This window comes from Ruegeria sp. AF7 (assembly GCF_056541885.1).
In genome coordinates this window covers 1-57367 of the sequence record NZ_JBQFYX010000017.1, presented here as the reverse complement: position 1 = coordinate 57367, position 57367 = coordinate 1, and the positions used below count along the sequence as shown (strand labels likewise).

54 protein-coding genes and 2 pseudogenes (1 of these 56 cut by a window edge) are annotated in these 57367 nt (G+C 55.1%); 19 read left to right on the top strand and 37 right to left on the bottom strand.

Features of this window, described 5'->3' with window-relative positions; translation table 11 throughout:
• Positions 1-466 carry the final stretch of an adenylate/guanylate cyclase domain-containing protein gene (locus tag ACR0AP_RS17975; protein ID WP_480508381.1) on the top strand. 1304 nt of this gene lie to the left of the window's left edge, so 466 of the gene's 1770 nt are visible here — the last part of the coding sequence; the start codon falls outside the window, past its left edge; the stop codon is at positions 464-466.
• A 173-nt stretch (positions 467-639) separates the two neighbouring features.
• Complete coding sequence (locus tag ACR0AP_RS17970; RefSeq protein ID WP_480508379.1) at positions 640-1341, top strand: IS6 family transposase; 702 nt, start codon at positions 640-642, stop codon at positions 1339-1341.
• Positions 1342-1443: 102 nt separating this feature from the next.
• On the opposite strand, the gene ACR0AP_RS17965 is transcribed toward ACR0AP_RS17970, so the two are convergent.
• The 11 genes and pseudogenes from ACR0AP_RS17965 to cuyA all read right to left on the bottom strand — a co-directional run bounded on the left by ACR0AP_RS17965 (position 1444) and on the right by cuyA (position 15097).
• A complete protein-coding gene (locus ACR0AP_RS17965) occupies positions 1444-2058 on the bottom strand; it encodes a DUF6778 family protein (RefSeq protein ID WP_480508377.1) in 615 nt (204 codons plus the stop codon).
• 1596 nt (positions 2059-3654) lie between these two features.
• A complete protein-coding gene (locus ACR0AP_RS17960) occupies positions 3655-4617 on the bottom strand; it encodes a LytTR family DNA-binding domain-containing protein (protein WP_480508375.1) in 963 nt (320 codons plus the stop codon).
• 284 nt (positions 4618-4901) lie between these two features.
• The gene (locus tag ACR0AP_RS17955; RefSeq protein ID WP_480508373.1) at positions 4902-7037 is read right to left on the bottom strand and encodes a Hint domain-containing protein; all 2136 of its coding nucleotides are present in this window, start codon (positions 7035-7037) and stop codon (positions 4902-4904) included.
• 983 nt (positions 7038-8020) lie between these two features.
• On the bottom strand, positions 8021-9028 hold the full coding sequence (locus tag ACR0AP_RS17950; RefSeq protein WP_480508371.1) for a hypothetical protein: 1008 nt from the start codon (positions 9026-9028) through the stop codon (positions 8021-8023).
• A gap of 130 nt (positions 9029-9158) precedes the next feature.
• Positions 9159-9299, bottom strand: a pseudogene (locus tag ACR0AP_RS17945) (IS6 family transposase); the annotation flags it as partial.
• Between the two features lie 764 nt (positions 9300-10063).
• Positions 10064-10873, bottom strand: a complete 810-nt coding sequence (locus tag ACR0AP_RS17940; protein ID WP_480508369.1) for a helix-turn-helix domain-containing protein — start codon at positions 10871-10873, stop codon at positions 10064-10066.
• Between the two features lie 106 nt (positions 10874-10979).
• The gene (locus tag ACR0AP_RS17935) at positions 10980-11708 is read right to left on the bottom strand and encodes an amino acid ABC transporter ATP-binding protein (RefSeq protein ID WP_480508367.1); all 729 of its coding nucleotides are present in this window, start codon (positions 11706-11708) and stop codon (positions 10980-10982) included.
• Positions 11705-12361, bottom strand: coding sequence for an amino acid ABC transporter permease (locus tag ACR0AP_RS17930; RefSeq protein WP_480508365.1), 657 nt, complete (start codon positions 12359-12361; stop codon positions 11705-11707). The genes ACR0AP_RS17935 and ACR0AP_RS17930 overlap by 4 nt, the downstream gene beginning before the upstream one ends.
• Before the next feature lie 3 nt (positions 12362-12364).
• Positions 12365-13081: an amino acid ABC transporter permease gene (locus ACR0AP_RS17925; RefSeq protein WP_480484727.1), complete on the bottom strand. Its 717-nt coding sequence runs from the start codon at positions 13079-13081 to the stop codon at positions 12365-12367.
• Positions 13082-13156: 75 nt separating this feature from the next.
• On the bottom strand, positions 13157-14020 hold the full coding sequence (locus ACR0AP_RS17920; protein ID WP_480484728.1) for an amino acid ABC transporter substrate-binding protein: 864 nt from the start codon (positions 14018-14020) through the stop codon (positions 13157-13159).
• Between the two features lie 30 nt (positions 14021-14050).
• On the bottom strand, positions 14051-15097 hold the full coding sequence (cuyA, locus tag ACR0AP_RS17915) for a D-cysteate sulfo-lyase (protein ID WP_480508395.1): 1047 nt from the start codon (positions 15095-15097) through the stop codon (positions 14051-14053).
• Between the two features lie 129 nt (positions 15098-15226).
• On the opposite strand from cuyA, the gene ACR0AP_RS17910 reads away from it, so the two are divergent.
• Positions 15227-16114: a LysR family transcriptional regulator gene (locus ACR0AP_RS17910; protein ID WP_480508363.1), complete on the top strand. Its 888-nt coding sequence runs from the start codon at positions 15227-15229 to the stop codon at positions 16112-16114.
• 57 nt (positions 16115-16171) lie between these two features.
• Here the strand turns inward: ACR0AP_RS17910 and ACR0AP_RS17905 are convergent, their stop codons facing one another.
• Positions 16172-17065, bottom strand: a complete 894-nt coding sequence (locus tag ACR0AP_RS17905; RefSeq protein WP_480508361.1) for a LysR family transcriptional regulator — start codon at positions 17063-17065, stop codon at positions 16172-16174.
• A 181-nt stretch (positions 17066-17246) separates the two neighbouring features.
• Between ACR0AP_RS17905 and ACR0AP_RS17900 the strand changes: the two genes are divergently transcribed.
• The 3 genes from ACR0AP_RS17900 to ACR0AP_RS17890 all read left to right on the top strand — a co-directional run bounded on the left by ACR0AP_RS17900 (position 17247) and on the right by ACR0AP_RS17890 (position 21527).
• Entirely contained in the window at positions 17247-18644 is a 1398-nt protein-coding gene (locus ACR0AP_RS17900) for an aspartate ammonia-lyase (RefSeq protein ID WP_480508359.1), read from the top strand.
• Positions 18641-20074: a cysteate racemase gene (gene cuyB / locus ACR0AP_RS17895; protein WP_480508357.1), complete on the top strand. Its 1434-nt coding sequence runs from the start codon at positions 18641-18643 to the stop codon at positions 20072-20074. Before ACR0AP_RS17900 ends, cuyB begins: the two co-directional genes overlap by 4 nt.
• Before the next feature lie 202 nt (positions 20075-20276).
• Positions 20277-21527 carry a dicarboxylate/amino acid:cation symporter gene (locus tag ACR0AP_RS17890; RefSeq protein ID WP_480508355.1) on the top strand — a complete coding sequence of 417 codons (1251 nt, stop codon included), beginning with the start codon at positions 20277-20279 and terminating at the stop codon, positions 21525-21527.
• 1388 nt (positions 21528-22915) lie between these two features.
• Here the strand turns inward: ACR0AP_RS17890 and ACR0AP_RS17885 are convergent.
• From ACR0AP_RS17885 to ACR0AP_RS17805, 17 genes are all read right to left on the bottom strand, one after another.
• A complete protein-coding gene (locus ACR0AP_RS17885; RefSeq protein WP_480508353.1) occupies positions 22916-23851 on the bottom strand; it encodes a Hint domain-containing protein in 936 nt (311 codons plus the stop codon).
• A gap of 101 nt (positions 23852-23952) precedes the next feature.
• Positions 23953-24249: a hypothetical protein gene (locus tag ACR0AP_RS17880; protein WP_480508351.1), complete on the bottom strand. Its 297-nt coding sequence runs from the start codon at positions 24247-24249 to the stop codon at positions 23953-23955.
• A gap of 405 nt (positions 24250-24654) precedes the next feature.
• On the bottom strand, positions 24655-25350 hold the full coding sequence (locus ACR0AP_RS17875; RefSeq protein ID WP_480508349.1) for an RraA family protein: 696 nt from the start codon (positions 25348-25350) through the stop codon (positions 24655-24657).
• Positions 25347-26042 carry an alpha/beta fold hydrolase gene (locus ACR0AP_RS17870; RefSeq protein WP_480508347.1) on the bottom strand — a complete coding sequence of 232 codons (696 nt, stop codon included), beginning with the start codon at positions 26040-26042 and terminating at the stop codon, positions 25347-25349. Before ACR0AP_RS17870 ends, ACR0AP_RS17875 begins: the two co-directional genes overlap by 4 nt.
• Positions 26039-27163, bottom strand: coding sequence for a cobalamin-independent methionine synthase II family protein (locus tag ACR0AP_RS17865; RefSeq protein WP_480508345.1), 1125 nt, complete (start codon positions 27161-27163; stop codon positions 26039-26041). The genes ACR0AP_RS17870 and ACR0AP_RS17865 overlap by 4 nt, the downstream gene beginning before the upstream one ends.
• 102 nt (positions 27164-27265) lie before the next feature.
• Positions 27266-28228 carry a cupin domain-containing protein gene (locus tag ACR0AP_RS17860; RefSeq protein WP_480508343.1) on the bottom strand — a complete coding sequence of 321 codons (963 nt, stop codon included), beginning with the start codon at positions 28226-28228 and terminating at the stop codon, positions 27266-27268.
• A gap of 151 nt (positions 28229-28379) precedes the next feature.
• The gene (locus tag ACR0AP_RS17855; protein WP_480508341.1) at positions 28380-29354 is read right to left on the bottom strand and encodes a nuclear transport factor 2 family protein; all 975 of its coding nucleotides are present in this window, start codon (positions 29352-29354) and stop codon (positions 28380-28382) included.
• The gene (locus ACR0AP_RS17850; RefSeq protein WP_209599322.1) at positions 29351-30370 is read right to left on the bottom strand and encodes a LacI family DNA-binding transcriptional regulator; all 1020 of its coding nucleotides are present in this window, start codon (positions 30368-30370) and stop codon (positions 29351-29353) included. The genes ACR0AP_RS17855 and ACR0AP_RS17850 overlap by 4 nt, the downstream gene beginning before the upstream one ends.
• Positions 30370-31137, bottom strand: coding sequence for an SDR family NAD(P)-dependent oxidoreductase (locus tag ACR0AP_RS17845; RefSeq protein ID WP_480484716.1), 768 nt, complete (start codon positions 31135-31137; stop codon positions 30370-30372). The genes ACR0AP_RS17850 and ACR0AP_RS17845 overlap by 1 nt, the downstream gene beginning before the upstream one ends.
• A 1-nt stretch (position 31138) precedes the next feature.
• Positions 31139-32188 (bottom strand): ester cyclase, encoded by a 1050-nt coding sequence (locus ACR0AP_RS17840; protein WP_480484717.1) that lies wholly within the window; start codon positions 32186-32188, stop codon positions 31139-31141.
• A gap of 83 nt (positions 32189-32271) precedes the next feature.
• Positions 32272-33612: a histidinol dehydrogenase gene (hisD, locus tag ACR0AP_RS17835; protein WP_480508339.1), complete on the bottom strand. Its 1341-nt coding sequence runs from the start codon at positions 33610-33612 to the stop codon at positions 32272-32274.
• Positions 33613-33623: 11 nt separating this feature from the next.
• Positions 33624-34154, bottom strand: coding sequence for an ester cyclase (locus ACR0AP_RS17830; RefSeq protein ID WP_209507348.1), 531 nt, complete (start codon positions 34152-34154; stop codon positions 33624-33626).
• 132 nt (positions 34155-34286) lie between these two features.
• Positions 34287-35315 (bottom strand): ester cyclase, encoded by a 1029-nt coding sequence (locus ACR0AP_RS17825; RefSeq protein WP_480508337.1) that lies wholly within the window; start codon positions 35313-35315, stop codon positions 34287-34289.
• A 179-nt stretch (positions 35316-35494) separates the two neighbouring features.
• Positions 35495-36376: a carbohydrate ABC transporter permease gene (locus ACR0AP_RS17820; protein ID WP_209507350.1), complete on the bottom strand. Its 882-nt coding sequence runs from the start codon at positions 36374-36376 to the stop codon at positions 35495-35497.
• A gap of 1 nt (position 36377) precedes the next feature.
• Entirely contained in the window at positions 36378-37406 is a 1029-nt protein-coding gene (locus tag ACR0AP_RS17815) for a carbohydrate ABC transporter permease (RefSeq protein ID WP_480484720.1), read from the bottom strand.
• 65 nt (positions 37407-37471) lie between these two features.
• Positions 37472-38698, bottom strand: a complete 1227-nt coding sequence (locus ACR0AP_RS17810; protein ID WP_209507352.1) for an ABC transporter substrate-binding protein — start codon at positions 38696-38698, stop codon at positions 37472-37474.
• A gap of 82 nt (positions 38699-38780) precedes the next feature.
• Positions 38781-39830 (bottom strand): ABC transporter ATP-binding protein, encoded by a 1050-nt coding sequence (locus ACR0AP_RS17805; RefSeq protein WP_209599329.1) that lies wholly within the window; start codon positions 39828-39830, stop codon positions 38781-38783.
• Positions 39831-39990: 160 nt separating this feature from the next.
• On the opposite strand from ACR0AP_RS17805, the gene ACR0AP_RS17800 reads away from it, so the two are divergent.
• The 5 genes from ACR0AP_RS17800 (at position 39991) to ACR0AP_RS17780 (ending at position 43645) form a co-directional block, all read left to right on the top strand.
• Positions 39991-40992: an ester cyclase gene (locus ACR0AP_RS17800; protein WP_480508335.1), complete on the top strand. Its 1002-nt coding sequence runs from the start codon at positions 39991-39993 to the stop codon at positions 40990-40992.
• Complete coding sequence (locus ACR0AP_RS17795; protein ID WP_480508333.1) at positions 40989-41873, top strand: amidohydrolase family protein; 885 nt, start codon at positions 40989-40991, stop codon at positions 41871-41873. Before ACR0AP_RS17800 ends, ACR0AP_RS17795 begins: the two co-directional genes overlap by 4 nt.
• A gap of 90 nt (positions 41874-41963) precedes the next feature.
• Positions 41964-42647 carry an IS6 family transposase gene (locus ACR0AP_RS17790; protein WP_480508331.1) on the top strand — a complete coding sequence of 228 codons (684 nt, stop codon included), beginning with the start codon at positions 41964-41966 and terminating at the stop codon, positions 42645-42647.
• A gap of 55 nt (positions 42648-42702) precedes the next feature.
• On the top strand, positions 42703-42984 hold the full coding sequence (locus tag ACR0AP_RS17785) for a hypothetical protein (RefSeq protein WP_480508329.1): 282 nt from the start codon (positions 42703-42705) through the stop codon (positions 42982-42984).
• Between the two features lie 31 nt (positions 42985-43015).
• Positions 43016-43645, top strand: coding sequence for a helix-turn-helix domain-containing protein (locus ACR0AP_RS17780; RefSeq protein ID WP_480508393.1), 630 nt, complete (start codon positions 43016-43018; stop codon positions 43643-43645).
• Here ACR0AP_RS17780 and ACR0AP_RS17775 read toward each other — a convergent pair.
• The 5 genes from ACR0AP_RS17775 to ACR0AP_RS17755 are packed head-to-tail and all read right to left on the bottom strand — an operon-like array spanning position 43623 to position 47986.
• Positions 43623-44120, bottom strand: a complete 498-nt coding sequence (locus tag ACR0AP_RS17775; protein WP_480483606.1) for a GNAT family N-acetyltransferase — start codon at positions 44118-44120, stop codon at positions 43623-43625. The genes ACR0AP_RS17780 and ACR0AP_RS17775 overlap by 23 nt on opposite strands.
• Before the next feature lie 28 nt (positions 44121-44148).
• Positions 44149-45216, bottom strand: coding sequence for a heme-dependent oxidative N-demethylase family protein (locus ACR0AP_RS17770; RefSeq protein ID WP_480508327.1), 1068 nt, complete (start codon positions 45214-45216; stop codon positions 44149-44151).
• 13 nt (positions 45217-45229) lie between these two features.
• Positions 45230-46192: a PDR/VanB family oxidoreductase gene (locus tag ACR0AP_RS17765; RefSeq protein ID WP_480508325.1), complete on the bottom strand. Its 963-nt coding sequence runs from the start codon at positions 46190-46192 to the stop codon at positions 45230-45232.
• Positions 46189-46785 carry a dimethylamine monooxygenase subunit DmmA family protein gene (locus ACR0AP_RS17760; RefSeq protein ID WP_480508323.1) on the bottom strand — a complete coding sequence of 199 codons (597 nt, stop codon included), beginning with the start codon at positions 46783-46785 and terminating at the stop codon, positions 46189-46191. The genes ACR0AP_RS17765 and ACR0AP_RS17760 overlap by 4 nt, the downstream gene beginning before the upstream one ends.
• Before the next feature lie 55 nt (positions 46786-46840).
• Positions 46841-47986, bottom strand: coding sequence for an aminomethyl transferase family protein (locus ACR0AP_RS17755; RefSeq protein ID WP_480508321.1), 1146 nt, complete (start codon positions 47984-47986; stop codon positions 46841-46843).
• 340 nt (positions 47987-48326) lie between these two features.
• Here ACR0AP_RS17755 and ACR0AP_RS17750 point away from each other — a divergent pair, with 340 nt between their 5' ends.
• From ACR0AP_RS17750 to ACR0AP_RS17720, 7 genes are all read left to right on the top strand, one after another.
• Positions 48327-49700, top strand: coding sequence for an ammonium transporter (locus ACR0AP_RS17750; RefSeq protein WP_480508319.1), 1374 nt, complete (start codon positions 48327-48329; stop codon positions 49698-49700).
• A gap of 11 nt (positions 49701-49711) precedes the next feature.
• Positions 49712-49927: a hypothetical protein gene (locus tag ACR0AP_RS17745; protein WP_480483612.1), complete on the top strand. Its 216-nt coding sequence runs from the start codon at positions 49712-49714 to the stop codon at positions 49925-49927.
• A gap of 147 nt (positions 49928-50074) precedes the next feature.
• Positions 50075-51004, top strand: a complete 930-nt coding sequence (locus tag ACR0AP_RS17740; protein WP_480508317.1) for a class II glutamine amidotransferase — start codon at positions 50075-50077, stop codon at positions 51002-51004.
• Between the two features lies 1 nt (position 51005).
• A complete protein-coding gene (locus tag ACR0AP_RS17735; RefSeq protein ID WP_480483614.1) occupies positions 51006-51689 on the top strand; it encodes a protein GlxC in 684 nt (227 codons plus the stop codon).
• A 20-nt stretch (positions 51690-51709) separates the two neighbouring features.
• Positions 51710-53038, top strand: a complete 1329-nt coding sequence (locus tag ACR0AP_RS17730; RefSeq protein ID WP_480508391.1) for an FMN-binding glutamate synthase family protein — start codon at positions 51710-51712, stop codon at positions 53036-53038.
• Between the two features lie 81 nt (positions 53039-53119).
• Positions 53120-54448, top strand: a complete 1329-nt coding sequence (glnT, locus tag ACR0AP_RS17725) for a type III glutamate--ammonia ligase (RefSeq protein WP_480508315.1) — start codon at positions 53120-53122, stop codon at positions 54446-54448.
• A gap of 64 nt (positions 54449-54512) precedes the next feature.
• On the top strand, positions 54513-55223 hold the full coding sequence (locus ACR0AP_RS17720; protein WP_480508313.1) for a type 1 glutamine amidotransferase: 711 nt from the start codon (positions 54513-54515) through the stop codon (positions 55221-55223).
• Here the strand turns inward: ACR0AP_RS17720 and ACR0AP_RS17715 are convergent, their stop codons facing one another.
• A complete protein-coding gene (locus ACR0AP_RS17715) occupies positions 55224-55658 on the bottom strand; it encodes a group II truncated hemoglobin (RefSeq protein ID WP_480508311.1) in 435 nt (144 codons plus the stop codon).
• A gap of 141 nt (positions 55659-55799) precedes the next feature.
• Between ACR0AP_RS17715 and ACR0AP_RS17710 the strand changes: the two genes are divergently transcribed.
• Positions 55800-56645, top strand: a complete 846-nt coding sequence (locus tag ACR0AP_RS17710) for an EamA family transporter (protein ID WP_480508309.1) — start codon at positions 55800-55802, stop codon at positions 56643-56645.
• On the opposite strand, the gene ACR0AP_RS17705 is transcribed toward ACR0AP_RS17710, so the two are convergent.
• Together ACR0AP_RS17705 and ACR0AP_RS17700 are read right to left on the bottom strand one after the other, a co-directional pair.
• On the bottom strand, positions 56642-57112 hold the full coding sequence (locus ACR0AP_RS17705) for a hypothetical protein (protein ID WP_480508307.1): 471 nt from the start codon (positions 57110-57112) through the stop codon (positions 56642-56644). The two genes, ACR0AP_RS17710 and ACR0AP_RS17705, sit on opposite strands and share 4 nt — an antisense overlap.
• A pseudogene (locus ACR0AP_RS17700) lies at positions 57109-57367 on the bottom strand (bifunctional methylenetetrahydrofolate dehydrogenase/methenyltetrahydrofolate cyclohydrolase); the annotation flags it as partial. The gene ACR0AP_RS17705 and the pseudogene ACR0AP_RS17700, both read right to left, overlap by 4 nt.

Genomic DNA, 57367 nt, shown 5'->3' with positions numbered 1-57367 from the left:
CAACAAGACACTTTCAATGATAGAAAGCGAGGCGGAGTCGATGGCTTGGTGCGGTTATGCTTTCCTCCTGCTCGGCTACCCAGAGAAAGCGCGTGAGGTCGTAGGGCAGGCGATGCGGATGGACCCTCTTCATCCACCTGCGATTGACTGGATCATGGGGCAGATCGAATTCTTCAACAGCAATTTTGAGGCGACGCTCGGGTTTTTGATGGGAGCAGCGCGGCTCAACTCGCTAGCCACGGCGTTCGTTGCGGCTTCCTATGCTCAGCTTGGGCGGGACAAGGAAGCTTCAGCAACATTGAGCGAGTTCATCACTGAACGTCACGATGAGTTTTCAAGCCGCGGTATCGAGGCCGGCGAAGACACTGTCGAAAGCTTAGTACGCGGATTTCAGTCCATGTGGAGGCGGCCAGATGATTTCGAGCAGCTTACCGATGGTCTGCGGCTTGCCGGTTTGACAGATTAACGTGGGGTCTAGCCCAAACCGGCCATTGAGCTTTACCAACCTATACTGCAATGCGGCCCGTCGAACCTGCCGTTCGCCGCAAGCACAAAATCAGAGACGGGCTGAACTGACGGTGTTGTCAAGTTAACTGTCGTTCGGTTGCCGATGATATGATTTGGGGGTAGGTGACGTCGGTGAAGTCATCATCAATCTGCTACAAGCGTCACCGATTTCCTCCTCAGATCATTGCGCACGCGGTGTGGCTGTACCTTCGCTTTAATCTTAGCTTGCGGGAAGTTGAAGAGATGCTGCTGCAGCGCGGGATCGATGCTTCTTACGAAACTGTCCGGCGTTGTGTCATCAAATTCGGGCCGGCGGTAGCTCGAAATCTGCGGCAGAGACGGAACCGTCCAGGTGATGTCTGGCATCTGGATGAAGTTGCCGTGAGAATCGCGGGGCGCAAGTATTGGCTTTGGCGTGCGGTTGATCAGCATGGCGTCGTGCTGGAGGAAATCCTCCAACCCAGGCGGGACAAATGGGCGGCAAAACGGCTGTTGCGCCGCCTGATAAAGTGTCTTGGTTTCATTCCCAAGCGGGTCATTACGGACAAACTACGCTCGTATGGTGCCGCCAAGCGAGAGGTCGCGCAAGGTTTGGATCATTGGTCGCACAAAGGCCTCAACAATCGAGCTGAAAACAGTCATCTCCCTTTCCGAAAGAGGGAAAGGACGATGCAAGGCCATCGTTCTCCAGGAGGGTTGCAAAGGTTCGTAGCGACCCACTCAGCAATCCGCAATTGCTTCAGCGTCTCCGCTCGCCGTCGCTCCGCCTTAACAATCCGATATCACCGCCTCGAAGCAATTTACGCCTGGAATGCCGCCACTCAAACAGCCTGAATTTCATAAAACAGTATTCCATGGCTGTTCGGGGGTTAACGTGACAACACCCAATCACCTGGCCACGCTGATGAAACGATCCATGCGACACGGCCGGTCTGATTATCTGCCCGACCGCGAGAAGGCACCTCGTACGTCCGGCCCTGTTCCAAGCCAACCGGCGACGACGGCGGCGACGTGGCGTATGATGCGAACCCGCTGCGTTTCTCCGCGCCTGACGGCTTCAAGTGCCTGCAATCCCGTATACGCAATCAGATCGGCATCAACTTCGTCTTCCGACGCCAGCACGATGCCAGAATGTGCATCTATGACACGGATCGCGAAACCGATATTGTGAACACCGACCTGATAGTTCGAGTAGCGGGTTTTTTCAGTCAGGGCGTGGAAGCGATTGACTGTCACTTCTACACGAACAGCTTTTTGACCATGCAGACCGACAGTCCCACGCGTAACTGCATCCTGCATGATACGGCCGACTTGTTCATATCTGTCTCCGGGCGGGTCTTCTCGCCACACAATATCAGCGTCAGGTGCAAAGGTATTCGCCTCCGATACAGAAAGGCTTCTTGGCACTGTCGATACGACACCCACAACCTTCCATTGAGCGGCCAACTGCCGATCCGGAGGTTTATGATAATCAGTGCGCCATGTCTGACCACAGCCGGACATAAGAAGGATTATCGTCAAGGCAACGACTTGTACAAGCCCGGTATTCATGATGTCTCCACCGTTGCGAAAATAGGAAGTCTCTTTGTGCGTTCGGTGTGGCTGGCAAGACGAGAAACGGCTTCATGAATTCGAGCAAAAAGGTGTATTCTTCCTCTTTCCGCTTCGAAAATTGCGGTCCGGGGCATCGTGCTAGCACACTGTCGAGGTTGTGCGAAAATTCAACTGGCAGATTAAAGATTGCTCATCGCGTTTCTTTGAACGGTCCCGTTCGTCAAAAACCGGCACTGCAACAGATGCAGTTGCTATCTCTTGCGTCGTTAACAGCCCGCGCACTGTACTATACGCATTTTTTGGAACGCAGATCGTCAACCCACCGAATTTTCTTAATGAGATGCTGTCCACTGTTACTCACCAATACCGTTACCCTGGTCCGATCTAACGCCCCTGCGGCGAAGGTGGTTGCGCACATCCACCACCTTCGCCAGCTAGACACTCCGCATAATGACTTCCTTCTGCGTGCGCATGTTGAGTGAGTGGTACATGCAGTGTTGTATTTGGAAGCCGCAAGACAGCGTGCCTTGAGACCATTCTGCCTTGGGCTGAAATATCTAGTAAATCCCGTTGTCGTGAACTGCCGCGAAAAGTCGCGAACTGCCTGTTGGCTGCGACAAGGGCTCCGCGATGCTTCCTGGCACTGGCTTGGTTGAGGCTACCGCCGAACTCGTCGAAAGAGCGGAGCGCGACGGTGTTGACGGTAGTATGACCAATTCGGCAACCCATCTTTATAAAGATGATGCCAGCACTGAGGGGTTCGCTGTGATGCGCTGTGCCGGTAGTTGTAAATCGCGGCCTGTCGATCAAGGTAATGAAAAGCGGCGAATGTGAACAAAGGCACAAAGAACGCTTTTATCGCTAGCCCAGTCAAAATCTCCCACACCAATGCCAAGATGATAAGAGCTACGATGACTGTTATCCGACGGTTGAACGGTCGCGCTATCGCGGTTTCCCGGACGTAGTCGCGGTATTGCTGCGCTTTGCAACTGGCACAGAAAACCATTGAACTACACTCCAGATCCTTCCGGGAATGTCGGGAATCAGACTCAGAACACCACCACCGCCAGGATGGCACCCCATATAAAGGCACCGAAGAAAAATGCTGGCACCAACCACCATCCGCTCGGCCATGACCTTTCTTCCGGGGTTTCGCATTTATCCGTAGCGGCGCGGCATCGCGACCCGTTGGTCGCGACTTTGATTTCACACGAAGGTGCAGTGGTGATCCTGCTGGCAACTGTCATTCCTCACATCCCCGAAACGAGCGCACCGTCGCTGAGCAACTTCGGGCGCTCCCTACTTTACTCTTGGTGACGCGTTCTGACCGCAGGAGTGCGTGTTTCGCGTCAGCAACGATGTTCGAAAGTTAATGCAGCAGTGTAAAACCGATTGTCGCAGCATGCCTGCGAAATTCGTTAAACTCCTGATAGCTAACGCGAAATGGTCGATAACATCGCGAACCACGCGGACTAGAAAATGATTGTAAACAGCAAATCAGGAGAGGAGAGAGTAGTGTGTCGCGCGCAGGTTTGCGTCACGGAGAATCCTTTACCCACATCTCGACCCATGCAAAGACACTGGCCAGGAAGCTTAGGAATTTCTGTATGATAGGATTGCCTGGAATTCTTTTGCCCTGCTCTTGGCAACGGGAATCCGATCCCCGTTAAGAAGCTCTGCGACGCAGCCACCGCCTGAGCGCTTTTCCAGAGTCTGAACCGCGTCAAAAGAGACCCAGTGCGATCTGTGACATTGGTCTCCCTTTTCGGATGCCAAGAGCTTAAGTGCGTCAGTGAAGGCCATTCTGACAAGGGCTGTGCCGGCGGTTGTTGCTATCCGGATGTAGTGGTCTTCTGCCGATACGGATAACACCGTCCCCCTCTTGTCCAAGGGAACGTGAATAAGTAACTTCCGGTATCCGTTTTCCGGCACAAAAAGCGGATGCTCAATCGTTACATATTTGAAGTATGTGGAAATGGCACCTATCGCGATTACCAAAGGAAAGCAGATCGACATCTGCAATACTTCCAGTTTCACTGGCTCTGGGAAAAATGAAACCACTACAATTGGTGTAATAATGCAGATAATCGAATACACGCACACATTTGCTATGAGGCTAATAAAATGCCCGAAACGAAACCTTACATAGTAGAAGATGTATTTAATAGTTAGCGTGGCAAAAAAGTAATGAGCAATCGTACCGAAAAACCACAAAAGACTAACCAGTATTTTCAACTGAGACGCATCGCTACCGAATGGCCTGGTGATAGGCAGAAATATCAATAACACCAGATAGCTGGCGACGATCTCTGGTGATTGCATCGCGACGCGCCCGAACAACCTACTGACTTCCCACTCACGCTTCTTTCTTATTTCTTGCGTCGTATCAGTCGTAAATAACTCTACCGCAGCGTGTTTTAGAGCTTTTTGGTCGGTTTGCAGTTTTCGGATTACCCGCGTAGTAAGACGAGATATTTCTTTATACAGAGCAAAGATCCCGGTTCTTTTTTCCGGTAACCCTGCATCGCCATTTAGCTCGGCATTCTTTTGCGTCATATTGCACACTTACAACGATCAGAACGGCACATAGCTTCCGCCTCTTTTTCTGACCGCCCCGATTTAATCAAGGCGACTTGTTCCGACAACCAACCATTAATCACGAGGCGTGTTTCAGGTGGTGAGATCTGTGTAATTGACACTTAAAGGCAATAAACGCCGCTTCAGAGTAACCCCTCAAATTTGACGTATCGAGTGTCAATTCGGATATTCGGTGTCGAACCAATGCCCGTCAGAACCGAATATTGTTCTTCACTCTAATTTGGGCGCAGCTTCAGCGAAAATCAGTGCATTGCGACAGATAGAACGGCTTTGCGTTTCGCAAAAGCTCTGGCTCGTTCGCCGTAGGCAAGCTCTGGGGCCCGGCACTGGGTCAGGACTTGTCTCATTTCAGGGAATATCTGCGCCAACTCGCAGAAAGCGGAATGCCCAAGCGCCCGCAACCCCATCGGGCCGGGATAGAAGCTTTCGCTTGGCGCACCTTCGGCAAAGATGATCTCGTGCTGATCAAACATGATGTGATAGTAGCAGACGGACTTCTTTCCATTCGCGATACGGATCGGCCCCTGCGCTTCTGCTAGATGGCAGGCCCGGACCAATTGCTGACCGCCTCCGCCAGTCGGGGTATCCAGCACCATGCCGTGCTGGCGCGAAACCAAAAGATCGCGCTTGTTGCCAAGTTGGCCTGCCGGGATCAGAACCGGACGAAGATTGGGCATCGTCTGAAGTTCACAAGCGTTCAGTTCCCGGCAACCAATCCAGCGGATCGGTTTGAGCCCGTTGTCCATCGTGACGACAAAATCCCCTACCTTGAGATGTTCGACCGGAACCTCGCCGTTGGGTGTAAGGATCATCGCCCCCTTGGTGAAACAAACCACGTTCGTGTTGTCGAAAGTCAGATTTGAACCCGCAACGGGGACACCTCCATTTTGTAATGTCAGGGTGGTATTGGCGTCCCAGCCTGCAAAGGTGTCGTTCAGAATGCCGTCATCGGCTTGGTCAGCTTGCAGCCATTGCAGCGGGTTCTTGATAACAAGCGGGTCGATGTGCCCGGCAAGAACTGCTGCGTCATAATTGGCCTGGCTGTAGTAACCGCTCAGATCAACAAAGTCGTTATTCGACTGATCGCCATCCCTGATTGATCCGGTGTTCCCGGTGTTGAAATCGGTGATCGTGTCGTTGCCTTCGACCACAAGGAAGGTATCGTCACCTTCGCCACCGCAAAGCGTATCATCGCCTAAAGTTGGATCCCCCAACAAGGAATAGTCATAACCCTGAACGCTCGAAAAGGCTGTAGCCGCATCTCTCGGAGAGTTGTCTGTTGGGATGAATGTTATATCGTCGCCGGGCGATACATCCGTTGGAAATACGAGATAAGAACTATTAGAGGTATCTTGGTCAAAAGAGACGACCTGAGCCCATCCGGTTTCGCCTGTTGTATTGTTGACATACTCGACCTGTGCTACCGCATGGAATTCGGATCCTGCGGTATAGGTCGTTCCAAAGACCGTGACATCACTTGTCGTGACCTGAGGGCCACCGCTGTCCACAGGAATGCCGGGGACAAGGGCGCTGCCACTGAAATCTTCCAGCGCATTGTCGTCATCGGACACCGTTACGACAACGCTTGCCCCCCCGAAGGTTGTCGTGCCGCCCGTACTGAAAGCATCAGCAGCATTTGTACTGCCCGCCGGTACACCTGGGATTTCGTCGAGGGCATATAGGTTGAGATTGAACGTACCTGGAGCGGAGCCACTGGAACCACCCGAAATTGTATCGTTCCCGTCGCCGCCGCAGACCGTATCATCGCCTGCGCCACCGTCGAGCGTGTCATTCCCTAAGCCGCCGTCAATGGTATCATTGCCCGCCCCGCCATCAATCGTGTCGTCACCACCACGGCCATCAAGAATGTCATCCCCATTGTGACCGCTCAACACATTGGCGCCGTCCGTCCCGGCGATTGTATCATCGCCAAACGTCCCGGTCGCATCTTCAAAATTCGTGACTGTCTGGGTGCCAAATGTCGCGCCGATTATGTCGGCGGTTCCAGCGGCAAGATCAATGTCAACTGGGGTCGCCTTCCCTATGCTGCTGTAATCAATCAGGTCGGTTCCATCGCCACCGTCAATGGTATCGTTGCCAAACCAGGCCCTTACGGTATCATTCCCTGACCCAGCGTCGACAGTATCTGGTGCAGCATTAGACGCATCTAGCAAGTCGATATAGTCATCTCCGGCACCTCCATTGATGGTGTCAGATCCGCTCCCACCAATGATGGTATCATTACCATCGCCACCATCGACAATGTCATTGCCAGCGCCCGCATCAATTGTGTCGTTGCCGCCATTGCCGTTGATTGTATCGTTGCCAGTGGTACCGTTAAGGACGTTGTCGTTGTCGTCTCCGTTGATTGTCGCCATTAGCCTAATTCCTCACGCTCTAAACTATTTAGTTGCCCCCAAGTTTGGATCTCGCGGGGAAGGATCTCCGCGTCACAAGCAAAAGAAGCCTCGGCAATCGGCTGCACAGTTATCGCCATCATGTGACTGACCACGAATGAACCCGGTCAATCTGTTGTGCAGCATTACCTCCGGATTGAAGCGACACATGGGAGGACCCAGAGGTCGGTGTTTTCTCGGGACAATGGGATGGCTTCAGGAACGTATCCGTGGCGCCGACGATCAGGGTGCAGGACGTCTTGTATCCCGCTTCGCCTACGAAAATCGCTTTGGAAATCGGGGCAACCGTCCGGTCAAGGCAACCATCCGGCGTCGTCGCGGGTGAGACACCACGCCTACGCGCGTCAGGCGCGAGGCCGGATACAACGCCACCTGATCTTGCGAAGCCTCCCAAGAGCACGCTGGAGACGCCGGAATTGTACTGTATGCAAGGATCAGTAACCGTGCAGAGCCGTCCTGATCTGTAGTTGGAGCACGAAGCGCCCGGCCCTGACGAACCAAGAAGCTGTGGCATCTGCCCAAGCGCGTTCCCCGGAGACAAAGCGTCTCTGGCGAATCCCGCTGGGGCATGGGTGTATCCGTCCTTACGTATCAACAACAGCAACCACCGAACCGAGCAGCCACCCACCCCGGCCGCAAAAAAATCAGACCGCAAAGGCCTGCAAAACATAGTTAATCAGTGTTTTCTGGCAGTTCCAAATGACCCGGCGACATTGGGCCAATAATGTCGTTCCCCGTCTCAGATTACCTTTTCTGTCTCAACCGGAGATACGCAATTCCACGCGGCATCCCTGATTGTGTAACATTGTGGATCAAACCGGATCTTCGTCCGGCGTGAGCCGGAGCCACCTCATCTTAACTACGAAAAACGGTGTGCGACTTTGGGCTGTAAGCGTCTTCGCCACCTTTTCAAGATGGGCTGAAAGGAAGCTGCTCGAGGCCGACTACACAGCGCCTTGTCTTTGGCGCTTTTTAAGGAAGGTTCTTAGAGGGCGACCGAGATGGGTGTTACAAAAATCATTCAATGCCCGCCGAGAGCCAAAGCCCAAGGCTTCGTGATCCAGATCTTTGTGGTTTAGATAAGAGAGGTGGACCATCAGGTATTCACGGCGCTCCTGATGCAAAACCTCTTTGTAACTCAGCCCCTCCGATCCTAGATGGCGGTGCATGGAACTGCGCGACATGCCAAGCTTTGTTGCCGCATCTTCCGCCGAAAGCGGCAGCGGCATGCTATTTCTCAAAAGGGTCCGAAGTTTCGGCGAAATCCCGTTTGTAGAGCGCGGCAGGTGCGCGATACGTCGGATTTCCGTCAAAAGAATCTTATTCAGGGAATCATTCCGGTAACCCACGGATTTCGACAACAGATCGAACGGATACACCACATGACATTGTTCAAACGGTTGATCGAAGAGTATCTTAGATGTTGCAAGCTGTTGCAGCGTCTCGGAATAAGAGGACTTGGGAATACATGTTCGGAAAACGATACGTTTCGTTTCTTCAGGGGCATGCCTTTTAAAGAATGCGGTCTGACCCAATACGAAGAGCGTAAGAATAATGTCCCAGTTGCGTCGAGATATTTCAATCGACGGGGCTACCCTCGCGACCATCCCTTCACTTGCCGCTTCCAGGCTCGAGCAAAAAACCGGAAGATAGGCGGTTTCTTCCGACATTATCTCTTTCAGGGCCGTCGCCACGTTTGCGCTGGTCTCAATGAATGTCGAAATCAGTTTATGGGAACCGTATTGCCACAGACTGGTCGCAAGTAGCGGCCAATGCTCTCCAATGATTCGGTCGGCGGCTTCGAAGGCGTTCCAGATCTCCTCCAGGCTCGCATCCAATTGATTATTGTCCGTCCAGGGCAGCTCATGCCCAAGGATCTTACCGAACTGCCCCCGGAATTGTTCCCGGAAAAACGCAGGAAATACAACTCTCGTTTCGTCGTGGTTCGTCATAACCGACTGATCTCACTGGGGTTTGTTGCGAAGTTTACCGAAGTTCAGGGAAATACATCCGACCTGCTTCGTTATGCGCCCAACTCGGAGAATTGGCGAAACGGACAGTGTCTTGGTGTGAATTGACCTTTAGCGTCGTGTGATCTGCTGCGACGCCTCGCTCATGCATGATCTCTTCCAGATCGCGATATGACACACCGTATCGGACATAGGAGAACACTGCGAAGAGGATCACATCTTTCGGATACTGCGCGCCTTTGAAGGAAGTCATGAACTGACTTTCGGCTGAATTACACGGGCGGCTGTTCACTCTCTGCATTCCCGAGCGTCAATGGTCAAAGCTTGCAACAGGTCCGGCATTTGTCGCCTTAGGGTCACGACCCAGCCAGTCAAAACAAAAGCAGACTGCCCAGAATGACGTTTCTCCCTGTCCAACTTATCCTTTATTTACAGGGGCAAAGGGGCGGTCGATAGGTTACAATTTGTTGCAAGACTTGTTAAATTGTTCCACTCTGTCGCACATGTGCGACAGGGAAAAACTACAGGTTGATACAAATAGTCGGTTCGTCAAAACATCCCGCGCAAAACACTCTTCCGTGCTACGTGAGAACTTAAGAAAACCGTTTGCAGTTTATCGCAGAGCAAAGTGGATCAGTTAGAAGTTTTGCCAACTTGTGCAAGATGAACCGGGTTCAGATGAAACGATACCTTAACGGCAGTTCAGTACCCAGAACCGAGCTGCTGGCACAGATAGAGAAGGTTTTGACATTCCCCTCGACTGGTTCTTTTTAGCCGGAGACACCGAGAAGCAAATAACCGAGCTCGAATTCGGCGCGGCTTTGAGGCATCTGGTTGCTCAAAGGAATGTTGAAGTTCCTGAGCGACCGTCCTGTCCAGGCCAGTAAATCGGTTTTCACTCACCTATAGGGGGGGCCCTTTGGTGCGAGACCCATGGAGCATAGGCAAAGATACGCCTGTGCATCCTTTGTCAAACATTGCAAGAGCTTCCCTGGAATCCACCCGAGCTACCGGGAGTCATTCCTCCGAAGCGGCCAATAACCGCTTGATGTAGTCAGGTAAATCGGACAACTCAAACCGTCCACATCTTCGCCCCGCCTTTAGCAGACTTGAGGTGTCGGTTGGTACCTTCTCTAGTACGCCCTTCACAAAGATTGACCTTCCGGACATCTCTGGATGAGGACAGTAAAAGTCACCTGCAAAAACAGGTGTTGAAACAACTCTGCGATTAACGAAGGTTTGTTTCGTAAGATGACCGTGAACGACGATATTTTCGGCACCGTCGAAGGAAATCATGCCGAGGTTGCCGCCACTCATGAACAGTGTATTCCTACAATCATTACGACCTCCCCACGCTTCGGCCACTTCTCCATACTTTCTCGCCACTCGAATCATGCTTATGCGCATCTCGTGGACGCCTTCATCACAGTAGACTTTGCCCAGCAACACTTCTGCCTTGGTGTTGTCCGTAAACATCTGCTTCCAGAAAAGATAGAAACCTTCCGGCATATATGGTTCTAGAACCTGAAATTTCCCACCGACAACTGCGTTCCGGAAAGACATCCCAAATTTGAGCTCTGCAAGGTCTCTGCCCGGCTCTCCAGTTTCAAAAAACCAATCCAAGGGGATTGCTAGGCGCTTTCCAACCTGAGCCAAAAGTTCGGCCCTGGGCACCGACGTTCCGGCCAAATATCGGCTCATTTGCGTACGGTTCACACCTGCAACATCAGCCAAGAATTTCACTGACCCAACCTGTTTAGCGAGGTGGTTTAGTCGTGCTGCCAGCGCGTCCCGCATATCTGATTGGCTGGCTGTATCCCTTGTCATCTTCAACCTCTTTTCCAGCGAGAGCAGGGGAAAAGTTTACTCATCAACACGCTGTGTGTCTCCTAAAAGCTGAACCAGTTTCAAAGGTATATACGCTATCGCACGCCTAGTGGTTCAGAATCTTGCTCAGAAAATCCTGCGCTCGATCACTTTCCGGGTTGCTAAAAAACTGCTCGGTGGGACGGTCTTCGATTACCAGACCAGCATCCATGAACACCACCCGATCCGCCACCTTGCGTGCAAAGCCCATCTCGTGCGTAACAACCATCATTGTCATACCGTCCTTTGCCAGTTCGACCATCACATCCAGAACCTCATTGATCATTTCCGGATCAAGGGCCGAAGTCGGTTCATCAAACAGCATCGCAATCGGATCCATAGCCAGCGCCCGGCTGATGGCGACCCTCTGCTGCTGTCCACCTGAAAGCTGCCCGGGAAATTTTTCGATATGTGGCAGGAGCCCAACCCGATTGATCAGAGCTTCAGCTTTGGCGTTGGCCTCGTCACGTGACCGGCCCAGGACTTTCTGCTGACCCAGACAAAGGTTCTCGCGCACGCTCATATGTGGGTAAAGTTCAAAGTGCTGGAACACCATACCAATGCGCGAGCGCAGCTTGGTAAGATTGGTGCCTTTTGCGGTAACATCCACGTCTTCAACCTGAATGCGGCCCTGCTGCACCGGCTCCAGCCCGTTAACGCATTTGATAAGGGTGGACTTTCCTGATCCGGACGGACCGCAGACCACTACAACCTCGCCTTTTTTGACGTTGGTGGTGCAATCGGTCAGCACCTGAAAGTTGCCGTACCATTTAGAGATGTTTTCAATGCTGATCATGCTGTTTTGGCCTTCTGAAGGTGCCGGACAACAAGTGAACCGGCGAAGCAAATGCTGAAGTAGACAAGGGCGGCGAAGATATACATCTCAGCAAGCCGGCCCTCGGTTCGGGCGACAATAGATGAGGCGGTCATGAAGTCGCGCAAGCTGACAACAAAGACAAGGCTGGTATCCTGGAACAGAATGATGCCCTGCGTCACAAGGATCGGGATCATGTTCCGGAACGCCTGTGGCAGAACCACATAGCGCTGGATTTGCCAGTAGCTGAGGCCAGTGGCCTGTCCGGCATGCACCTGTCCTTTGCGGACTGACTGGATGCCTGCCCGGATAATTTCTGAATAGTAGGCCGCCTCGAACATGACAAAGGCGATCAGCGCCGAATAGAAGCCGCCAATCGGCCGACCCAAAGCAAGAGGCACCAGGAAGTAGAACCAGAAGATCACCAAGATCAGCGGCACCGAGCGGATCAGGTTCACATAACCTGCGGCGAGCAGAGCCAATGGCGCGATACTAGATAGCCGCATCAAGGCAAGGCCGGTCCCCAAAATGATACCGCCGATCACAGCAAGAAAGGTCAGCCATAGCGAGAGCTGCAACCCCTGCCACAGAAATGGAAGATTGTTCCAGATGACGGAAAGATCAAAATCACCCATAATTCAGCCTTTTCCGACAAAACCCGGGATGCGGGTGTATTTTTCAAGTGTCTGCGCGATGACTGTCGCACCAAGAGCGATGACGACGTAGATGACCGTCGCTGCGGTAAAGGCCTCAAATCCTTGAAAAGTGTATTCCGCGATCTGCTGGCTTTGCGCCGTCAGTTCAAGAAGGCCGATGGTCAGCGCCAGTGAGGAATTCTTGAAGATGGTCAGGAATTCAGAGGTCATCGGCGGCACGATCAGCCGGAAGGAAATCGGCAACAACACGTAGCGATATGTCTGCGCAGTCGAGAAGCCATTGGCATAGGCTGCGCTGGTCAACCCGTGACCGACGGCATTGATCCCGGCACGAACCTGTTCAGCAACGCGGCTTGCGGTGTAAAGTCCTAGACCGATAACAGCCGTAACATACTCGGGATTTGGCATGTCCCGCTTCATCCAACGACCCAGATCATCCGGAACGATCTCAGGCATGACGAAGTACCACAGGAACAGTTGTACAAGAAGCGGCACATTACGAAAAAGTTCAACGTAGGTGGTGCAAAGTAAGGCAACAGGCCGCGATGGCAGTGTGCGCCCGACGCCAATTAGAACACCGACGGCCAGCGCAAGAACCCAGGCCACAAGCGCGACCGCAAAGGTCCACCCCAGCCCCGATATCAGCCAGCCAAGGTATTCCTCTTCAAAGAGGACACCCCAGTTCCAGTTGTAGTTCATGCTTTCTACCCTGATAAAATGGTGCCGGGCCTCCCGCGCACGGTGCAGGCCCGACAGTGTTGCTACAGGAGGAGGTTATTCCGGCAGTGCATTAAGCTGGAACGCAGCCTTCAGCAGGTCTGTCTGACCAACACCCAGCGGATCGAACCACTTGGCATAGATGTCGTTGATCTCACCCGAGCGGAACACATCTGCCATAGCCTTCTTGCCGATCAGTTCAAAGGCGCTGTCGTCGCGGCGCACCATCAACGCATAGGGATCGAAAGACAGGAAATCGCCGACCACCGCGAAATCTTCGGGGGTCTTGGATTTTGCAATGAGCCCGAACAGAAGGATGTGATCCGTGGCATAGACATCCACACGATCAGTTTCCAAAGACAACATGCCCTCGGCATGGTCCCGCACCGGAAGAACCTTCACGTCCAGCCCCAGCTCTTCAATTGCGGCCTTGACGGCACGCTCGTTGGTGGTGCCCTGCGCCAACGCAACGGCCTTGCCGCCCAGATCTGCAACCGAATTGATGCCGGAGTCTTTACGGACCATCAGTTTGGTACCGGTGATGAAGGTCGTGGGCAGATATTCGACCTGCTCCTGACGGGTCAGGTTGTTCGTGGTCGAGCCGCATTCAAGGTCAATCGTGCCATTGGCCATCAGTGCGATCCGGGTCTTGGGGTTCACCGGCACATATTTGATCGTCAGTTCCTTACCCAGCTCGGCGGAAACCGCTTCGACCACCTTCATGCAAAGGTCGATCGAATACCCAACCGGATTTTGGTTCTCGTCCAGATAGGCAAACGGAACAGAGCTTTCCCGGTGTCCAATGACAATTTCGCCCGAGGCGTCAATCTTGGCCAAAGTTCCCGTGCGATCCTCAGCCACAGCCGGAGCAGAAAAGGCCAAGGCAAAAGCCAATACGGCCGCTGGTTTCATATATTTCATGGTTTTCTCCCTTAGTTTCTGTTGCTTTTGTTAGTCCTGATAGCCCGGCAGATCGAAAATGCCGGAATATCCAAATAACGCTGCACTTCCACCGGTGTGCAGAAACACAACATTATCCATTCCTTCGAAGTAGCCTTTGCGAACTTGATCAATCAGGCCATCGAGCCCTTTGCCCGAATAGACCGGGTCAAACAAAAGCCCTTCGAGTTGAGCCAGTTTCAGAAGCGCCGCACGCATGCCGTCGGTCGGCAGGCCGTAGCCTGGGCCAACATAATCACAGTTCGCGCGCACCGAGGTACGTTCAATTACGGCCCCCATTCCAAGGTAATCCATGGTCTTGCAGGCCAGGTCATAGACCATGCCTTCCTGTTTCCCCTGAGGTGCCCGAACACCGATCCCAAGCAAGTGAATGTTGCTGCCAAGGGCAGCAAGTCCAGCCACCAGCCCTGCTTGGGTTCCCGCACTGCCGGTGGCATGGACCAGGGCGTCAATCTTGAGGCCGATGTTTCCGGCTTGCTCTTCCAACTCGGCGGCACAATTCACATAACCCAACGCCCCAACGCGATTGGAGCCGCCGCCCGGGATGATGTAGGTCTTGCGGCCCTGATCTTGCAGCGTGCTGGCCAAGGCCTCCATTTCAGCGTTCATGTCGGCACCACCTGCTCGTTTGGAAACGGTTGCGCCATGTAGCTGATCCAGCAGAACATTACCGTTGAAGTTATAAGTCTCGTCATTCGACCCGGTGCGATCCTCAAGCAGGATATGGCAGTTCAGCCCCAACCGGGCTGCTGCGGCTGCTGTCTGTCGTGCATGATTGGACTGGGTGGCGCCTTGCGTGATCACTGTGTCAGCACCCAGCTTCATGGCGTCGGCCATCAGAAATTCCAGTTTGCGAGTCTTGTTGCCGCCCGACGAAAGGCCCGTGCAGTCATCGCGCTTGACCCAGATGCGCGGCCCGCCCAGCTCGTCGCTCAACCTTTCCAGCGGCTCCAAAGGGGTTGGAAAATGACCAAAACGCACACGTGGAAAGTTCTCAAGCGCGCGCCTTACAAGCGCGAGGTTGCCGCCCACTGCCATAGCACCTTCTGCCGCTGCGGTTTGCATTGTGTACATTCCCTTTACGTATTCTAAGTAAGGCTAAACGCAAAAAATCGTGTTGGATAATGCCAATATTGCAGTGTACCCGTACATAAGGTATGGGTAAGCATGGATACACGCCTTCTAGAAGACGCTCTGATCCTGTTGGAAGAGCGCAGCCTGACCGCCGCTGCCGCGCGCAGGAATGTAACACAACCCGCCTTTTCACGGCGCATTAGATCACTGGAACATTGGATCGGAAAAAGCTTGCTGGTCCGTGAGGCCAACCGGGTAGAGCTGTCTCCGACGCTACTACAAAGCGAACCTCAAATCCGGTCGCTGCTCGCGCATTTGCGGCAATTGCATGGGCATCTTAATAACCCGGAAGGCATCGGAGAACCGCTGGTGATGGCGACGCAGCACTCGCTTTCGGTGTCCGTCGTTCCGGAGATTCTTCGCAAACTCCGCGCACGCAGCGGATTGCCGCAAATCCGATTGCGCACGCAGAACCAGGTGACAGCGATGTCCACATTCCTGCGCCATGAATGCGACATTCTGGTGAGCTATGAATTCCGTGAGCTGCCCCAGGTGCCTTTCGACGACACCGTTGATCGTTACATTTGGCGGCGGGACACTTTGCTTCCGGTCGTCGGAGGCGCATTAAAATATGAGCTGCTGGAAGGTCAGATCCTACCACCGGACGCCCCCTGCATTGATTTCCCCGCAGACAGCTTTTTTGGGCAGATTGTTTTACTGCATCAAGCTAAAGCGGACCGTGCCTGGACGGGAAGATCGGCTGTGGAAAGCGCGTTTTCGGTGGGGATCTCCCAGATGGTTTTGGAAGGAAGCGGCGCTGCCTGGGTTCCTCACTCGCTCATCCAGAATCACATAATTACTGGCGATGCCGTCATCCTCTCTCCGGAATACGGCCGCCTGCCGCTGGATATTATTCTTTACACCCACGTTTCCAACCCGCGCGGTACTAATTTCCGCAAATTGGTTGCCGAAACAGAGTAGCCGCAAAGAAACTTGCAGTAAGCATCACCCTTCTCCATTACAGACTTGCGATGTGCCTTACAGGTTTTGAGCCAACATCCAAAAGCGTTCCAACTCTGCTCGGGACCTCTCGATCGAACGGTAGAGTTTGATGTCGATTGAAAGCTCGAATTCTGGTTGGCTGATCTTCTGCAAACTCCCGTCTTTCAACTCTCGATCCGCCGCGCTTTCGGGAAGGAATGCAACGCCAATTCCCGCAAGACAAGCGGACTTAAGCGCCTCGGCAACGGAGTTTTCATAGATGGGGCTCACAATGTGACTCAAACCTCCGCGATCCAGACAAACCTGGGACACGCGGCCCAGAAAACTGTCAGGAGTGTATGACAGGAATGGAACCGGGCTTTCCCCTTCGAAGCTGTATTTGGCTCGCCCATCAGCATTGACAACGCTGACGGCTATGATCCGGTCTTTTTCGATGGTCGAAGACGGGTATCGGTTTTCATCTGAAATAGTGGGCACGGTCGGATGGGAATAGCACAACATAAAGTCTGCGCTTCCGGATAAAATTGCCTCGGCGCAGCCGGAGAAGTTTTCCGCGACCAGCCTGGTTTTGGTGGGACCAAGATGGCTGGACATTCGTGTCAGCCAGTTCGGGAAGAAGGAAATTGCCAACGAATGAAGCGCGACGAAATCAAGCACCGATGCTTCCTGACGAGATAAGCCACGGATATCGCTTTTGGATTGCTTTAGTGCGGCAACCGTGTCGATTGCGGTTTGCTTGAATGCATGACCTGCTGACGTAAGCTCAACCGGGTGTACGCTCCTGTCAAACAATGGGGTCCCGGTCCAGTTTTCCAGGTTTTTGATCCGCCGCGTGAAAGCCGACTGGCTTATGTTGCGCGCATCCGCCGCGCGGGCAAATACCCCAGCAGCTGAAAGTGCCAAGAAGTCTTCCAGCCAATCGATCTCCATCTAAATTCTCCAATTGCAGAAACTTCACACGGTAGAAGCATGTTGCAAAATTTGCAACACCTTTGCGAAAGTTGTCATGGGTGGGCGGACTTGATGGCAGTACGGTCAGACCAACACACTCACAGAGTCTCGGCCCCTCGCATTTGATGCAGGCCGCAAGACCACAAAAAGGTCTCAGATCATGAAACAACACAGAACAGAATCCGACAGCCTTGGCCTGGTAAAGATCCCACTGGCAGCGACCTGGGGCAGCCAGACCCAGCGGGCACTGGAAAATTTCCCGATTACGGGGGTGGCGATCAGCCACTATCCGGAATTGATTGTCGGACTGGCGTCGGTCAAAAAGGCCTGTGCTATGGCCAACAAGGACCTGGGTGTCCTGCCCCACCGGAAAGCGTCGGCCATTACGGATGTCTGTGACAAAATCATTGCCGGGGGCCATCACGATCAGTTTGTTGTTGATGTCATGCAGGGTGGTGCTGGCACATCGACCAATATGAATGCCAATGAAGTTATTGCAAATCTTGGGCTGGAAAATCTTGGGGCAGATCATGGCGATTACAGCCAGCTTCATCCGAATGATGATGTGAACCGGTCACAATCCACAAATGACGTTTACCCCACAGCAATCCGTCTGGCTGTCCTGTCCAGGATCGCGCCTATGATTGAAGCAATGCATCTTCTAACCAAATCCTTCGACCAAAAGGCATGTGAGTTTCAGCATATTATGAAGGTCGGGCGTACCCAACTTCAGGACGCTGTACCCATGCCACTAGGTGCGGAGTTCCGGGGATATGCCACAACAATCAACGAGGATGCCGACCGGTTGAGGGACCTGTCGCGCCTTCTGACAGAAGTGAACCTTGGAGGCACGGCCATTGGCACCGGCATCAATGCCCCCGAAAGGTTTGGCGAAGTCGCTTTGGCGCATTTGCGCGACATTACCGGCGAGCCACTTAAACTGGCCCCGGACCTGATTGAGGCTTCATCTGATCTGGGTGCCTTTGTGATGTTCTCAAGCACGCTCAAGCGGGTTGGCATCAAACTGTCTAAGATCTGTAATGATTTACGCCTAATGTCCTCTGGGCCGCGGGCTGGGCTTGGAGAAATCATTCTGCCCGCGGTTCAGGCAGGATCGTCCATTATGCCCGGCAAGATAAACCCGGTTATTCCCGAAGTTGTAAATCAGGTTTGCTATCAGGCAATCGGAAATGACCTAACCGTCACAATGGCCGCCGAGGCCGGCCAGTTCCAGCTCAACGCGATGGAGCCGGTCATCATCCATAAAGTGTTGGAAACCATGGGGTCTCTGACCAATGCAATGAATGTGCTGCGCACCCGCTGCGTGGACGGTATCGTTGCGGATGAGAAAAGATGCGAGATGTTGCTGAGCAACAGCCTTGTACATGTCACCGCACTGGCCCCGGTGATCGGATATGAGGCTGCCACCAAACTTGCAAAATATGCACAGGCGCATGGCTTGAACCTGCAAGAGGCCGCAAAACCCGCTTTGCCAGGAGAACTTGCCGAGACTGCATTGCAGCACATGCACGGCAGGGCTCCGGAGATTGCCCAATGAACAAAAACCAATCTTTACGCATAGGAATCGTTGGCGGCCTGGGCGCCCTTGCCGGAGCCGACCTGCTGAACAGAATTGTTCAAAGGACACCGGTCAGGTCGGAAGAAGACCACAGGGAATTGATATTTCACCAGAAACCGCTGCGCGAACCAGCCTCCCCCAAAGAGCTGAGCTACAGCCCAACACACCGAAAACTCTATGTTTTTGACACACTGTCCCGCATGGAACGGGATGGATGTGACGTGGCGCTGCTTCCATGTTTTGTCACCCATAGCTTTCTGCATGAACTGCAGGACGAGCTTGAACTGAAGCTGATCAGCATGACAGAGGCGATCGCCGCCGCCGTTAACAGACTGCGTCCCGAGCCGACAAAGATTGGTGTCATCACGACGCCTTTTGTCAGGAAAACTGGTTTGTTCGAGAACCTGTTTGGCAGGGAAATACAGATCCTCCATCCCCGGGAAGATCTGGAAAGTGCCGTCATGGAGGCCGTATATGGACGCATCGGGTTCAAAGCGGGACACTGCAATGAAGACGTTCTGAGACCCATAAATGCCGCCCTGATCAACCTATTCGAACAAGGCGCGACCGTGTTTGTGCCCGGTCTTTCTGAACTGCCCTTGTTGCTCAACCAGCTTGACCTGCCAGACAACATGACGGCCATAGACACGGCGGCGGTTTACGCGGATTACGCCCTGCAAGAGACCCAGTCAGACCGCCGTCACCGGTTCAAAGTTGGAGTGGTCGGCGGTGTCGGACCTGCCGCAACCGTAGATTTCCTTGCCAAACTGGTCAAAGGGACCGAGGCGACCCGCGATCAGGATCACATAAAAGTCTTGGTTGAACAGAACCCGCAAATTCCTGACCGCACCGAAAATCTGGTCCGCGCAGGCACCGATCCAACTGTCGCCCTCTATTCTACCTGCAAAAAACTGGAACGCGGTGGTGCTGACATGCTGGTCATCCCTTGCAACACCGCCCACGCGTATGTCGATCGGATTCAGCGCCACCTTGATATTCCGATCATCAGTATCCTTGCCGCGACCACTGAACACATTAAAGAAACCACCCCAGAGACGCGTGTGGTCGGGATTCTCGGCACGGATGGAACAATACAAAGTGGCTTGTATCAGACAGCACTTGATGAGGCAGGCCTTGCCCACATCATTCCCGATGGCGATCATCAAAACCTGGTCATGGATTCAATTTATGGCCCGTTTGGCGTCAAAGCTGGATGTACCGACGGCCTCTGCAAAGAACAGATTAGCCGGGCCTTTTCCCATCTGGTTGCGCGCGGAGCCGAGGCAATCATTCTCGGCTGTACGGAATTGCCGCTCATCGTGACCGAAAGCGCAGACGCATTGGGGGCGCTTCCTGTCGACCCGACCGATGTGCTCGCCCGCAAATGTGTACAGCTCGCAAAATTCTAGGCGTCACCGGCACTTTATCCGACAAAAGAAACGGCATTGCAAATATTGCAACGCCGTTTCTCTATTTGCGCGACCATGACCAGCACGACGGTGTTACCTTGCGGCGACTGCAGGCAGCTCATTCCAGTTGACTGCCATGGAAAGGGAGAACCTATTGATGAATACCAGTCGCAAAACAGGGTTTATGGCACCTTGGAGGAATATGCTTCTTTGGAAGCAAATCGTGATCGCGCTTGTTCTTGGGGTGGTTACGGGCGTGTTGCTGAACGCAACCGGAAACGCAGCAATTGCGGGCATGATCAAGAACATTGGAACCCTGTTCCTGTCGCTTATCAAAATGCTTATTGTCCCGTTGATCTTCGTATCGCTCGTTTGCGGTATGACATCGGTCAGCGACATGGCCCGCATGGGGCGAATTGGCCTGAAGTCGATTGTATTCTATCTGGGCACAACTGCATTCGCGATCACGATTGGACTCGCTTTGGGCCTGATGTTGCAACCCGGCGCAGGAATTGATCTGAGCACCGCAGCCGCAATGGAACCCAAAGCGTCTCCGCCTTTCATCCAGCAACTTATCGGGATCGTTCCCAAGAACCCAATCGCCGCTGCCGCGGATGGCAACGTGCTTCAGATCATTTTCTTTGCGATTATGTTCGGTCTGGCCATCAACCTGGTGGGTGACGCTGGAAAGCCGGTCAGGGATTTCTTTGAAGCCCTAAATTCCGTCATCTTGAAACTGACTGAGATTGTGATCAGTTTTGCACCATATGGTGTGTTTGCACTAATGGCCTGGGTCGCCGGAACCTATGGTCTGGATCTTCTGTTGCCATTGGGAACCGTGATTGCTGCGCTCTATATTGGTTGCGTTCTGCATGCCGTCATTGTTTATGGCGGGCTCGTTTCGATCTTTGCGCGTTTGAACCCAATCCGCTTCTTCCAAGGCATCATCGAGCCGCAGATCGTGGCCTTCACCAGCACGTCCTCTTCGGGGACACTGCCGGTCACGATGACGGCGGTTCAGCAGAACCTTGGCGTGAACCGGTCGGTTGCAAGCTTTACGCTGCCGCTTGGAGCGACAATCAACATGGACGGAACCGCCATGTACCAAGGCGTTGCGGCTCTTTTCGTGGCACAGGCCTTTGGGATAGAGCTGGGCATGTCGGAATATGTCACAATTATTCTGACGTCGACACTTGCCTCCATCGGCACCGCTGGTGTGCCGGGTGCGGGGCTGGTGATGCTGTCGCTTGTTCTGAGCTCGGTCGGCCTGCCTTTGGAAGGTGTAGCCATCATCGCAGGCATCGACCGCATTCTCGACATGGCACGTACATCGCTCAACGTTACCGGCGACGCTGCCTGCACCGTCATTATTGCGAAATCCGAAGATCAACTGGATCTGGATGCCTACGATACGCCCCACGTGCTAAAATCGCCGGACGTTTCGCGGGCGTAAGTGACAAAGCACATCACTGCGGCCGCCCTGAAAAGGGCGGCTGTTTTCTGTTCAGGACGTCGCCTGAATGATGCCGTCACCCTCCGCCCCTATCTCAAATTGTTGGTTCAGTTAAGTTGATCCCTTGGCAATGACTCAGGTTGGCGGGAACACTAGCAGGCCACCCCGACCCCTTCACTATTCTGCTCACTTTAGCGTCTGGATAGAACCGGCGAGCAGGTCTGGAAGCGTTATAGCCCCACGGATGGTTCGAGAGTAATTGTCAGATCAGACCAGATTTGTGCATTCCCCTCGCCCTGTTGATCAGAGAGGCGGATCAGTATGATGCCCAGATCCTGATGCGGCAAGTCATGTAATCGCCGCAGCCGCCTTTCGGTTAAATGCCGTTTGACCAGGGTCAGCGACAACTACACCACCCCTTCGCCATCCAGCGCATTCACAGGCAGCAAGGGTCAGTGCAGTTTCCGCCTTCGGGCAACAAAGGCAAAACGAACTGGCTGAACAGGCGCCCCAGGATAACATCAGGGGGATATGAGTTGAACGGAATCTGGGTGTTATCAGCGTAGACCGCAAGATCGGGGGACACCACAGGCACCAATGTATCGCCGCCCAGCCGCTACACCCCAAACGCGTGTGGCACCGCAGGACCGGGGGACGTCCGGGCGTTTAAATGTCATCGCGAAATCGACCTCGCCGGACAATTGCAGCATCAGACAATTGTCCCGATTTCCGGATCGCACCCGCCGCGTGAACGGCGAGACCGACAGTGGCAGGGTGTAGGGGTATCTCAAACTGACCGACGATCTGTTCGACCAGGGTGAACGGCTCTTAGTGAACCGGGCGGCGCGTCTGGCTCTACTGACCGGGATCGCTGCTTTCATCGCTGCCGCTCCTTCTCCCAGCCAAGGACTCGTTGCGTAAAACTCTAATCAAAAATGGCCGGAAAATGGGTTTCAGAGCACTCTTGTTCGAGGTTCTCGATCCTCCGTTTTTCAAACATAGCGGTGGTCCAAATCAAATGGGGCACTCCGATCAAGTAAAGAAAATGACCCTGCCGAGGGGGAGGCAGGGCCATGTTGCCGCAATCTGGAGGTCTAATTACCTTAGGTTCTTGCGGCGTAACCTTCATTCTTCCAGATGCTGTCCGCCTTGGGAATTGACATGCCTTTCAGGGCAAACACCGCCTGATCCCAAACGACTAGGTCAGGTATTTATAGCTGGCAGGTCACGATACCTTTTGGGGAAACAACCCCAACTGAAGTTGTTTCGAAGTTGTTTGGGTCATTGCGTCCGCAACTACTCAGGATTGTTGTAAGAGCTTTTGCTACTCGGTTTACATAGATTCTCCTTCTATCAAGAGGTTGCGGATGTAAGTGAGTGATGCCGGCCTAAACTGCACGGTCCAGGTTTATAAGTTTGCTGTCATGGGCGTTCAAAACCACGCGCACGGTCTTCCCGTAGTTTGACGCTTCCTCAAACGCACCGAGTTCTGGAAATAGGTTCAGGATTTCTTCACGCATTTCATTGTCTTGTGACAAGACCTGGGAGCCGGGGAAGAAGCTCTCGGTCCAAAGATCGTTTGACAGGACAAGTTCATGAGCGTCGAACAAGATATGGAAATACTCAACCATACCTCCGGGTTGCCGCGTGATACCAGGTTGGCCAACAAGGTGTTTTGCAGCAACCAGCACTTCGCTTTCACCAAACAATACGCCCATGTCTCCGCTGGTTATTAGAACGCGGTGATTGGGCGATAGCCACAAGTACTGATCATTCGACCCTAGCACGCCGGGGGCAATGCGGATCGGCGCCAATTTCCCTATCGCAGAAACTTTTTTTGACCCGATCCACCGGATTTCCTGAACACCACTATCCCGAGTGATAACTCTATCGCCGACCTTCAGGCGTTCAACTAGTGTCAATCCTCTGGCAGTAGCGATCTCCGTGCCGGCTACGAAACAGGCCACGCCTGTTTGTTTAAACAACGAAGACCTAGTGATTCCGGACAAAGCGGCAGGCCCGGCGATCTGCCTTCCTCCAATCAACATGTTGTCGGAATAGTCACCAGAGGATTGGTTCAGAATACCATCAAGCCGATAGAATTGACCTCCTTCGATCGTGGCGGCGCCATCAACAGCAATGGTCGCGTTATTGAGTGATTGACCATCGCCGTTGACGTCAATGCCAACAGTTGTCGGGCCGGAGAAAGAAAACATCGTCCCTGCGGTTACCTGTGACGCTCCACGAGGTGTTCCACCGCCATTTGTAAGCGCTGTGTTTCCTAAGCCCCTGATGAGACCCTCAATCGCATAGTAAAAACCCATCCACTCGTTCCTCATGCGACCGCATGCGATCGTGTTTTTCCACTTGGTTTCTCAACCTTTTGAAGAAGCAGCTCTCAACATTGCATGTGTTCGCAACCGACTCACCCCTGCGGGATACACAGCAACACTTGATCAATCCCGATCTCTGCTGCGATGCCATAAACACCGCTTGGGGTGCTGGCATACATCGGTCGGCAATGGCTGCCCTGCGTCTTGACGGTATACCGGTGGCCCGTGTCATCCCTGAGTTCCATGGTCCAACGCGGTCGGGCTTCGGTCGCTTCCTCGCAGGGCACTGCAACCAGTGATAGCCGGCAGTTCTCTTCCGGAAGCATTGACTGGATGGCGTCAACGGAAATGAACTTCTTGTTGTGTGGGGACTCGTTTGAACTGGACATTATGCGGTCATTGGGTTTTGTTCTCGACCTTTGATCGCGAAAACTTCTGTCCGGTGTCGGGTTCCGAAATCGTAAAATTGCTTCCTCGGACAAGCGTGGATCCTTTCTCGTTACTCTGGTTACATCCAACCTCAGCGATCCATCCCCACACATCGGATCGTCAAAACTAAACACGGCGTATTGCTCGATAAGAGTGATCATGATTTGGAACGGCCGGGTTAAAAACGGGAAAGTTGTTAAATCCGCAAAGAAGACAGCCCAGGTGTCAAGTTACACAGAATGTCTCACGCTTGTATCTGTCGCAAGTTTTCCTGAGAGATGTATAGACGGAACGGATGTGTCGACTATCCCGCCAGTTGGATAAACTTCTGAAACGGACGGAGCTTGGGAATACAGATCGCAAGTTTAAGTCCGAGAGGCTTCAAATGCCGCCCATGCTTTTTCGAAAGAATCGAAATCGAACCCTGATGCGCGAGCGGGATCCAGGATCAGTCTTTCGGTTTCAAGCAACTTGATGATCGCCCGTTCAAGCTCGCCCATTACCTGGGGCGGGATCACCAGAGCGCCATGCCGGTCGGCATGCACAAGGTCACCGTCCTTGATCGACAGGCCGAAGACTGTCACCGGTGTGCCAATCTCTTTTACGTGCACAAATCCGTGGCTTGGCCCGACAGACCCGGCAACCACCGGGAATCCATCCGGCAGGTCGCCGAGGTCCCTCATTACCCCGTTGGTCAGCGCACCACTTATGCCAAAACCTTTGTGGACCGTCGTATTGATCTCGCCCCAATAGGCGCCGATGCAATCTGGATAATCCAAATCCTCAACTACGGTGACAGCCGGGCCGCTCCCGGTTGCCATATGCCTGTAATAGTCCATCCGACGTTGGCGGATCTCCTCAGGCGGTTCTGACGGCGGGTTCACGGCGGCAATCTTCGCGGTACGGGCATATCCCACCATCGCGCCCGCATCGGGATCAGAACATAACATCGTGCCCCGGGTGAATTCATTGAACCCGCGCTTGCCCTGCGCCACCTCGATTGCGTTACAAACAGTCGGAGTGTCGACCTTTTTCAGCAGGTCCAGAAAGGATTGGTTCATATCATCTCCAGCCAGCGGGTCAGGGCCGCAGTTGTTTGTTGCGGTTGTTCCAATGTCGGCAGGTGGCCGGCGTTTTCTATGATTTCCAACCGGCTCTGTGGCATCAGATCGTGCATCAATTCATGCCTTGAAACAGGGCACAGGGCGTCGTCGCGCCCACAGAGAATGAGTGCTGCGCCGGTGAAGTTACGCAGCGTGTTGCTCTGATCAGGGCGATCACGCAGGGCTTTGGATTGATTGACGAAAACGTCCGGCCCAAGATTCATGGCCATGTCCATGCACAAATCCAGAATAGCGTTGCGGCGCGGGCCATCCGTCAGGTAGTTCGGTTTCATCTCTTCGGCCATGACTTTGCGCAGGTTGCCACGTCCGACCGCATCGATCTGAGGGCCGCGCCTGGCTTTGACCTCGTCCAGTTCAGCAAGTGGGTTCGTGTCCATCAACGCCAAACCAGCCACACGGTCAGGGGCCTGATGCAGGATCTCCATCCCGACGATACCGCCCATCGAGAGTCCCGCCAGAGCAAAGCGTTCGGGCGCATAGGCCAACACATCGGCGGCCAGCGCCTGCATCGTTTCAAGGCCTCCGATTGGTGCGCACAGGATCGGGTACTTGACTGACAAAGCATCGATCTGCGGAGTGAACAACCGCGCATCGCACATCATGCCGGGCAGGAGGATAAGCGGCGTCATTTGACCAGGGCAGCCCCTTCGGCAAGCGCGCCCAACTTGGCATAGGCGATATCCGGATCTACCGCACCAAAGCCGGCAAAGGTGCCAAAGCCGCAATCTGATCCGGCGATTACACGCTCATTTCCAACGATGTTCGTAAACCGCTCGGTACGCTGAGCAATCAGTTCGGGGTGTTCGACAAAATTCGTCGTGGTGTCCACTACACCGGGCACAAGAACCTTGTCATCCGGAATTTCGCCCTTGCGGTCACGGAACACCGTCCATTCATGCGCGTGTCGCGGGTTAGAGGTTTCAAAAAGCACGTAGCGCGATTTGGTCGACATCAGCGTCGAAAACACCTTGTCCATGCCGATGTCGCAGCAATGTGGCCCCTCGTAATTGCCCCAGCAAATATGGACACGCACTTTGTCAGCCGGGACATTTTGCAATGCGTGGTTCAATGCCTCAACATGCATGTTGGCGATTTTCACGAACTCGTCGTCGGACAGATCGGTGAACAGCATATGGCGCGACAGGGCCAGATCCGGGCAATCCAGCTGCAAATCCAGACCCGCACCAACGATGGTTTCATATTCTTCCTTCATCGCGTCGGCCAGCGCGGCCAGATAGGCCTCGCGCGTCGGATAGAAGTCATTCTGCAGAAACAGAGAAATCACCCCAGGGCTGGCTGCGTTCATAAAACCGCGCCCGACCCCGTGTTCGACCATGGCAGCCTTGAGGTTGTCGATGTCCTTCTGCAGCTCACCTTGCCCTTTTGAGCACACCTCGCCAACGCACATGGGTCGCGCATATTGGGGCGTGCCGCCATCATCTGCCAGACGTTTCAGAAAACCGGGAAACATCTTGAGGTCTGCGGGCGCATTGCGCGGGCTGTCACCCGCAAAGCCGGTATAGCGGTCCTTGACGTAAGTGGCGTAAGAGATCTTTGAGGTCTCACCGTCCGAGACGATATCTACCCCAGCCTTGACTTGTTTCCGCACGGTCTCGGACACGGCCGCTGTCATGCAGGCGTCAAATGCAGCCTGATCGAACGGTTCCTCTCGCTCGCGAGCAAAGATGAAGTCAACGACCTCCTGATTTCGTGGCAGACTTCCCACATGGGTGGTTGAAACGCGGGTCATGTTAGGATCTCCATTCAAATCTAGGTCCATCGCCGGGCCGGAAAGCCGGCGATGGATGTGCTGCGCGCGCCCCGATTGAAACCGGGACGTGTAATTTCGACGTTATGCTCCTGTCCAGGTCGCCCCAGCAGGGTCGTCGGTTGCGGTGATCCGGTACAGACCCGCTTGCCCGGTCATAGACGGTTCAGCGCTGTAGCTTTCACCGGGCAGAACCAGAGCGGTATCGCCGTTGGACAGGGTAACCTCGACCTCATTGATCTTGATGCGCCAATGGCCGCTCGCCGGCATCAGAACCACGGGTTTGTCCGCCTTGACCAGTTCAGCCACTGCCGAACCGCGCGTCATAAAATCAACCTCGAAACCGGGCTTGTCCTTGATCAGACCATTTTCACCGATCACAACCGCAGGCTTGTCCGCTGCCAGCGCCATCAGGTCCCAGTAGCGAGCGACGTATTTGCCGATCACTGCATCAATGGGAACCTCGGGGAAGGCTTTCAGATCTTCCTCGGTCAGTAGCGGCATCGGCTGCACATTGTGTGGCAGTTCCTCGCCCTTTTTGCTATCGTACAAGACGCCGTTATTGCCCAACATCAGGCCGTGGGCCTGCGCATCCTGAATGACTTGCGGAGCCCAGGTCACGCCGCCACCGGCATCGTCGCCACCCAGCATCGACATGATCATGCCATAGTCCTGGCCGACATTCTCGAAGCCGCGGAAGATCCCGGTCGGAATGTTGAAGATGTCGCCTTCTTCAGCGATGAACTCGCCTGCCGTGCCATAACGACCCCAGAAGAACCGCCATCGACCTTTAGCAACAAAGAACACCTCGGCGGTGGTGTGGCTGTGCAGCGAGTTGCGGCATTTCGGCGGTTGACCCGCTGCACCGATGTTGAACCCGATCTTGTCGGTGATGTGGACGTGCTGATCCGGGCTTTCGCTGACCCCACCGCCAATGATGGTAAAATTTTCTTTCTGGTTCGAGCCCGGAGTGTGCGCGTCGATGAACGCGGTTTTACATGGCTTCAGTTCGCCATAACGGACGATGCGGCTTTCGATGGTACTCATATCTTTTCTCCTTTTGATTTGGGTTTGATCGGATCAAACCAAACCACCCGGCGGACGATTGTTCAGTCGCCGGGCGCGCAGGCTGGCGCGATGGGCGTGGTACCGCCGCAACGCCTGCCCGGCATCCAGATTTGAGATACGGTGCGACATTCTAGAGATCGCCGGTTTTCAGAAGAATCTGTTTCCAGATCGAGGTTTCGTCAAACAAGGTGTATTCCTTGCGCAGACCCCATGGACCGAACTCGGCCTGGCTGATGCCCAGCACAAAGACCTCGGCCCCTGTGGGCACACCGAACACGCCCCAGCCGTCATGTGTGCCATGCAAAGACCAGCGGATCGCGGCGCGCGGCGGCATCATCGGGTCATCACGGCCGATCTGGTGGTGGATCTTGAATTCGGCACGTGGGAACGCCGCGCGCAGGCCCATCCAGAACCGATCAACCGGCCCCCAACTGTGGCCGGTCTTGCCGCCGGGATATTCTGACAGAACAGCGCGGTCGTATTCAGCCTCGATCACCCTCATATCGGCATTCATGATCCTGGTCAGGATATCCGCGTATTTCTGGCCCCATTCATTGTCATTGCCACGGCCTTTATAGGGGCCGGGCCGATCAATCGCGGGCGTGAGGGGTTGCACGCAGGTGTCTGGCCCACCCTCGCGCGCGATCAGATCGCGGGCGTATTCCTTGGGGTCCCAACCCATCTGCTGCACGATCGCGCTCTGGTCGCGGATGAGCCACTCATCGTTGATCTGGTTGTTGATGGCGTGGCAGTCGGCCAAAATGCGGTAGACCAGTTTCTTGCCGGTCGCCTTGCCATACACACCGTCACCTAGATGGGTCGCTGTGGACAAAAGGCGATGCGACGACAGCATGCCCTCTTCCGGCGTTCCCGACCAGATCACATCCTCACCCAACAGCGTTCGATCAGGGAATTCTGCCAGAGTTGCCATAGTGGCAGCAATGACATTCTGGTTTCCGACAACCACCGACCCAGGTGATCGCACGACGATGTCCGGGGCGTAATAGTCGTGCAGCGTGGCAATGCCACGATCTTCCCAGATTTCTTTGGTAATCCCGATTATGTAGTCGGGGAAATCTTTAAACTTGGGATCAAATCCCTTCATGTCTTCCATCCTTCAGGTATGCGGGCGGAGCCGCGCACAATTAGCGGTCCGTCAATCTCGACCCGACGCGGGCCGGCATCGGGGTCCTCGATCTTGCCGAGCAGAATATCGACAGTTTCGGTGACCATGCGATTGGCGGGCTGTCGAATGGTGGTCAGGTTGTAGGCTGGCCATGAGGCGACAGTGACATCGTCATACCCGATGACCGAAACGTCCCCCGGAACATTCAGCCCCAATTCGAACCGCAGCGTGTCCATCACGGAAACGGCCATGTGATCGTTGGCGACAAACACCGCATCAGGCGGATCGGCTTCGAACATCCGCAGCGTGGCTTGCCGGGCTTCTTCCGTCGAAAAGTTTCCTACTTCGCGGGCGTGCAGCGTAACCCCGGCTTTCTGCAAGGTCGCAACAAACCCTGTTTCGCGGTCACGCTGGGTCGAAGCTCCTTCCCACCCGGCGATATATCCGATCTTTTGGTGCCCAGCTGCCAACAAGAACTCGGCAGCCTTTCGACCACCGGCAACGTTGTCAGATGTAACTGACGACATCGCCGTGTCGTCTTGTGCCCGATTGAACAACACCATCGGTATACCGGCCGTTCGGCAGCGGTCTGACAAATCTGAGGACAAAGCCACCGAAGCGGCGATAATCCCTTCGACCTGAAAGTCGAGTATTTCTTCGACCACATTGTCGATGTTTCCAGACTCATGCGAGGCCATGAATATCAGCACGTGGTATCCACGTTCCTGTAACGTGTTTGTCAGCTTCTCCAGCGCCTCGGGATAGAACTGGTTGTTCAGATAGGCCACGACAAGCCCGATGATCCGGCTTTTCCCGGACACTACAGCGCGGGCCAGAACGTTCGGGCGATAGCCCAGTTCCTTGGCCGCCTTGCGCACCTTTTCAACGGTTTTTTTCGACGCAGACGCGCCGGGGGTGAACACACGGCTGACCGCAGATTGGCTGACCCCGGCGAGACGGGCAACTTCCAGTGATGTAACTTTTTGTGTCGCCATCAGTCTGCCGTCCAACCTCCGTCAACCATCAATGCCGTGCCCGTCACCAGCGCCGACGCATCCGATGCCAGATAAACCACCGCCCCCATGATGTCTTCAACCTCTCCGGGGCGACCCAGTTTTATCTTGTCCAGAATCCAGGCCCGCTTGTCCGGATCGTCAAAAGTCGACTTTGTCAGATCCGTCAGAATGAAGGTGGGGCAAATCGTGTTAACCCGGATCTTTGCCGGTCCGAACTCAAGCGCCATCGCCTTGGTGAAGCCTTCGACCGCGAATTTCGACGCACAATAAACCGCGCGTTCGCGACCACCAACATGGCCCATCTGGCTAGAGATATTGATCAGCGAACCGGGGCGGCCAGCGTCGAGCAGGCCTTTGGCAACAGCCTGGGTCAGGAAATAAGCACCTTTGACATTGACGCCTATCACCGCATCGAAATCTTCCGGCTGTGTTTCCACGGCCTTGCTGTGTCGGGCAAGCCCGGCTGAGTTCAGCAGAATATCGAACGGCCCATTTTGCGCTACGGCTTCAGCGGTTGCCGCCACGTCCGAAACATCCAGTTCCAGAACTCTGGCAGACCATCCCTGCGCCGACATATCTTTTGCAATATCCTGAAGCGCACCAGCACGGCGCGCCGCCAAAGTGACCTCAGCACCATGTTCCGCCAGCGCCACAGCGCAGGCCATGCCTATGCCCGACGAGGCTCCGGCGACCAAAGCTCGCTTGCCGCTCAGGTCGAAACTGGGGGTGCTGGGAAAATGTGGCATATCAGACCTCGCCGACCGGGAATGGGATGGTGCCGGGTACACGTGCCTTATTGAACTCACGCAGTCGGGCAAAAACATCTACGCCCAATTGCCGATACACATCCAGCAGATCGACCAACACCCAATTCTCGCGGATCAGCCCACCTTCCAGACGCCAGAAATCAAGTGACTTCAAAGTGATCCGTTTGCCCGAAGGCGCAATCCCCATCCAGCCGTCATGGGTGACGGTCTGGATCATGTTCGGCCAGCCGGTCACAGCGGCGTAGTCGCCATCACCAAAAAAGTGAAAGGTGATCTCGTCGGCATACTGACCACGATCGGGCATTCCGTTGAGGAAGGGAATCTGGTGCCAGTTGCGGAATCCCGCGATACCGCGCGCTGTCCCGATCCCTGCGGGACCGTACCAGTTCATGCGCGGATGCCAGAACCGCTCCATCTCCATCACTTCGGGCCCACCCTGGCTGGGGTGTTTCTCAAGATGTTTCAGCATGTCGACGATATGATTGCACGAGGCCAGAGATTTCACCTCATCCCACGGTCCGGACACAACGCCATCCAGAGTCGCCGGGCCGGGAATGCAGAACTCCAGCCCCAGAGACGGGGCCATTGGCCAGGCATTCGCCTGCATCATGACTTCGGGAACGTCCCAGAGTGCCTGAATCTCGACAACCTTGCCATTTTCAAAGCGGTAGAATTCGTGGAACCGCATGTGGGTCAGATGCCCGGTCGGCGGGATGTCCAGCCAGGGGGCGACGAAGGTGCCGAAGTAGTGGCCGCCGCAGCCAACCCAGTCGTTGCCCTGTTCTGTCCGACCACCCATGACGATCCAATCGCGACGCTCAAGATCGGGCATGGATTTCAGAAGTGGCGCGTAACAGGTGTCATAGAGTTCCTGCGGGCCGGTCAGATCTCCGAATGGATACAACATGTGGATGGCAGCATCGGGCGCGATCACCGCCTCCAGCGCCGCTCGTACTCCGGCTTCGTCGAATTTATACATTGCCTCGCGCAGGGGCGCGATCAGGACCTTGTGGGTAGAGTGAGTATCCATTGCGAAATCTCGCATTATTTTAACTTCTTATCCAAAAAATTCTGTAGGGCCCCGGTCGAATCCCTGCGCAAGATTCGTCACACTTACGAAGTCGCATCGGCCGTCTCGCGGTATGGTGCGCCTTCACCATAGGGCACGTTGATGCCCCCATAACGCCGGACACGGATGTTGCATTGTTCGGCATGGCCGACAAAGCCTTCCAGCATACACAGACGTGAGCCGTATTCGCCGATCATCGCTGCGGCCTCATCAGTGACGACCTTCTGATAGCTGTGGGTTTTCATGAATTTGCCGACCCAGAGCCCGCCGGTATAGCGCCCGGCCTTTTTGGTCGGCAGTGTATGGTTGGTACCGATCACCTTGTCGCCGTTGGCCACGTTGGTGCGTGGACCAAGGAACAGCGCACCGTAACAAGTCATGTTTTCCAGGAACCAGTCGTCGCGATCTGTCATGACCTGAACGTGCTCGGACGCGATGTCATCGGCCACTTGAAGCATCTCGTCATAGGTGTCGCAGACGATGACCTCGCCGTATTCCTCCCAACTGACCTTGGCAGTGCCGGCGGTGGGTAGGATCCCGAGGATACGGTCGATCTCGCTCAGTGTCTCTTCGGCCAGTTTGCGCGAGTTGGTGACCAGAACGCAGGGGCTGTTATATCCATGCTCGGCCTGTCCCAGCAAATCGGTCGCACAAAGCTCGGCGTCCGCAGCAGTTTCATCGGCGATGACCATCGTCTCGGTCGGACCCGCGAACAGGTCGATGCCCACCCGGCCAAACAGTTGGCGCTTGGCTTCGGCCACAAAGGCGTTGCCGGGGCCAACCAGCATGTGAACCGGATCAATGGTCTCAGTCCCTATCGCCATGGCACCGACGGCCTGGATCCCGCCCATGACATAGATCTCATGCGCGCCTCCTAGATGCATCGCTGCGATCACGGCCGCATTGGGTTTGCCCTGGAAGGGCGGGGTACACGCTATGATGCGCGGAACACCGGCGACCTTGGCAGTTGCCACTGACATATGCGCCGAAGCCACCATCGGGAATTTGCCACCGGGGACATAGCATCCCACTGACTGAACAGGGATGTTCTTGTGACCAAGGATCACTCCTGGCAGAGTTTCAACCTCGATATCCAGCATCGAGTCGCGTTGTGCCTGCGCAAAGTTCATCACCTGTTTCTGAGCAAACTTGATATCGGCCAATTCGCGCTCGGACAGCGAGTTGATCAACTCGTCGATCTGATCCTGGCTCAGGCGGAAGCTTTCCGGCGAGTAGTTGTCGAACTTCTCTGACAGCTCGCGCACTGCGGTATCGCCGCGGGTTTCGATATCCGCCAGCGTTTCTTCGACAACAGCTCGGGTTTTGGCATCGTCTTCCGCCCGGTCAGCTTCAGGTTTGCCGCGTTTCAGGTATTCAATAGCCATTGTCTCTATCCTCAGTTTTCGGGCCGGGGTGGAGTTTTTTCTCCCCGGTCAAATGCTTCCCAGCCTTCGCCGTTGAACAGATCAACGCCAAGCTGCGCGGCGACGTGGGCGAAATCGACGTTCACCCAGTTGTCAACGATCTTGCCATCGACGACTTTCCAGAAATCCATGTATCGGATCTCGACCCGCTTGCCGGTGGGCGCGATGCCCAGAAACTCGCCCGAGTGGGTTGCCTCCTGGCGGCCAAAGGCCGCAGCCCATTCGCCCATATAAAGCCGGGCCTCATCAATGCAGGTCTTGTCCGAGAACGCCGCCTGAAACGGGCGTTGCCAGTTTTCCTGAAACTCCTTGAGCCCAGTTTTGGTGCCGCAGCCCCGGTTGCCGATCCAGCGAAACCCTTCTGCGAAGAATTCGCCGATATCGTCGATGCGGTGATCGTTCAAACCATCGACCATCCCCTCGATCACGGCGCGGGTCTCGTCGGTTTTTCTCATGTCCGTGTCACGTGTCAGCACGGCCTGTTCGGGGCGGGAGCCCTTCATGTGTCTTTTCCTTTTATGGATACCAAGGGGTTTTCTGTCTGGACGGGGACGGTTGGTCGGCCGTCAGAAAATCCCTTGGCATCCGGTTGAGCGCCGGGTGGCGCGCAATGGCGTTATGTCTGGCGGAACAGCTCATCGGGTCTGTTCAGAAATTTGGGCAAAAAGGTCGTAACCCAGTTGCAACAGCAGATGTGGAATATCGAGCATGCACCAGTTCTCGATGATCTTGCCGTCTGCGCAGCGCCACCAGTCGCAGTCACGCATAAAAACGCGCTTTCCCGTTGGCTCCAGGCCCAGGAAGGATTTGACGTGGACGCCGGTGATCTGCGGCCAGCCGCACAGGAATGCATAGTCGCCATCCCCGGCCTTGCAATTCGAGCCGACCCCGGTGACGCCTGCGTCCCTGCCGTCACCCCAGCCTTCGAACGTGTCCTCGAAGGGGGATTGGAAATCGGCGAAGGCATCGACCGTGGCATAGGATCCCAGCCCGCCGGGACCGTACCACACCATTCGGTCATCCCAATAAGGCCGCCAGCTTTGGTCCTCGGTCGTCAGCTGTACTAGCATGTCCTCGACCAGATCTGCTGTGGCGCGTGACTGCGCTGGGTCTGATGGCCCAATGACGATGCCGTCATGAGTTGCCGGACCCGGCACGACACCTTCATAGCCCTGCAGTTCCAGCGGCCAGAGGCCAAGCGCGATGATCAACTCGGCAAAGCCGAGGAAGACATAGGATTCGACGATCTTGCCATCTTCCATTCGGTGGAATTCACCAAATCGCAGAAATGCCAGTTTGCCGCTGGGTGGAATACCACAAAGCGGTCGCTTGAAATGACCGTGGAAATACCCGGTCGAGGTGACCCACTCGCTTCCCAGGTATTCGCCACCTGTAACCACATAGTTCTGACGGGTGAGCCCCTCGAACGCCTCTGAAATCGGTAAGATGACAGAGCTGACGTAGCCGTTGCCATCGGGGGCTGCATTGATCGGATGGCTCGCTTCGGTAGTGGCCGTTGCGGCGAAAATCTCGCTGGCGGCCGTCTCCATGGTCTCGCCGAGGCCCTTATCAAAGCTTTCGAGAAACTGACGATAAAGCTGTTTGTTTTCAAACGTGGTTCCGGTAGCAATACCCATCGCTGGGCGATTTGCGCGCTTGTTCATGGCGCTTTCCTTTTTAGGACGTTTTCCTATTCGCTGTGGCGGTGTGCAGGCACGAGGACCCGCGCGCATCATGGCAAATGGAATTCGTCCCGGCCGTCGGGCCCGGCGCGCAGCCAAGTTCAGGCTGGCTGCGTGCGCATGGGCAGATACGGACTGAGGATGAGTGCGCCCCATTTATGTCAGCCTTTCACAGCCCCGGCGGTCAGGCCGCCGACGATCTGGCGCTGGAAGAACATCACCAGTATGAACAGTGGAACAGTGGCTGAAACCACGGCTGCAACAGCGAACATCACGTTGCCCTCGGTTTGCGTTGTACCGAGGAATGCGGCAATGGCAGGCACCATAGTACGGTTGCTTTCAGACAGCAGCATCGCCCCCACGGCAAAGTCGTTATAGGCCAGAAGGAACGAGAACAGCCCGGTCGTGATGACGCCTGGCCACATCACCGGAATGATCACACGTCGGAAAGCCTGAAACTGGTTGCATCCGTCGACCTTGGCACTTTCATCCAACTCGCTCGGGATGTTCTTGAAGAAGGAATGCAACATCCAAAGAGTGAACGGCTGGTTGATCGCCACAAGCACGATAATGGTGGTTGGAAGAATTCCCCAAACATTCCATTCAAAGAAGGGTAACAGATAACCTGAGACCAGAGTGATTGGCGGCATTGCACGGAAAATCAACGCTGTGATCAAAAGCCAGAATGTGTAGTTGTAAGTAGACCGCGAAAGGGCATAGCCCCCTAAAGTCCCGATAGTCAGTGAGATGGTAACAACAAAGAAACAGACGATCCCGGTGTTCAGAACATTGCGCCAGAACTCTTCCTGAATCCAAGCACCCTCATATCCGGTGGTGGTGAACGGCGAGCCATAAACCGCTTCGGTTCGGGCACCAGTCAGGGCATTGGTCCAGTCAGCGATCGAGAAGAAATCCAGTTCGACCTTGAACGAGCCCCAAACCGTCCAGAGGAACGGAAAGGCGGCCAGGATAAACCATAGGAGCACAAACAGGGATGAGGCGATCCGAAGGCTTGTAGGCATTCTTTGCGCGCGGCTGGCCATATTATCTTGCTCCTTTGAAATCGCGCCAGGTGCGGACAAGCACGGGCGACAGAAGAATTGCGACCCCGAAAATCGTCATCACAGAGGTAGCAGCAGCGGAAGACAGTTGCCGAGTCTCGCCACCGAGATCGTAGAAGATGAAGGTGCTGAGTGATTGCGCATGCGCTTGTGCACTGAAGCCGATGATAGGTTCAAACACCTTGAAATTGTCCATCAACTGGATCAGTGCTACAAATGTGACCAGGGGCATGAGATGGGGAACAACCACGAATTTGACCTGCTGCCAGCGCGTCGCCCCGTCTATCTGGGCGGCCTCAATCTGGTCTTGGGGCAAGGTTTGCAGGCCAGCATAGAACACGACAAAGGCAAAAGGCGCAGCGTGCCAAACACCATAGACCATCAGCGCTACCCACATCAGCCCTGTTGATGCTTTCAGGCTGAAATCCGGATCTCCAGCAAGATATACGAGGGCGTTGCCGATCACCCCGCGACTGTCAATCATCCAAAACAGTATGAGCGAGCCGATCAGCGGGGTCACGATCATGGGCAGAAGAGAGAAAAAGATCATCAGACCTTTGAGTTGCCTGTGCAGGGAGTTTACTGCCAGCGCAATCACCAGCCCCAAAATAATTGTGAGCGGTGTCACGACAGCAACGAAGGTCAGCGTGAATGCCATCGCCCGGTAAAAGGGCAAATTGCCGAGTTCCGAGAAAAAGCCGCCCCATGTTTCATTCGCGGCCCAGATTTGACCAATTTCCTGTATCGCCAGATGGCCTCGGTTAAAGTAAATGTCCAATCCCACAAACCGGCCCAGAGGTTGCTCGGCGCGAAGCGCCGCGGTGGCCTCTTGATCAACAGTGGTCTCAGTTGTGCATCCGATAAGCGGGGTGCAGTTTTCGACCTCTAACAGAACAGCCGGATGGGGTGCGAAGATCGATTGAGTCACCACCGAGACAATTGGCATTGCAATGAACAGAAGCATCGCGAGTCCTGTGGGCAGGAAGAACCAAAGGAATGTCTTATGGCGCATGTTGCAATCCTCGTGTCAGTGGGATTGCGCGGGCGGTTATCAAAGGCACCCGCGCAATAGGCTTCTTATTGCAGATAGCCTTGCTCGATGGCGGCGGCACGATAGGCGGCTTCTACATCAGCCAACGCTTGTTCCGCGCTTTCCTTGCCCTGCATGAAATCAGCAAGTTCGTTGCCAAGTGCGCTGTGCATGAGCCCCATGTACGGTAGCATCGGATAGGGTGGTGTGCCCATTTTGGCCGCAGCAAACACACCCTCGGCATCTTTTCCCGGCTGGTAGCCTTCAATCAGCCAGACCGCCAACGGCGTGGTTTCATCGTTCAGCATGTCAGGACGGATGCCATGTTTCATTGCAATGAATGTGGCCTCGGCCTCTTCATCTGAGATGTTCTTTCCGACAGTCCAACCGTCCCACCACAGGGTCGTTGCAGGGATATCTCCGCCACCAACTGTCAGCGGCGCGCCAATCGCATGGCCGTCGATTACCTCCTGCAACACACCTTCGGTGGTGGTTTGCTGCGATGCGCGCGAACCCCACATATTCATGATTGCAACGTTGCCAGCACGGTATTCGGCATTGGTGGCGTTGGAGTCATGAGTCAGGAAGTCGGGGTTCATGTATTCCGACAAAGCCTTCATCATATTCAGGGCGTTGACACCGGCCTCAGAATTCACGTTGGGTTCGGCCGTACCGGGTTTAAAATGGCTGCCGCCATAACCAAGGAACATATTGTTGAATTCCTGCGCCAGGTTCCAACCCGATGCATAGGCTCCACCAACCGGGTTTTGCATAATACCCTGCGCACGAATGGCCTCGGCCACCTCGAGCATTTCCTCATAGGTAGTCGGGACTTCCACACCGGCTTGCTCAAGGATATCCTTGCGGTACATCAGATGCTGCGCGTTCGCCATGAAGGCGATAGCCATGATGTTGTCGCCAATCTTGATCAGCTGCCCAGGCTGCAGGTCCTGACCATACTTTTCCACCAGATCATTGAGCGGACGAATAACGTCTTCGTTCATCAGTGCCACAACCGAACTATTGGCGATGATTGCGGTCGTGTATTCCGACGGATTGCCCGACAGGCCAGCCACGTTGATGGTCTGGTGCTCGGATGTCAGGTTGGATTCTACCGACGCCCCGGTGCATTCCTTCGCTCCGGCTGCGACGGCCTGGATGGCCGCAAATTCATTGCCGACTATGTTGACACGTGCGCCGATTTCGCAGGCATATCCCGCGCTTGCGGCAAAGGCGGCTACCGAGCCGGCCAATGCAATTTTCTTCAGAAACATCAATATTCCTCCCTAGATGGATGGTGCATCTTCGAAGTCTGCACCCAGATTACCCCGTCCCAACGGGTGTTGTTTGCGGTTCTCAGCCTTCCAGGCGAGCCCCGGTTTTCGCATCAAACAGATGGCAGTGATCAGTATGGATATGAATCGAGACCTGATCGTCGATTTCGGCCCGATAGGTTTTGTCGGCCTTGACCGAGACCAGCGCACCACCGATCCGAACCGAAACCATGGTGCTGTCGCCCAACAGCTCTTGCGTATAGATCGGCGCGTTGATCTCGCCGCCACTTTCCACAACATTTGCGTCCTCGGCGCGAAACCCCAGCGTGATAGGACCGTCCGGCGCGTTCAACCCGTGCACCTCTGTGCTTTGGGCGCGGAACACGCCACCCTGAACCTCGCCATCGACAAGGTTCATTGCCGGGTTGCCGATGAAGCTGGCCACAAATGTATTTGCAGGTTCATCGTAAATATCGGTTGGGGAGCCAACCTGCTGAACCACACCTTGTTTCATGATCACCACCCGATCAGCCAAGGTCATTGCCTCGATCTGGTCGTGGGTCACATAGATCGTGGTGACCGCCAATTCGTGGCTCAGGTTCTTGATCTGCGCGCGGGTGGAAACGCGCAGTTTTGCGTCAAGGTTGGATAGTGGCTCGTCCATCAGGAACACGTTGGGCTCGCGCACAATGGCACGAGCCAGGGCAACCCTCTGACGCTGACCGCCAGACAGTTCCGCCGGTTTGCGGTGCAGGAAGTCATCTAGCTCGACCATCGCCGAAGCGCGCCGCACTTTTTCGTCATGGGTAGCAGGGTCAATACCGCGAACTTTCAGCGGGAAGCGAATGTTCTCATATACATTCATATTCGGATAGAGCGCGTATGACTGGAACACCATCGCGACATCGCGGTCTTTGGGCTCCATGTCATTTACTCGGGCACCATCGATCAGGATATCGCCCTCAGACGCGTCCTCGAGACCAGCAATCATGCGCATTGTCGTGGTCTTTCCGCAACCTGACGGCCCAAGAAGTACCAGAAATTCCTTGTCGGCTATTGTCAGGTCAAAATTGTCAACTCCAACAAACGATCCCCAACGCTTTCCAACATTGCGAAGTTGAATTTCGGCCATTCTGTCCTCCCTGCTGCACGCATCGTGCATACGCTTGCAAAACCATAGACAACAAAAGAAACATCTGGCAAGCTTTTTTTGCATGCGTGTGCAAACGTCGACTTTATCTTCTTCGCAATTCGCCCCATGACAGCGACTAAAGAACTGAAAGAAAGTAATAATGTCCTATGAAATCCAAAAAGCGATCATCTTGGATTACTACTCGGCGCTCAGCAGCGTAAAAGAATCGGATATCGCCAACACGTTGTCTGAGTTCTGCGCAGAAGACTACCTCTGGCGCGGTTTCCACCCGTTTGATGAGCTTCGGGGCACCCATGACGTAGCGCAGGCATTCTGGCGTCCCCTGAAGCAAAGCCTAGGGAATATACAGCGCCGGATGGACGTGTTCATGGCCGGAAAAAACGAGATGGACGGATTCACCTCGGTCTGGGTTGTTTCAATGGGGCACCTTATGGGCCTGTTCGACAATGCGTGGCTGGGCATCGACCCCACAGGCAAGATGGCGTTTTTGCGCTATTGTGAGTTCAACAGGATCAAGAATGGCAAGATCGCCGAGACGGCGATGTATTTCGACATCCCGCATTTCATGATGCAAGTCGGGTTGCAGCCCTTCCCGCCCCAAACCGCAGCCCACCTGGTTCAACCCGGACCGATGACGCATGACGGGTTGATGTTCAACCCGCAGCCTGCCGAAGAAGGCGAGAAAACTCTCGGCACGATCAATGCTATGATTTCCGATCTCGGCCAATGGAACAGCGGCCTGAGCCTTGTGGAAGAATTGCGCCAGACATGGAGCGAAGACATGATCTGGTGGGGACCCGCCGGGATCGGCGCGACCTATACGATTGAGCGTTATGCAAAGCAGCACTCAGGCCCGTTCCGCACATCCTTAACGGACCGTTCGAAGACCAAGCACATTTGCCGCTTGGCTGAGGGTCACTATGGTGGCTTTTTCGGCTGGCCGAATTTCACGGCGCGGCCCACCGGCGGGTTCATGGGTATGCCCGCCACCGACAAGGCCGGTGAATTCCGCGTGATCGACATCTATCGTCGCGAGGGTGGCAAGCTGGCCGAGAACTGGGTTTTCATCGATCTGCTGCATTTCTGGAAACAACAGGGTGTCGATATATTGGGGCGCATGGCGAAAGTACCGCGAACATGACCGGCTGGATCGACGCCCATCACCACCTTTGGGACCTTGAAGCCGTGAACTACCCCTGGCTGATGGCGCGCGGGGAGGAAAGGTTCTTTGGCGACCCGACGCCGATTCAACGGAATTACCTGCTGCGCGAGTTCCGGTCCGAAGCCGCGCCCTGCGGAGTCGGTGCCTCGATCCATATCCAGGTGGGAGCCAAAAACGGTCTGGACGAAGCCCGGTGGGTTCAAGCTGTCGCCGATACCAATCCAGACTGGCCAATGGCGCAGGTTGTGTTCTGTGACCTGACCTCGGCTGACCTACCCGCCCAGCTTGATACGCTTCAGGCCCTTCCAACTGTACGCGGTGTGCGCCAGATCGTCGGGCGCGCACCCGGAGAGGACGCGCAGACGGGCACAAATTCTCTGCTGGATGATCCGCGATTTCTGGACGGACTGAAGGAGGCTGGACAGCGCGATCTCAGCTTTGATCTGCAACTCATTCCCGAATTGATCGGAAAAACTACCCGATTTCTTGCGCAAGCCTCTAATACACGAGTCGCTCTATGCCATGCCGGATCACCACATGACCGTACCCGCGCGGGCCTAAAAAGCTGGGCTAAAAGACTGCACGCGCTGTCCGATCTGCCGCATGTCTCGTGCAAACTCTCAGGCCTGGGCATGTTCGATCACAACTGGACGCCTGACAGCATTCGCCCGATCGTGGAGATTTGTCTTGAACAATTCGGACCCAAGAGGGTCATGTTTGGTTCGAATTTCCCGGTCGACAAGCTCTATGGCAATTATGCATCGCTGGTACAGGCTTACCGTGATTTGGTGCCGGATGAAGCACAATCGGCGGTTTTCAGAGAAACCGCCGCACACTTCTATGATCTCGAGGTGCCCTGAGAGGGTTGTGTCGCGAATTTTGACCGAGGTCGACGAAATCGCGTGCCCTGGAGCTTGTTGCTTTCAAATCAATCGCGAGCAGGTTTCAGAATGGTTTCTTTGAAAGGCTGCCACTTCCCGAAGGATGTGGTTTTAGACGCTGTGTTTTTCTATTTGCGCTACACTGTTTCCTATCGCGACCTTGAGGAAATCATGGCTGAAAGGGGCGTTTCCGTCGATCACGCTACGTTGAATAGATGGGTTGTAAAATATTCGCCGATGATCGCTGCGCGGGCGCAATCGAAAAAGCGTCCAACACAGAAATCTTGGAGAATGGACGAAACCTACCTCCGTGTGCGCGGTAAGTGGGTGTATCTCTATCGGGCCGTCGACAAAGCAGGGAACACCCTTGATTTTATGCTGTCTGAGCGAAGAAACGGTCCCGCAGCAACCAGGTTCTTTGCCAAAGCGCTGTCATCAAACGGAATCCCAGACAAAGTCGTCATCGATAAGAGCGGAGCCAACGCAGCCGGCATTCGAGAAGTGAACAGGATTCTGAAGCGGTTTGGTTGCCAAGCCAGGGTGCAGACAATCAGGTCCAAATTTTTGAACAACATGATCGAGCAGGATCATCGGTTCATAAAACGGCGTGTTCGACACATGTGTGGGTTCAAATCATTCGCATCCGCGTCCGCTACGCTGGATGGTATCGAGGTCTCCAACATGATCCGGAAGAAGCAATTCTCCAGCGCAGCCACCTCTGGCTTTCGGGTGTTTGCTGAGATCGCAGGATAAGTGTGCCTGGTAAGACGCTTACTCTGAGTGTTCCAAAAATTTGCAACACAACCCGTTGGCGCTGGATCTGACTTTGCCCCTGTCTTCCGTCACCAATGACCAGCAAAATAACTCTTGTCCCGCTATTTCATTTGCCGCTCTCAAAGGTTCGATGACCGAAGTCAAGCAGGCCATCGGAAATCCGTCGAACAACTGGAATCTAATCTCGCTACATTTTTCTACCAGCATGATTATTTTACTATCAGGAATAATGGGTGCTATGATAGCCCGAATTGGATTGGCTGAAACGGCGCAGCTGCTTGCACCGTTGGTTCAGACAAGTGTAGCAAGACATTGAAGGCGAAACATTGAAAAAACGCGACACAGAAATGGTGGGAAATCTGACTCAGGATCCGCATTCCGTTCGAACGAGCGAACGTGAAAAGGTGCTCGAAGTAGCGATCGGCCGCGAGGTCCGAGCCTTTCGCAAACAGCAAAACATCACCGTCGCTGAACTGGCCCAACTGACAGGATTGTCGATCGGCATGTTGTCGAAGATCGAAAACGGCAACACGTCACCTTCTCTGACAACCCTGCAATTGCTGGCGGATGCGCTCTCGGTTCCTCTGACTAGCTTTTTCCGTCAGTTTGAAGAACGCCGCGAGGCGGTTCATACGAAAGCTGGTGAAGGGGTCGAACTGGAGCGCGAGGGAACTCGCGCCAACCATCAGTACAACCTGCTTGGGCATATCGGCGCCAATGGATCAGGTGTAATCGTGGAACCTTACCTGATCACACTGACTGCTGAATCCGATGTGTTCCCAACGTTCCAACATGGCGGAATTGAGACGATTTACATGCTTGAAGGCGAGGTAGACTATCGCCACGGGGACCAGATTTATCCCCTGAAGCCCGGCGATACCCTGTTCTTTGACGCCGACGCACCCCACGGCCCGGAACGGTTGGTCAATCTGCCGGCACGCTATCTTTCAGTGATCAGCTATCCGCAGACAAACTGATCGGCTTGCGCAGCAGGAAATCTGTGGGTCTGTCATACCCCTCATGGCTGCCCGTGCTGACAATCGTGAACCCAAGCCTGGAAAATATGCGATGGTTTTCAGTGAGCTCCACGCGCGTTTGCAGTTCCAGCGCGGGCAGGCCAAGCTGCGCTGCGCGGATTGCAGCATGATCCACCAAGGACCGGCAAATACCCTGTCCTCGCAATCCGTCCTTCACTGCCAGCTTTCCAAGGTACAAGCTGTCGGGCTTGGGCGTTAGAAACATGCAGGCGAAAAGCGGTCGGCCGATGGCCCAGATTTCTCCGCCACTTTGACAATGCGCAAGCATTCCGTCCACGTTCAGACGATGGATGGACGACGGAGGGTCGATCCGAGCATCCATGTACCGAAAGGACTCGCGCAGCAGCGCCAGAGCGTCATACAGAGCGAAGTCATCGCTCGGGATGAGCCACGGTGTTCTGTCTGGATCAGTCATAACAGCCAAGACACCTGACATTGCCGGTTTACTTTGACAAGGGGGGTTCCGTTTCCAGATCCGGCCAGATCCCGGGCGAGGTGGGCAACCCGTCGTCGAACTGGCTGAGATAGTCCAGCATCAGCGGCCGGTTGTCGATGAACCCTTTGTAGGTTGCCAGTTCCACTGGCAGATCACGAACAACACGATGCAGGCGACGACCCCATTTCGGTACAGTCATCAGATCCTGAAAACTACACAGATAACAGCGGATTGGGAATAACAGCGCGTTTGAACGCGGTAGTCGGAAGAATGTCTGCAACTCGACCCGAAGATGTTGTTTTTGGCCAATATTCTCCGGTGTCAGTGTGGTTTTCTGAATACCCCATTTATGGTAGTTCTCCGGGCTGGTATCCAAAAGCGGGTTGACCGTCATGGTCCAGTTCAGGCGGCGTGCGGGTGCGCCCTGCTGAATACTCAGCAAGAATTTCAGCGCACGCTGAAAGATACCCATCTCGTGGGCCAGTGGTACCGGGGCGTGCCATTCGAAAAAGTTCATGCCAATGTCGAAATCCAGGCTCCAGTCGGCCTGGGTGGTCACCATTCCGGCATCCATCCACAGCATGTCGTCACGTTGATCAAGCACCGCATAGTCACCCTGGGCCTGACGGGTGATATATTCCATCGGCCCGCAGGGCAGGGTGGTTTCATCCATGAAGGTAAAGCTGTGATCAATCCCCAATGGTTTGTTGATCCAGCGCCACTGGTTGCCGTTGCGGTGCAGTTCAAACAGATCCGGGTAATCCTCGGACTTGCAAACCATAATCAGTTCCAGAATGTCCCAACCCGCCAATGTCATGTGTGGCAAAGACTGGCAACGCAGCGGGTCCTGATCCAGAACGATGGCGCGGTCTTTCATTTCCGAAACATAATGTTCGTCCACATCGAACCGCTTTTCATAGACTGACCCTTCGGGCCCGCCGCGATGCTGTTCCATGTTGACCGAATACATGTAGCTGTCTTCGTGGAACGGAAACGGAAAGCGTTTTATCGCCCAGTCCGAGTTATGAAACGTATAATCGTCGCGGAAGGACTCGTCGTTGAATTGAATGGTCATGTTGGGCCTCCTCTCAGCGGTCCAGCACGAGGGACTTGCCCTCGAAACGCGATACACAGGGCATGATTTTCTTGCCCGCTGCCTTTTCCTCATCGGTCAGCCAGTGGTCGCGGTGAACGAAATTGCCATCATGATCCAGCACAACTGTTTCGCATTGGCCACAGGCCCCGCCGCGGCACAGATACGGAGCATCCACCCCTTCACGTTCGATCGCCTCCAGCAGGCTTTCATTCTCGCCCACATGAATAACCTTATCCGATGTGGCCAACCGCACTTCGAACGGTTTGCCGGGTCGAGGTGCCAGAAACTCTTCGTAATGGACGCAATCCTCGGGCCAGCCCTCGGCAGCAGCGGTGTTGCGCACCCAATCAATCATGCCCTTGGGACCGCAGACATAAACATGCGTTCCCAAGGGTTGCCCGCTCAGCAGGTTTTTCAGATCAATCTGCTGGTTTTGGTCGTCGTAATACAGATGGGTTTCATTCGGATGCCTGTCTGTCAGTTGCTCGGCATAAGACGCCAATGCCGTGTTGCGGCACGCGTAATGCAGTTCCCAGTGCCCGTGCAGCAGTTCGAGTTGCTTGATCTGCGCCAGAAAGGGCGTGATGCCAATGCCACCGGCCAGAAACAGGTGCTTGCGGGCGCGCAAGTCAAGCGAGAACAGGTTGACCGGGTAGCTGATGGTCATTTCATCACCCAGCTTGACCTGACGGTGCATGAACAAAGAACCGCCCCTGCCTTCATCATCACGGCGGACCGAGATCGTATAGGATGACTGATCAAACGGGTCGGACATCAGGGAATAAGGATTAAGCCGTGTGATACCGCCATCCTTCATTTCGACAACGGTATGCGCCCCGCCGGAAAATGTTGGCAACTGACCGCCGTCGATGCGTTCGAACCGGAACCGCGTCACCAGTTCATTCAGCGGGGTGATTTCGGTCACTTTGACCTGAATTTTCTCGGCACCGCTCATTCGTAAATCCCTTTCGGCTCGGGCACGTTGCCATGATCTTCGGCGTCGACGCGGACACCCTGATAGGCGGCAAGCCGGCGGGAGTAGTGATCGCGCACGAACAGATTCAGCCCGCAATGCGAGCAGACAAATGGATCAACCTCGACATCTTCGGTGATGCCTTTGCAGTGCACACATTGCATCCGGCGTGCAACTGAACCGCGATGCTCGGTCTGTATTGCCGTGTGTGGCAGGCCGACTGCTGTCACCTCGTTCATGGCCTGGCCCATCATGCCCTCAGTACCGCTCAGATAGACCTGCAGTCCCATATGCGCGTCCTCCAGTACGCGGCGGATGCGTTGCAGCGCGGCCGCATAGGAAGGTCCTTCGTAGAACTGCGCGGGGTTCAGCGCCTGCAACCTTTCCGAGTAGTCCGTCCCTTTGGGGATATAGATCAGGTGCGTTTTGGCCATCAGATCAGGCGTCGCGACGTCAAGAATGGCTTCGGCGCCTTCGGCTTCGGCAATCATGAGATGATGGTCGCCCTTGCGAGCCTCCAGCGTGCCCCAGATCGGTCGGCTTGTGATTGACTTGGGAAATTCGAACTTTGACATTGTACCCTCAAATAGGAAAAGGGCGCCACGGTATGCCCGTCGCGCCCCCTGAAACTCAGCCCTTTGCGGTTCTGATCGATTTATCCTGATCGTAGAATGGCATCTCTTCCGCAGTCGCCGCTATTTCCGTTCCATCTCCGTTGCGCACCGTCAGCTTGGTGCCTGGCGACGCGCAGGCAACCGGCATCCGCGCAATACCCACATTGTGCCCGTTGATTTCGGAATACATGCCAAAGGTGACAACACCCACCTTTTCGCCGTTTTGCAGCAGGTCCGCGCCTTCGTTCGCTGGTGTCGTGCCATCCAACTTGACGCCATAGATCTTGAACCGTTCCTTGCCTTCCGAGGCATAATGGTTCTCGGCGCCGATAAAGCCGGTCTTTCCGGGCGAGACAGTGAAATCCAGACCTAGTTCCCACAGCGTATCGCCACATGTCTCACCATCGAACGGATAGGTTTCCGAATTATCGCCCGGATAGAACAGCAGGTAGCTTTCGGTGCGCAGCAGATCGAGTGTCGAGAACTGGACTGGTACGATGCCCATGTCCTTGCCGTCAGCCAGAATGCTGTCCCACAGATGCACAGCATGTTTGGCCTGACAGAAAATCTCGTACCCACGCTCACCGGTATACCCGGTCCGCGAAACCATCACCGGGCACCCATAAAGCTTGGTCTGCATGATGCCGAAATAAGCCAGGTCACGAATGCCGGGGATATGCTTTGCCAGGAAATCAACGGCGACCGGCCCTTGCAGCGACATATCGTGCATGTCGTCGTCAAAAATGACCGAGCAGTTCTTGCCTGCCGCCACGGATGTCAGCTGCTCCATACCTGTTCCGGTGCCATGCACCACCAACCACGTGTTCACCGACAGACGATAGATGATGCAGTCATCAACAAACTTGCCTTCAGCATTCAGGATCGAGGCATAGGTCGATCGGCCCGGCATGATCTTTTCCACGTTACGAGTGGTAACACGGTCAATCACGTAAGCGGCATCCTCGCCAACCACATGAACCTTTTTCAGACCGGACACATCCATAAGACCAGCTTTGGTGCGGATGGCTTCGTAGTCCGCTTTGGCACGTTCAGGGCTGTGGTCATAGAACCAAGCGGTCCCCATTCCGTTCCAGTCCTCAAGCTCGCCGCCGATCTCGGCATGGCGCTGCGCAAGGGCCGACGTCCTCCAAAGAATGGCCATGGTTCAGGTCTCCCGTTGATCGTTTTTGTTGGCCACATTGAGGCCGATGTTGGATTGAAAATCAACACCTGAGTGCAGAATTTTTTCCTGTTGGGAATATTTGCCTGCAATTTTTGCACCCTGGAAACATCCCTGAGAGCGAAATTTGTTAATTATTTATCATATGCTTAGGTCCGTTTTTGATGCATCAAAGCGCAAGTCACGGACAGGCCTAAAAGGTGTTTGCCCCACATATCTATTGACAGGTCGCAAATGAAAATGTCCTCTGAGTAGATAAATATTCCCAGCAGGAAATTCTGCGCGGGCGGACCTCCTGCTGCAACAACAGGGAGACTACGAAGTGGATGGTAATCTAAACGCACTCACAACGGTCTTTACCGAGTTTTATTACTGGGTAACGGTCGTCTTCATGTTCCTCATCCATGTGGGCTTTTGCATGTACGAGGTCGGCGCCAGCCGAGCGCGTAACCACATGCACACATTGATGAAAAACATCATGATCATCCCGCTGGTGACGGTCACGTTCTTCTTCTTCGGATGGTGGATCTATTGGGCCTTTCCGAACTTTCCGTTCTGGGGCGGTCTGGATGCAGAAGCGGGTGCCGCGAATCTGCCTTGGGCCAACACAATGGCCACCAACCTTGGCGACAGAATCACAGGGGTCTTCTGGGCCGCATTCCTGCTGTTTTCGTGGACCGCGGCCTCGATCGTTTCCGGCTCGGTGATCGAGCGGATCAGATCTTCGGCCCTTTGGGTACATGCGGTGCTGATCGGGTCGGTCTTTTGGATCATCGATGCCGCATGGGGTTGGCACTATGCCGGCTGGATGGTGCGTGTTCTGGGGTATCATGATGCCTATGCATCCGGCGTTATTCACGCGATCGCCGGGGGGTATGCGCTTGGTGTGATCATGGTTCTGGGTCCACGCCTTGGCAAGTTTGCTAAGGACGGAACTCCTCGGGATATTCCACCTCACAATCCGTGGATGCTGACGATCGGGATTTTCCTGATCTACACCGGTTTCTGGGGTTTCTACGCTGCCTGCAACGTTCCGGTGATCTCTCCCGAGGCGATTGACGGGCAGATCACTGGTGTGACCTGGACCGCAACAAACATCTATCTGGCTCCGACGACTCTCTCGGCGATCACCTTCAATTTCCTGATGTCTCTGTCTGGTGGATTGATGGCGGCGTATGTGGTTTCAAAAGGCGATGCCTTCTGGACGTTCTCTGGCGGGCTGGCCGGTGTTATCACCGCATCCGCAGGGAATGACCTGTACCACCCGATCCAGGCGATGATCATCGGCGCGATCGGTGTCGTGATTGTCTACAAGCTGCACTACTGGGTCGAACGCCGGTTCAAGCTGGATGATGCTGTCGGGGCGGTTGCAGTGCACGGGTACTCAGGTGTCATTGGCCTCATCATTGCTGGGTTTGTCCTGTGGGGTGTCCCGTCTTCGCCTTACGAAGGATATGCGACGATCAATCCGGTCGGACAGGTCACCGGTGCAGTCATAATGTTCTTTGTGCTGGGTTTCATGCCCGGTTGGATCGTGGCCAAGTTGCAAGCTGCTGCCGGTGTTCTTCGCATACCGGAAGAGGTTGAGCTTCAGGGCCTCGATTACGCCGAACACCATGCCTACGAAGATGCCAAAGCAGCGATCATCGCGGCTGACAAAGAAGAGCTGGCCGCCCGCGGCGCAGCCGCGAAATAGAGGAGAAGGTTATGTCTACAATCGGATATACAAGTTGGGCCGTTGATCTTGCCGAAGTCGGCCCGGTTTATCCCTTCCAGGGGTACGAAATTCTGATGGTCATCATCGGCGTCGTCTTCTGGATCGGCTGGCACCGTATCCAATTTGTCCGCGAGGGCGAGCATCTTGAAAAAGCCCGCCACGCAGGAGACGAAGACAGAGTAAAAGCACAGCTGGATCGTTATTGATCCGGTTTTGAGAACCGGCAATGGGCGCAAGATCAATGAATGCGCCCATTGCCTGACAGGAAAAAAACTTTCCTACCGTTATTGATATCCTGCAGAATAATTGGTACCGTCGAATCATAACGAAACACACAAGGAGATCTGCCAGCCATGTGCGGAATTGTTGGATTATTCCTCAAAGATCAGTCCCTTGCTCCTCAACTGGGCAATATGCTGACAGACATGCTGATCACGATGACAGATCGTGGCCCCGACAGTGCCGGTATTGCGATTTATGGCGCAGAATCGGCGGGTAAAACCAAGATTACGGTTCAGTCCCCCAACCCCGAAACCGATTTTGTCGACCTTGCGGACGAGTTGGGCAAAAGCCTGGGCACATCCGTTGGTCAAAGAAACAACGACACACATGCCGTTTTGGAAGTTCCTGCCGGTCAGTTCGAAGCTGCACGCGCCGTGCTGGCCGAAATCCGCCCGTCGGTCCGGGTGATGAGCCGTGGCGACAGCCTTGAAATCTACAAGGAAGTCGGCCTGCCGAAGGATGTTGCCGAGCGTTTTGACCTCAGCGGAATGAGCGGCACGCACGGCATCGGACACACCCGCATGGCGACGGAATCTGCGGTGACCACAATGGGTGCCCACCCGTTCAATACAGGGTCCGACCAATGTCTGGTCCATAACGGGTCGCTTTCCAACCACAACTCGTTGCGCCGCAAGCTGCGCCGCGCGGGTGTAACGATCCAGACAGAGAACGACACCGAAGTTGGCGCAGCCTACCTGACCTGGAAGATGATGAATGGTGCCACCTTGGGCGAGGCTCTGGAATCCAGCATTGATGATCTGGACGGTTTCTTCACTTTTGTCGTGGGAACCAAGGACGGCTTTGGCGTCGTGCGTGATCCGATCGCGTGCAAACCAGCCGTGATGGCTGAAACCGATCAGTATGTGGCTTTTGGCAGCGAGTATCGCGCCCTGGTGAACCTGCCCGGCATCGAAGATGCCCGAGTTTGGGAACCTGAACCGTCCACCGTTTATTTCTGGTCGCACAACGACAGCCCTACAACCCACGAAAAGGCCGCCTGATATGCAGACCTATGATCTAGAGGCAGACGGGCTGCGCGGATTGAACTCTTGCTTGCAGGCACAAAATTCTGAGACCAACCAGACCCGTTGGGAAATTGTAAATCCCAAGGGCAGCCATGCAATTGCCGTTGGGCTGGATGCGCCGATCGAAGTGACGGTCAAGGGATCGACCGGGTATTACTGCGCGGGGATGAACCAGCAGGCAACTATCAAGGTAGAAGGGTCCGTCGGGCCGGGTGTTGCAGAGAACATGATGTCCGGTCAGGTCATCGTCGATGGTGACGCCAGCCAATATGCCGGCGCGACCGGCCATGGCGGATTGCTGGTGATCAAGGGCAATGCAAGCTCGCGCTGCGGCATTTCGATGAAAGGCATCGACATCGTCGTGCACGGCAATATCGGCCACATGTCCGCCTTCATGGCGCAAGCCGGAAACCTGGTGGTCTGCGGAAACGCAGGCGATGCGCTGGGTGATTCACTCTACGAGGCGCGGCTGTTCGTGCGTGGCTCGGTCAAAAGTCTTGGTGCCGATTGTATCGAGAAGGAAATGCGTCCCGAACATCTGGAGATACTGAAAGACCTGCTGGACCGGGCGGGCTGTGATGCCAAACCGGAAGAGTTCAAACGCTACGGCTCGGCACGGCAGCTGTACAATTTCGACATCGACAACGCCGCCGCATACTGAGGAAGAAGGGTATGAAAGATATGGACGATCAGATCCCCCGAACCCTGCCGATCCAGTCGGCGACGTTCTCCAACCCCATCAATGCCGAGATCCGACGCGCAGCCGCGACAGGCATCTATGATATTCGCGGAGGTGGAGCAAAGCGCAGGGTCCCTCATTTCGACGATTTGCTGTTTTTGGGCGCATCCATCTCGCGCTATCCGCTGGAAGGATATCGCGAACGCTGCGATACCTCGGTAACGCTAGGCACACGTTTTGCGAAAAAGCCGATCAAACTGGACATTCCGATCACCATCGCGGGTATGAGTTTCGGCGCGTTGTCTGGTCCCGCCAAAGAGGCTCTGGGCCGTGGCGCATCTGCTGCGGGCACGTCGACCACAACCGGTGATGGCGGCATGACCCCGGAAGAACGGGGTCATTCATCCAAGCTAGTCTACCAGTATCTGCCCTCGCGCTACGGCATGAACCCGAATGATTTGCGTAAGGCGGATGCGATTGAAGTCGTGGTCGGGCAAGGCGCTAAACCCGGCGGTGGCGGGATGCTTCTGGGTCAGAAGATCAGCGACCGTGTGGCCGAAATGCGGACCCTGCCCAAAGGCATCGACCAGCGTTCGGCCTGTCGCCATCCGGACTGGACCGGGCCGGACGATCTGGAGATCAAGATCCTTGAGTTGCGCGAAATCACCGGTTGGCAGGTGCCGATCTATGTCAAGGTCGGCGCGACGCGCCCCTATTATGATACTGCACTGGCGGTAAAGGCCGGGGCTGATGTCGTGGTCATGGACGGGATGCAGGGTGGCACAGCCGCCACGCAGGATGTGTTCATCGAACATGTTGGCTTGCCCACACTGGCCTGTATCCGCCCCGCCGTGCAGGCGTTGCAGGATCTAGGTGTGCATCGTGAAGTTCAGTTGGTCATTTCGGGTGGCATACGAACAGGTGCAGATGTGGCCAAAGCATTGGCGCTTGGGGCCGATGCGGTCGCCATTGGCACCGCCGCTCTGGTGGCCCTTGGCGACAACGATCCCAAATGGGAATCCGAGTATCAGAAACTGGGCACGACCACAGGGGCCTATGATGACTGGCACGAAGGGCGCGACCCCGCTGGCATCACAACGCAGGACCCAGAGCTTGCCGCGCGCTTGAACCCCGTCGAAGCGGGTCGCAGGCTGCGCAACTACCTGAAGGTCATGACGTTAGAGGCGCAGACCATTGCGCGCGCCTGCGGTCACAACCACCTGCACAACCTCGAGCCGGAGGACCTGTGTGCCCTGACCATGGAGGCCGCCGCGATGGCGCGGGTGCCCTTAGCGGGAACCAGTTGGTACCCGGGCAAGGAAGGGTTCTGAACATATGCGACGCGGCCTCCTGAATGGGGGCCGCGTTCTTGCTTTGAAAATCAAAAAATCAACAGGGAAAGGAAAGCAATCGTGACGACAGATCTCGCAGCTTTCGCAAAAGAAAAAGACGTCAAGTATTTCATGATCTCGTTCACCGACCTGTTCGGTGGGCAGCGGGCCAAGCTGGTGCCCGCGCAGGCGATTGCCGAGATGCAGGAAGACGGCGCAGGATTTGCCGGGTTTGCCACCTGGCTGGATATGACCCCCGCGCATCCTGACATGCTGGCGGTGCCGGACCCGTCATCAGTGATCCAACTACCATGGAAGCCCGAGGTCGCCTGGGTTGCAGGTAACTGCGTGATGGAAGGCAAGGATGTTGCCCAGGCCCCGCGCAATGTTCTGCGCCGCCTGATTGGCGAAGCCGCCGAGATGGGAATGCATGTCAAAACCGGCATCGAGGCTGAATTCTTCCTGCTCACCCCAGATGGCGAGCAGATCAGCGATCCGTTCGATACGGCTGAGAAGCCCTGTTATGACCAGCAGGCGGTGATGCGCCGCTATGACGTGGTGCGCGAGATCTGCGATTACATGCTCGATCTCGGCTGGGGGCCGTACCAGAACGACCACGAGGACGCCAACGGCCAGTTCGAGATGAACTGGGAATTTGACGATGTTCTGCGCACCGCCGACAAGCATTCGTTCTTCAAGTTCATGACCAAATCTGTGGCCGAGAAGCACGGGTTCCGCGCCACCTTCATGCCCAAGCCTGTCGAAGGGCTGACCGGTAATGGCTGCCATGCTCATATCTCGGTCTGGGATGCACCCGGAGCGGACGCCAAAACCAACGTCTTCGCCGGCGAAGGCGACGGTCCGACCGGCGAGGTGGGACTTGGCGAACAGGGCAAGTATTTCCTGGGCGGGATCATGAAACATGCCAGCGCGCTGGCGGCGATCACCAACCCGACGGTGAACAGCTATAAGCGTATCAACGCACCGCGCACCATGTCGGGCGCGACCTGGGCCCCCAATACCGTGACCTGGACCGGCAACAACCGCACCCACATGGTCCGAGTGCCCGGCCCGGGCCGGTTCGAACTGCGCCTGGCCGATGGCGCAACCAATCCCTATCTGCTACAGGCGGTCATCATCGCCGCAGGTCTGTCCGGCATCCGCTCCAAGGCCGATCCGGGGCGTCGCTGGGACATTGACATGTATGCCGAAGGCCACACTGTCACCGACGCCCCCAAACTACCGCTGAACATGCTTGATGGGTTGCGAGAATATGACAATGATACCGAGTTGAAAGCCATGATGGGTCAGGAATTCTCAAGCGCGTTTCTGAAGATGAAGCATCAGGAGTGGAACTCGTTCGTCAGCCATTTCTCTCGCTGGGAAAAGGACCACACGCTCGATATCTAAGAAACTTTGGGGCTGCAGACCACTGCCGCCCCAATGCTGACGCTCGGATGGAGGCCCGTGCCTAATGAATGTTCTGATTCTCCAGCATTCGTCGGGCGAAAACCCCGGAGCGTTTCTGGAGCACATTTCATCATGCGGTGATACGGCCAAAGTCGCCCATCTGTATGATGGCCAACCAATCCCGCAACTCGACGATTTTGATTTGCTTCTGGTTCTGGGCGGCCCGATGGACGTCTGGGAAACCGAGGCGCACCCGTGGCTCGTGCCCGAAAAACAAGCGATCAGGACCTGGATTCAAGACATCAAACGTCCTTACTTTGGGATATGTCTAGGCCACCAACTTCTGGTTGATGCGTTAGGAGGAAAATGTGCATCTATGCAGAAGCCTGAGATCGGTGTGCTTTCCATCAATCTGACTGACAACACGCGCAGTGATCCCCTATTCGAGCCCCTACCCGATCAATTCCGGGTGCTACAATGGCATGGGGTTGAGGCCATTGACCTACCGCCCAACTCATTGGTTCTGGCGCGATCTGATGCTTGCGCTGTACAGGCTTTGCGGGTCTCAGATCGCGCTTGGGGCGTGCAGTTTCACCCCGAACTTGTTCAGGGCACGATCCAATCGTGGATGACCGATCCGGCTAATCATCAATGCGCTGTGGATTGGCTTGGATGCGCAGATGCGGTGCAGGAGATGGTCTCTGACAGAGATCATATTGCCGAGGAACAATTCAAGATCACGTCCAGCATCTACGCCAGACTGCGACAGATCTGATCAGCCATGAACCTCGAGGTTCTTTCCGCTGTCGGCTTCGACTCTCCAGTCAGGGACATCGTTGACCAGCATCAACGCGGCACGGCGCAGAGTTTTGCGCATTTTGTCCACCACCGGACCGTTCATTCCGCAATCCGCCAACGCCGCGTCAAACGTATCCAGCCAAAGCTCGGCATCAGCCTCGCGTATCGGCACATGCGCATGAATTTCTCGCAGGTCCATATGACCAAATCGCTCACGATAATAGGCCCGACCGCCCAGGAACCCGCTCAGAAATTCAAACTGTGCCTGTCTCGTATGAGACAACCCGTGTCCGCGAAAATGCAACCTGTGCAATGAATGTACGGCCGGATCCGTCTCCATGCGGTCGTAGAACCGTTCGACCAGAGCCCGAAGCCGATCTTCACCGCCGATTTGATCCAATGCAGATGACATACGTCTCTTTCCCGAGTGGTAGTCGTCAATAAATATTGCATACTAGGAAAATAAGTTTATCACCAGTGACATGTTGGCGCGGTTGATATCGCAAGATGGGCACGTAATGTGTGGGCATGACCAGATACATGAGGCGACCGGATGACCGCCCTTGTACTGGGTCTGCTGGCCGCATTATGTTGGGGCTTTCACGATCTTGCCGTGCGATATGTCAGTCAGTCCGTGAGCGTCATCGCCGCGTTGATGGCCGTGCTGGTTGCCGGGGCCGTGCTTCAGTTCGGACTCGTGGCGATTTGGTCCGGGTTTGCCCCCATGCCCATCGAGGCAGTGTCCTATGCGGTTGCGTCGGGCGGATTTTACCTGCTGGCTGGCCTCAGCATGTATGCTGCGTTTCAGCGCGGGCCTGTACGTCTGGTCGCCCCGCTTGTCGCCAGCTATCCCGTGTTGTCGGTCACAATTGCAATTTGGCGCGGCTCCGAAGTCAGCATATGGCATTGGCTGGCGATCATTGCCATTGGTGTCGGCGTGTCCATTGTCTCAGCACGATCCCAGGATGACAGTGCGAAATATCCTGCAGCCGGGCCGACAATTGCCTTCTCCATTCTTGCTGCAACCGGGTTTGCTGCGACATTCGCTTTGGGACAGTTTGCAGCCGAACTGGGCAATGAATTCACCGTTTCTCTGATCGCTCGACTAACCGCGATCCCTGCACTGGCTGTAATCGCCCTTGCATCCCGCAAATCGCTTTGGCCAGCCACGCGGGCCCTACCCCTCTTGTGCCTGATGGGCGCGCTCGACGCGGTGGCACTTCTGTGCGTGGTGTCCGCCGGAGGATTGCCAAACGCCCAATACGCGTCCGTTGCCGCATCGATCTTCGGATTGTTGACGGTTGTATTGGCCTGGGCAATCCTGCGAGAGAGAATGTCAACATCGCAATGGCTTGGATGCATCATTGCATTTTCTGGGATTGGTTATCTCGCGATCTAAGCATCTTTTAGCCCCATCGCAATTCCATGGGACTGATGCGCCGTAGTCGCACTGTTCAGTAAGCAATCAATTTCGCCTGGCCGGACTGGTCTGGGGTGATGCCATGCGCCCGGGCGAATGAGGTCTTTGTACCCCTGCAACTCACCGCGCAATCTTAGAACATCGATATGCGTCGGCGCGTCAGGCAGTAACAAGACGGCATAGACATCCGCCGCTTCGTTCAATTTCTTGACCTGAGTTTGGCACTTTTCATGCGACATATCCTTGCCCCAGAATTGCTGATCCAACGCCATGCCGGTTTGTGCCGTGCAGGCTACCAACGCGCGGGCGCGCGTGGCATTCGACGCTGAATGACCAATGGACACGATCACCATACGCGCGGCACGGCCCGCAAAACGCCAATAATGTTGCGCGTTGGTACAGGCAGTTAGGCTGCCGCCGGTTTGAGAGGCGGCAGGGAGGCTCACGCGGTCAGGCCTTCTGGTTCGGGGAGTTTGTTTGCGCGGCAGCAGGCGGTGAGGGTGTTGGCCAGCAGGCAGGCGATGGTCATGGGGCCGACGCCGCCGGGGACCGGGGTGATGGCGCCGGCGCGTTCGGCGGCGCTGGCATAGTCGACGTCGCCGACCAGCTTGGTCTTGCCATCGCGTTCGATGCGGTTGATGCCCACGTCGATCACGGTGGCGCCTTCCTTGATCCAGTCGCCAGGCACCATTTCGGGGCGG

Excerpts from the sequence above, each read along its gene's own strand:
- ACR0AP_RS17780 (WP_480508393.1), top strand. The coding sequence starts at position 43,016 with ATGGTGGGAAATCTGACTCAGGATCCGCATTCCGTTCGAACGAGCGAA.
- ACR0AP_RS17745 (WP_480483612.1), top strand. The coding sequence starts at position 49,712 with ATGTCTACAATCGGATATACAAGTTGGGCCGTTGATCTTGCCGAAGTC.
- ACR0AP_RS17730 (WP_480508391.1), top strand. The coding sequence starts at position 51,710 with ATGGACGATCAGATCCCCCGAACCCTGCCGATCCAGTCGGCGACGTTC.
- cuyB (WP_480508357.1), top strand. The coding sequence starts at position 18,641 with ATGAACAAAAACCAATCTTTACGCATAGGAATCGTTGGCGGCCTGGGC.
- ACR0AP_RS17825 (WP_480508337.1), bottom strand. The coding sequence starts at position 35,315 with ATGAACAAGCGCGCAAATCGCCCAGCGATGGGTATTGCTACCGGAACC.
- ACR0AP_RS17960 (WP_480508375.1), bottom strand. The coding sequence starts at position 4,617 with ATGACGCAAAAGAATGCCGAGCTAAATGGCGATGCAGGGTTACCGGAA.
- ACR0AP_RS17775 (WP_480483606.1), bottom strand. The coding sequence starts at position 44,120 with ATGACTGATCCAGACAGAACACCGTGGCTCATCCCGAGCGATGACTTC.
- ACR0AP_RS17840 (WP_480484717.1), bottom strand. The coding sequence starts at position 32,188 with ATGGATACTCACTCTACCCACAAGGTCCTGATCGCGCCCCTGCGCGAG.
- ACR0AP_RS17940 (WP_480508369.1), bottom strand. The coding sequence starts at position 10,873 with ATGACAAGGGATACAGCCAGCCAATCAGATATGCGGGACGCGCTGGCA.
- ACR0AP_RS17880 (WP_480508351.1), bottom strand. The coding sequence starts at position 24,249 with ATGTCCAGTTCAAACGAGTCCCCACACAACAAGAAGTTCATTTCCGTT.
- ACR0AP_RS17720 (WP_480508313.1), top strand. The coding sequence starts at position 54,513 with ATGAATGTTCTGATTCTCCAGCATTCGTCGGGCGAAAACCCCGGAGCG.
- ACR0AP_RS17935 (WP_480508367.1), bottom strand. The coding sequence starts at position 11,708 with ATGATCAGCATTGAAAACATCTCTAAATGGTACGGCAACTTTCAGGTG.
- ACR0AP_RS17965 (WP_480508377.1), bottom strand. The coding sequence starts at position 2,058 with ATGAATACCGGGCTTGTACAAGTCGTTGCCTTGACGATAATCCTTCTT.
- ACR0AP_RS17925 (WP_480484727.1), bottom strand. The coding sequence starts at position 13,081 with ATGAACTACAACTGGAACTGGGGTGTCCTCTTTGAAGAGGAATACCTT.
- ACR0AP_RS17875 (WP_480508349.1), bottom strand. The coding sequence starts at position 25,350 with ATGAACCAATCCTTTCTGGACCTGCTGAAAAAGGTCGACACTCCGACT.
- ACR0AP_RS17755 (WP_480508321.1), bottom strand. The coding sequence starts at position 47,986 with ATGGCCATTCTTTGGAGGACGTCGGCCCTTGCGCAGCGCCATGCCGAG.
- ACR0AP_RS17950 (WP_480508371.1), bottom strand. The coding sequence starts at position 9,028 with ATGACGAACCACGACGAAACGAGAGTTGTATTTCCTGCGTTTTTCCGG.
- cuyA (WP_480508395.1), bottom strand. The coding sequence starts at position 15,097 with ATGGCAGTGGGCGGCAACCTCGCGCTTGTAAGGCGCGCGCTTGAGAAC.
- ACR0AP_RS17770 (WP_480508327.1), bottom strand. The coding sequence starts at position 45,216 with ATGACCATTCAATTCAACGACGAGTCCTTCCGCGACGATTATACGTTT.
- ACR0AP_RS17790 (WP_480508331.1), top strand. The coding sequence starts at position 41,964 with ATGGTTTCTTTGAAAGGCTGCCACTTCCCGAAGGATGTGGTTTTAGAC.
- ACR0AP_RS17760 (WP_480508323.1), bottom strand. The coding sequence starts at position 46,785 with ATGTCAAAGTTCGAATTTCCCAAGTCAATCACAAGCCGACCGATCTGG.
- ACR0AP_RS17830 (WP_209507348.1), bottom strand. The coding sequence starts at position 34,154 with ATGAAGGGCTCCCGCCCCGAACAGGCCGTGCTGACACGTGACACGGAC.
- ACR0AP_RS17715 (WP_480508311.1), bottom strand. The coding sequence starts at position 55,658 with ATGTCATCTGCATTGGATCAAATCGGCGGTGAAGATCGGCTTCGGGCT.
- ACR0AP_RS17900 (WP_480508359.1), top strand. The coding sequence starts at position 17,247 with ATGAAACAACACAGAACAGAATCCGACAGCCTTGGCCTGGTAAAGATC.
- ACR0AP_RS17865 (WP_480508345.1), bottom strand. The coding sequence starts at position 27,163 with ATGACCCGCGTTTCAACCACCCATGTGGGAAGTCTGCCACGAAATCAG.
- ACR0AP_RS17810 (WP_209507352.1), bottom strand. The coding sequence starts at position 38,698 with ATGTTTCTGAAGAAAATTGCATTGGCCGGCTCGGTAGCCGCCTTTGCC.
- ACR0AP_RS17955 (WP_480508373.1), bottom strand. The coding sequence starts at position 7,037 with ATGGCGACAATCAACGGAGACGACAACGACAACGTCCTTAACGGTACC.
- ACR0AP_RS17805 (WP_209599329.1), bottom strand. The coding sequence starts at position 39,830 with ATGGCCGAAATTCAACTTCGCAATGTTGGAAAGCGTTGGGGATCGTTT.
- ACR0AP_RS17735 (WP_480483614.1), top strand. The coding sequence starts at position 51,006 with ATGCAGACCTATGATCTAGAGGCAGACGGGCTGCGCGGATTGAACTCT.
- ACR0AP_RS17890 (WP_480508355.1), top strand. The coding sequence starts at position 20,277 with ATGCTTCTTTGGAAGCAAATCGTGATCGCGCTTGTTCTTGGGGTGGTT.
- ACR0AP_RS17885 (WP_480508353.1), bottom strand. The coding sequence starts at position 23,851 with ATGGGTTTTTACTATGCGATTGAGGGTCTCATCAGGGGCTTAGGAAAC.
- ACR0AP_RS17855 (WP_480508341.1), bottom strand. The coding sequence starts at position 29,354 with ATGAAGGGATTTGATCCCAAGTTTAAAGATTTCCCCGACTACATAATC.
- ACR0AP_RS17815 (WP_480484720.1), bottom strand. The coding sequence starts at position 37,406 with ATGCGCCATAAGACATTCCTTTGGTTCTTCCTGCCCACAGGACTCGCG.
- ACR0AP_RS17930 (WP_480508365.1), bottom strand. The coding sequence starts at position 12,361 with ATGGGTGATTTTGATCTTTCCGTCATCTGGAACAATCTTCCATTTCTG.
- ACR0AP_RS17905 (WP_480508361.1), bottom strand. The coding sequence starts at position 17,065 with ATGGAGATCGATTGGCTGGAAGACTTCTTGGCACTTTCAGCTGCTGGG.
- hisD (WP_480508339.1), bottom strand. The coding sequence starts at position 33,612 with ATGGCTATTGAATACCTGAAACGCGGCAAACCTGAAGCTGACCGGGCG.
- ACR0AP_RS17765 (WP_480508325.1), bottom strand. The coding sequence starts at position 46,192 with ATGAGCGGTGCCGAGAAAATTCAGGTCAAAGTGACCGAAATCACCCCG.
- ACR0AP_RS17800 (WP_480508335.1), top strand. The coding sequence starts at position 39,991 with ATGTCCTATGAAATCCAAAAAGCGATCATCTTGGATTACTACTCGGCG.
- ACR0AP_RS17820 (WP_209507350.1), bottom strand. The coding sequence starts at position 36,376 with ATGGCCAGCCGCGCGCAAAGAATGCCTACAAGCCTTCGGATCGCCTCA.
- ACR0AP_RS17920 (WP_480484728.1), bottom strand. The coding sequence starts at position 14,020 with ATGAAATATATGAAACCAGCGGCCGTATTGGCTTTTGCCTTGGCCTTT.
- ACR0AP_RS17870 (WP_480508347.1), bottom strand. The coding sequence starts at position 26,042 with ATGACGCCGCTTATCCTCCTGCCCGGCATGATGTGCGATGCGCGGTTG.
- ACR0AP_RS17845 (WP_480484716.1), bottom strand. The coding sequence starts at position 31,137 with ATGCCACATTTTCCCAGCACCCCCAGTTTCGACCTGAGCGGCAAGCGA.
- ACR0AP_RS17850 (WP_209599322.1), bottom strand. The coding sequence starts at position 30,370 with ATGGCGACACAAAAAGTTACATCACTGGAAGTTGCCCGTCTCGCCGGG.
- ACR0AP_RS17910 (WP_480508363.1), top strand. The coding sequence starts at position 15,227 with ATGGATACACGCCTTCTAGAAGACGCTCTGATCCTGTTGGAAGAGCGC.
- ACR0AP_RS17740 (WP_480508317.1), top strand. The coding sequence starts at position 50,075 with ATGTGCGGAATTGTTGGATTATTCCTCAAAGATCAGTCCCTTGCTCCT.
- ACR0AP_RS17795 (WP_480508333.1), top strand. The coding sequence starts at position 40,989 with ATGACCGGCTGGATCGACGCCCATCACCACCTTTGGGACCTTGAAGCC.
- ACR0AP_RS17710 (WP_480508309.1), top strand. The coding sequence starts at position 55,800 with ATGACCGCCCTTGTACTGGGTCTGCTGGCCGCATTATGTTGGGGCTTT.
- ACR0AP_RS17860 (WP_480508343.1), bottom strand. The coding sequence starts at position 28,228 with ATGAGTACCATCGAAAGCCGCATCGTCCGTTATGGCGAACTGAAGCCA.